The organism is Mycobacterium sp. BMJ-28 (genome assembly GCF_054404835.1).
In genome coordinates this window covers 5,211,249-5,265,351 of sequence record NZ_CM136783.1, presented here as the reverse complement: position 1 = coordinate 5,265,351, position 54,103 = coordinate 5,211,249, and the positions used below count along the sequence as shown (strand labels likewise).

Below are 54,103 nucleotides of genomic sequence, written 5' to 3'. Positions count from 1 at the left end.
TGCGCCGGGCGGCAGAAGAGCATCCCGCGGTCGGCTACGACGGTGTGGTGGTCAACAACGCCGCCTCATCCTCGGTGGGGCGGCTGTTCACCACCACCGCGCAAGACCACCACATCGCCACGGTGTCGGTGGTGCGCAGTGCCCAACGGGCCGATGAGCTGAGCGCCTTGTTTCCCGAGGTGCCGGTGTTCTCCACCGATGCCGGTGATTGGCGCGACCGGTTGAGCGCGGCGGTGGGCGCTCGACCGGTCGCGGTGGTCCTCGACCCGGTCGGAGGGCGCGTCGGTACCGAGTTGTTCAACCTGCTGGCCCCCGGTGGAACGCTGATCAGTTACGGGCAGCTGGAACCCGATCCGTTCGTGCTGCAGCCGTTGGATCTGGTGCAGGGCTCACGCGGTCTGCGCGGCATGACGGTCTTCCGCTGGTTGACCGATGCCTCGGCAGCTCAACGCGCCTCCGATATCGCCGCCGCCCTGGCCATGGTCAGCGCCCACCCGCAGGCGCTCGCCCCGGCCGCGGTTTACCGACTCGACGACATCGGGGCCGCGGTGCGACACGTATCGGCGCCGGGCAAGGTCGGCACCGTCGTCGTCACCGTCTGAGCCGCAGCGAGTTCTGTACCGATATGTCGTAAACATTTAGGATGCCCCGATGGCACGCCCGCGCAAGTTCGACGAAGATGAGGTGGTCGCGGCCAGTCGCGACCTGTTCTGGGCTCAGGGCTACGAGGCGACCAGCGTCGATGACCTCAGCGCGGTGACCGGCCTGGGCCGGGGCAGCTTCTACAAAGCCTTCGGCGACAAACACTCCCTGTTTGTGCGCAGCCTGGAGCTGTATTGCGCTCAGATGTCGGAGGTCATCCAGGCCGATCTGCGCAATCCGGAGTTGAGTGCCTACGACCGGCTAGTGGCCCATGTCCGCGGGCTCACCGCGGCGATCGTCTCCGATACCGGCCGTCGAGGTTGCCTGTTGGCCAAGAGCGCGGACGAACTCTGTCCCGCCGACGCCGACGTCGCCAAACGGGTGAAACGCACCCTCGACGGATGGTTGCGGGAGTTGACCGCCACGATCAGTGCCGCCCAGGCGGACGGCGACATCCCGGCCGGCACCGACGCCACGGCCTTGGCGAGCCTGCTGCTCGCGGTACTGCGGGGCATGGAATCGCTGCGCAAAGGCGGGGTGGCGGCCTCGGCCGTGCAGGCCGCCGCCGAACAGGCCATCGCATTGATCGCCGCCCCGGTGCCCGCGGCCGGCTGATCGCATGGCGTCCTGGCCGCTGGCATTCCGCCAGCGTGAAGGCGGTAAAGCTGGCCCCAGCGAGGTGCCCGGGACGGTCACCGGGTGTGCCCACTACACCCTGTAGTTTGCGTTTCCCGTGCGGCTGGGACACTGGTCTCCATGACAAGTGCCGTATCCGTGTCGGCCTCCGCTGCATTGTTCGCCGACGCGTCCTCGGTCATCCCCGGCGGCGTGAACTCGCCGGTGCGGGCCTTCAGCGCGGTCGGCGGCACCCCACGGTTCATCACCAAAGCCGGCGGCAGCCGGCTGACCGACGCGGACGGCAACCACTACGTCGACCTGGTGTGTTCCTGGGGGCCGATGATCCTGGGCCACGCCCACCCCGCCGTGGTGGAGGCGGTGCAGCGGGTCGCCGCCGACGGGCTGTCCTTCGGCGCCCCGACGCCGGCGGAGACCGAGCTGGCCCGCGCCATCATCGAGCGCGTCGCCCCGGTGCAGCGCATCCGGTTCGTGAACTCCGGCACCGAGGCCACCATGAGCGCCATCCGGCTGGCCCGTGGCTACACCGGCCGACCGAAGATCATCAAGTTCTCCGGTTGCTATCACGGCCACAGTGACGCCCTGCTGGCCGACGCCGGCTCGGGGGTGGCGACGCTGGGCCTGCCGTCCTCACCCGGTGTCACAGGGGCGGCCGCCGCGGACACCATCGTGCTGCCCTACAACGACGTCGCCGCCGTCGAAGAGGTGTTCGCCGCGCACGGCGAGCAGATCGCCTGCGTCATCAGCGAAGCCAGTCCCGGCAACATGGGCACGGTCGCTCCGCGGCCCGGCTACAACGCCGCGCTGCGCCGGATCACCGCCGAGCACGGCGCGCTGTTGATCCTCGATGAGGTGATGACGGGTTTCCGGGTGCACCGGTCGGGTTGGTACGGCCTGGATCCTGTGGACGCCGATATCTTCACCTTCGGCAAGGTGATGAGCGGTGGGCTCCCTGCGGCCGCGTTCGGTGGCCGCGCCGAGGTGATGGAGCGGTTAGCCCCGCTCGGCCCGGTGTACCAGGCCGGCACCCTGTCCGGAAATCCGGTCGCGATGGCCGCCGGCCTGGCGACGCTGGCCGCCGCCGACGACGCCGCCTACGCCACGCTGGACGCCAACGCCGACCGGCTGGCCGGGTTGCTCACCGATGCGCTCACCGAAGCCTCGGTGGCGCACCATATTTCGCGGGCCGGCAACTTTCTCACGGTGTTCTTCGGTGATGTCGCGCCGACCGACTTCGCCACCGCGAAGGCCACCGAGACCTGGCGTTATCCGGCCTTCTTCCACGCGCTGCTGGACGCCGGTGTCTACCCGCCGTGCAGCGCGTTCGAAACCTGGTTCGTGTCAACGGCTCTGGACGACGCCGCCTTCGAACACATCGCCGCCGCGCTGCCGCACGCGGCCCGGGCGGCCGCCGAGGTCACCCGGTGACACAGAGAACGACGGTGCACGTGATGCGCCACGGTGAGGTGTTCAACCCGGAGAAAGTGCTCTACGGCCGGCTGCCTGGCTACCACCTGTCCGACCGCGGCCGGGCGCAGGCCCGGGCCGCCGCGGATTGGCTGGCCACCCACGACATCACCTATGTGGTGGCCTCCCCACTGGAACGCGCGCAGGAGACCGCCGCGCCGATCGCCGAGAAGCACGGTCTGTCCATCGACACCGACGGGGACCTCATCGAATCGTGGAACCAGTTCGAGGGTGAGCGGGTGGCCCCCGGCGACGGGGCGCTGCGCGACCCGCGCAACTGGCCGAAGCTGCGCAACCCGCGCAAGCCATCCTGGGGCGAGCCGTATGACGAGATCGCCCCGCGGATGACGGCGGCGCTGCACCGGGCCCGCGCGAAAGCCGAAGGGCACGAAGCGGTCTGCGTCAGCCATCAGTTGCCGGTCGAGACGCTGCGGCGGGCCATGACCGGGCGCAAGCTGGCGCATCTGCCGCTGCCGCACAGCCGGTTGTGCAATCTGTCGTCGATCACCTCCTTCGTCTTCGACGGTGACGAGCTGATCCGGTGGGCCTATACGGAGCCCTGGGGTCTGTAGTGCGCATCCTCGTTACCCTGACACTGTTGCTGGCCGTGCTCACCGGTTGTTCCACCGGTGACGACGCCGTGGCTCAGGGTGGCACCTTCGAATTCGTCGCCCCCGGGGGCAAGACCGACATCTTCTACGATCCGGCCGAAAAACGCGGTACCCCAGGCAAACTCGCCGGACCCGATCTGATGGACCCCAACCGCACGCTGTCGCTGGACGACTTCGCGGGCAAGGTTGTCGTCATCAACGTGTGGGGGCAGTGGTGCGGCCCCTGCCGCTCGGAGATCCCGCAATTGGAGCAGGTGTACCAACAGACCCGCAACCTCGGCGTCGCATTCCTGGGTATCGACGTACGGGATTACAACCGGGATGCCGCAAAGGATTTCGTCATCGACCGCAAGGTCGGCTTCCCGTCGATCTATGACCCGCCGATGCGCACCATGATCGCGTTCGGCGGGAAGTACCCGACCACCGTCATCCCGTCCACCGTCGTGCTGGACCGACAGCACCGGGTGGCCGCGGTGTTCCTGCGCGAGCTGCTGGCCGCCGATCTACTGCCGGTGGTCCAGCGTCTGGCTGCCGAGCGGTGAACCCCGCCGACGTCGTAGCCAACGGCCCGGTGCTGCTGGCCCTGGGGGTCAGCGTGCTGGCCGGCCTGGTGTCCTTCGCGTCGCCCTGTGTTGTGCCGCTGGTGCCCGGCTATCTGTCCTATCTGGCGGGTGTGGTCGGGGTCAGCGAGGGCCCGGTGTCCGGCGGGTCACGGGCCGGCAGGTGGCGGGTGGTCGGCGCGGCCGCACTGTTCGTCGCGGGCTTCACGTCGGTGTTCCTGCTCGGCAGCGTCGCGGTGCTCGGCATGACGACGGCGGTGATCACCAATGAGGCCCTGCTGCAACGTATCGGCGGGGTGGTCACCATTGCGATGGGCCTGATCTTTGTCGGCTTCATCCCGTTGCTGCAGCGTGAGGCACGCTTCGCCCCGCGTCAGCTGTCGACGCTGGGCGGCGCACCGCTGCTCGGCGCGGTGTTCGCGCTGGGCTGGACGCCGTGCCTGGGGCCGACGCTGACCGCGGTCATCGCGGTGGCATCGGCCACCGAAGGGTCCGCGGTGGTGCGCGGCATCGCCCTGGTGATCGCGTACTGCCTGGGTCTCGGGGTGCCGTTCGTGCTGCTGGCCTTCGGCTCGTCGCGCGCGGTGCGCGGGCTGGGCTGGCTGCGCGCGCACACCCGGGGCATCCAGATCTTCGGCGGCGTGCTGATGATCGCCGTCGGCGTCGCGTTGGTCACCGGGTTGTGGGGCGATTTCGTGGCGTGGGTACGCGACGCGTTCGTCAGTGATGTGAGGCTTCCGATATGACGGCCGTCCAGCCGGCGGGCAAGAGCGCACCGACCCGGGGACTGATGAAGGTCTGGGCGCTGATCCGTAACACCTGGCGGACCCTGACCTCCATGGGCACCGCGCTGGTGCTGCTGTTCCTGCTCGCGCTGGGCGCCATTCCGGGCGCCTTGCTGCCGCAGCGCAGCCTCAACGCCGCCAAGGTCGACGAGTACCTGGCCCAGCACTCGACCATCGGGCCGTGGCTGGACAAGGTCCAGGCCTTCGACGTGTTCTCCAGTTTCTGGTTCACCTCGATCTACGTGCTGTTGTTCGTCTCGCTGGTGGGCTGTCTGACCCCACGACTGGCCGAGCACATGCGAAGTCTGCGGGCGACGCCGGTGGCCGCCCCGCGCAACCTGGCGCGGCTGCCCAAGCATCACGAAACCGAGATCGACGGTGCCGCCGAGGCGCTGGCCGCCACCATGACCGATCGGCTGAAGGGCTGGCGGCGCACCACCCGCCACGACGGCGACGTCACCGAAATCTCGGCGGAGAAGGGTTACCTGCGCGAGTTCGGCAACATCGTCTTCCATTTCTCCTTGCTGGGCCTGCTGGTGGCGGTCGCCGCGGGCAAGCTGTTCGGCTACGAGGGCAACGTCATCGTGATCGCCGACGGCGGCCCCGGATTCTGTTCGGCCTCACCGGCCGCCTTCGACTCGTTCCGCGCCGGCAACACCGTCGACGGCACCGCGCTGTACCCGATCTGCTTGCAGGTCAACGATTTCGACGCCGAGTACCTGCCCAGCGGTCAGGCCGTCAGCTTCGCGGCCAATATCCGCTACCAGGACGGTGCCGCGCTGAACACCGACACCTGGCAGCCGTACCGTCTCGAGGTCAACCACCCGCTGCGTATCGGCGGGAACCGGGTGTACCTGCAGGGCCACGGCTACGCGCCGACGTTCACGGTGACCTTCCCGGACGGCCGTACGCGCACCACCACGGTGCAGTGGCGCCCCGACGATCCGCTGACCCTGCTGTCCTCCGGGGTGATCCGGGTCGATCCGCCCGGGGGCACCTATCCCGACCCCGACGAGCGTCGCAAACACCAGATCGCCGTGCAGGGCCTGTTCGCCCCGACCGAACGGCTCGACGGCACCCTGCTGTCCTCCAGTTTCCCGGCACTCAACGATCCCGCGGTGGCCATCGACATCTACCGCGGTGACGCCGGGCTGGACACCGGGCGCCCACAGTCGCTGTTCACCCTCGACCCGCGGCTGATCGGCCAGGGCCGGCTGACCAAACAGGCCCGGGTCAACCTCAAGGCCGGCGAGCAGACCCGGCTGGACGACGGCACCACCATCCGGTTCGACGGCGCGGTGCCGTTCATCAACCTGCAGGTTTCCCACGATCCGGCGCAGCTGTGGGTGCTGGTGTTCGCCATGTCGATGATGGGCGGGCTGCTGGTGTCGCTGGTGGTGCGCCGGCGTCGCGTGTGGGTGCGGCTGCGTCCCGGCCCGGCGGGTACCGTAAGCGTCGAGCTGGGGGGTCTGGCCCGGACCGACAACTCCGGGTGGGGTGACGAGTTCGAGCGGCTCACCGTGAAGCTGCTGGGAGAAGAGTGACGCGCGCATGAATACAACGCACATCGACATCGAATTGTCCCGCTATTCGGACTGGGCGTACACGTCATCGGTGGTCGTGCTGGTGGTCGCGCTGCTGCTGCTGGCCGTCGAACTGGCGTACTCGCGGGGCCGCAAGGTCGAGGCCCGCGAATTGGTCGGGGCCGCCGCGACATCGCGGGTCGGTGCCGACAGCCTGACACCCGGCGTCGTCGCCGAGACGTCATCGCGGTCGGCCGACGAGCGTGTCGGCCGTGCCGGTCTGGCGCTGGTGTACGTGGGTATCGCCCTGCTCGCCACCTGCATCGTGCTGCGCGGCCTGGCCACGGCGCGGGTGCCGTGGGGCAACATGTACGAATTCATCAATCTGACCTGCTTCTCCGGTCTGATCGCCGGTGCGATCGTGCTGCGCAAACCACAGTTCCGCGCGCTCTGGGTGTTCGTGCTGGTGCCGGTGCTGATCTTGCTGACGGTCTCCGGGCGCTGGCTGTACACCAACGCCGCCCCGGTGATGCCCGCGCTGCAGTCCTACTGGCTGCCGATCCACGTCTCGGTGGTCAGCCTGGGTTCCGGGGTGTTCCTGGTGGGCGGTGTGGCCAGCATCCTGTTCCTGCTCAAGATGTCTCCGCTGGCCGAGCGGGACAACGGCTTGGGCCGGATGATCAGCCGGCTGCCGGACGGGCAGACCCTGGACCGGATCGCCTACCGCACCACCATCTTCGCGTTCCCGGTGTTCGGTTTCGGCGTCATCTTCGGGGCCATCTGGGCCGAGGAGGCGTGGGGTCGTTATTGGGGTTGGGACCCCAAGGAGACGGTGTCGTTCATCGCCTGGGTGGTGTACGCCGCATATCTGCACGCGCGGTCCACCGCGGGCTGGCGTGACCGCAGGGCCGCCTGGATCAACGTCGTCGGCTTCGTGGCGATGGTGTTCAACCTGTTCTTCATCAACCTGGTCACGGTGGGCCTGCATTCCTACGCCGGGGTGGGCTGACCGTGCCGCTCGGACCCGACCAGCCCGTCAACTTCCGTGGGCAGCAGCGTTTCAGCGATCCGGGGCAGGAGGTGCCGCCGGAGTGGACCGCGCCGACCCCGCCGCACGGGATTCCGGTGATCGGCGGTGGCGGCGGTGGCGGCCAGGCGAGCGCAGCGACGGGAAATGTTCCGGCGAGCGCAGCGACGGGAAATGTTCCGGCGAGCGCAGCGACGGGAAATGTTCCGGCGAGCGCAGCGACGGGAAATGTTCCCGTCCCGCCTGCCGACCAGACCAGCCCGTTCCCGCTGCCTGCGCCCTACCTGGATCTGTCCACGGTTGCGCTGCTCGGCCAGCCGAAGCGGGCACCGTCGGGTGGCTGGCGGCGCTGGCTGTACCTGGCCACGTTCAAGACCGTCAATCTGGGCGAAAGCCCGAAGGTCACCGACTACAACAACCTGCTCGGCGAGGTGGGCCGCCCGTTGCGGGGCTGCTACCGGATCGCGCTGCTGTCGCTCAAGGGCGGCGTCGGCAAAACCACGATCACCGCGACCCTGGGTGCCACCTTCGCCTCCACCCGCGGTGACCGCGTCATCGCGGTGGATGCCAATCCCGACCGCGGCACGCTGAGCCAGAAGGTTCCGCTGGAGACGCCGGCCACGGTGCGGCACCTGTTGCGCGACGCCGAGGGCATCAACAGCTACAGCGATGTCCGCCGCTACACCAACCAGGGGCCCAGCCGGCTGGAGGTGCTGGCCTCGGAGAGCGATCCGGCGGTGTCGGAGGCGTTCAGCTCGCAGGACTACACCAGGACACTGGAGGTGCTGCAGCGTTATTACAGCCTGGTGCTGACCGACTGCGGCACCGGCATGCTGCACTCGGCGATGGCGGCGGTGCTGTCCAACGCGGATGTGCTGATCGTGGTGAGTTCGGGATCGGTGGACGGTGCCCGCTCGGCGTCGGCGACCCTGGACTGGCTGGACGCCCATGGCCATCAGGAGATGGTGCGCAATGCGATCGCGGTGGTGAATGCGGTGCGTCCGCGTTCGGGCAAGGTGGACCTGCAGAAGGTCACCGATCACTTCGCGCGGCGCTGCCGGGCGGTGTTGCAGGTGCCGTTCGATCCGCATCTGGAGGAGGGCGCCGAGATCAGCCTCGAGCGGCTCAAACCGCAGACCCGCGAGGCCTTGATCAAATTGGCCGCGGTGGTCGCGGCGGGGTTCCCGAACGCGGGGTAGCGGGCTAACTACGGGGGTTGTTGTCCCCGTGGCCGAGACGCCGCAGGAAGTCCGGGTCGTCGTCGGGACCGATCACCCGGGTGCGCGGCCGATCTGCCGAAGCCCGCACCACCCGCCATACCGCGTATGCAAGCCCGGCCACGATCAGGACCAGGAGTAAGTACTGCAACGAAAACCTCCTTGATCCGAATATACGCGCCGTGGGTAGGCTCGGGCCCGTGTCTGAAGGTCGGCCGGGTTCCCGGATGCTGCGTGACGTCGGAGCTTATCTTGTGGCCCGGCTGGCGCTTGCCGCCGTGCTCACCGTCGTCATCGTCGGGGCGGGTCATCTCCTCGGTATCCGCGAGTTTCCGTTGATCGTGGCGGTGCTGTTCGCCATCGTGTTGGCACTGCCCTTGGGCATCTGGGTTTTCGCGCCGCTGCGACGCCGTGCCACGGCCAGCATCGCCGAGTTCGACGAACGCCGTCGCCAGGACCGGGAATCGTTGCAGGCCCGGTTGCGTGGCGACGACGAGCCCTAGTCGGCTGCCGCCGCCCGCACCACCCCGCGCAGCCAGTGGTGGCGCCGGTCGTTGTCGAAGGCGGGATTCCAGATCATCTGGTATGCCATGGTGGCGATCTCGGCCGGCGCGGGCCGGGCAGCCAGCCCGGTGTCCTCGGTCCAGCCGGCCGCGAGCCGGTCGGGAAGCGTTGCGATCAAATCGGTTCCGGGTAGCAGTCCGGTCGCGGCGGAGTGGTAGGGCACGGTGACGGCGGCCTGCCGTGGCCGGTCCAGCGCGACCAGCGGTCGATCGACGGCGCTCTGCCGGCCGTCGGCGGTGTCGATGACGATGTGCGGGTAGCGCAGGTATCCGGACAAGGTGAGCGCCGGTGCTGCGGCCAGTGGGTGGCCGGCGGCCATGACGCAACTGAAGGTCTCGACGAACAGCGGTGCGGACTGCAGGTCGGCGGGCAGGTCACCACCGTAGAGGCCGATATCGACTGCGCCGCTGCGGATGTGCTCGATGATCCCGTCCAGGCGCAGATTGCGGAACCGCACCGGTGAGTCGGGGGAGTGGTCGCGGATACGCCGGGTGATCGGCGGTCCGAAGACCGCCACGGCGTAGTCACTTCCGGCCAGGTTCACCGGTTGGCTGGCCTGGCTCGGGTCGAAATCATTGGGCGACAACATATTCTGCAAGAGCGGCACCACGGTGGTGAGTTGTTCGTAGATCTCCTCGGCCCGGGCGGACAGCCGGAAGCCCTGTGGGTCGCGGATCAGCAGAGGATCGTCGAGCACCCGGCGCAGCCGCTGTAAGGCCCGGCTCATCGCGGGCTGGCTCAGGCCCACCCGGGTGGCCGCCCGGGATACCTGGCGCTCCTCGAGAAGGGCGACCAGTGGGGTCAGCAGGTTGAGGTCCACCCGATCGATATGCGTCGTGAGCATGCAAGGCATCATAAGAATGCATGTGACAGATGGCGACAGATCCCGCAGGCTGGACCCATGAAGATCACCGGGAACACCGTATTCATCCCCGGCGCCACCAGCGGGATCGGACTGGCGTTGGCACTTGCGTTGCGGGACAAGGGAAACACGGTCATCGTCGGCGGCCGCCGACGCGAGCTACTGGACCGGATCGCCGCCGAGCACGGCTTGGAGGTGGTGCGCATCGACACCGCGGACCCGGCCAGCATCGCCGCTGTGGCGGCCGACGTGCTGGCGGCCCATCCCGAGCTCAACGTGCTGGTGGCGATGGCCGGGGTGATGCACATCGAGGACTGGCACCACCCCGAGTCGTTCCTGGCCGCGGCGGAATCCACCGTCACCACCAACGTGCTGGGGCCGATCCGGCTGCTCGCCGGGTTCATCGAGCACCTGCAGTCCCGGCCCGGTGCCACCGTCATCACGGTGTCCTCGGGCCTGGCGTTCACCCCGCTGAAGGTGACCCCGAGCTACAACGCCTCCAAGGCGGCCATTCATCTGCTCACCGAGTCGTTGCGGCTGCAGTTCGCCGGCTCGGGCGTCGAGTTCAAGGAATTGCAGCCGCCCGCGGTCCGTACCGATCTGCTGCCGGGACAGGCCGAAAGCGAATGGGCCATGCCGTTGCAGGATTTCGTCGACGAGGTGATGGGCATCCTGGAGAACGACCCGGATGTCGACGAGATCCAGGTGGAGAACGTGAAATTCCTGCGGTACGCCGAGGTCAGGGGCGAATACGACCATGCGGTCGCGGTGCTGAACTCCGCCGATCCGCACGCGAGCTGATTCAGCCGAACGTCAGCGCCGCCGCCACCGCGACCGACCACACCAGCATCGTCAGCCCGGTGTCGCGCAGCACCGGAATCAGCTCGCGCCCGCCCAGACCGCGCCGCACCGGCCCAGCCGCGCGCAGCGCCAGGGGGGCGGCCAGCAGACCCGCGGCGCACCACGGGGTGGCCAGCATGAGTACCAGGGTCAGCACGAAGGGCAGGACCACGAGCGCCTGATAGAGCGCCCGGGTGCGGGCATCGCCCAGGCGCACCGCGAGGGTGATCTTCTGCGACTCGGTGTCGGTTGGGATATCGCGCAGGTTGTTGGCCACCAGCACCGCCGAGGACAGGCAGCCGGTCGCCACCGCGGCGGCCAGACCGACCCAGTCCACCCGCAACGTCTGGGTGTACTGGGTGCCCAACACGGCGACCAGTCCGAAGAAGACGAACACCGCGACCTCGCCCAGTCCGCGGTAGCCGTACGGCGTCGAACCGCCGGTGTACAGCCAGGCCCCGGCGATACAGGCGGCGCCGACGGCGATCAGCCACGGCTGGCTGGCGATTGCCAGCACCAGGCCCGCACCGGCGCCGACCAGCAGGCTGATCACGGCTGCGGTGAGCACCGCACGCGGGGATGCCACCTTCGAGCCCACCAGCCGCAGCGGACCCGAGCGCACATCGTCGGTGCCGCGGATCCCGTCGGAATAGTCGTTGGCGTAGTTCACTCCGACGATCAGGGCCAGTGACACCACCAGCGCCAGCAGCGCCTTCCACCACACCGCGCCCCCGAGCCACGCGGCCGCCCCGGTCCCGGCGATGACGGGGGCGACGGCATTGGGCAGGGTGCGAGGGCGTGCGCCTTCCACCCACTGCGCAAAGGTAGCCATGCGGGTCATCGTCGCACGCTGCGACATTGGGCCTGTGTCGCACGCTGCGACATTGGGCCTGTGTCGCACGCGTCGCCGGTGCGCCGTGACGAGCGGCACCTTGTCACGTGGCGCACGCCACGTGACACTTGTCTCATGACCGACCGCCTGAGCAAGACCGAAATCACCAAAGATGCGCTGCAGGAAGGTGTCGAATCCGTGGCCTCGACCGTGGGTGAGGTGGCGGCCATCATCACCACCGCGGTGAAGGATGTGGCGAACGCCATCGGTGGGCTGGCCACCGACGCGTTCGCCATCAGGGACGCCGCCAAGCAGGCCGCCGAAAAGGCCGAAGTGGAGGCCACCTTGTCCCAGCCAGCGCAGGACTGAGACAAGACCGACCGCGGCCGTATCCCACAATGGTCGGATGCTCGGAGTAATCGGCGGCAGCGGCTTCTATTCGTTCTTCGGTCCTGATGCGCGCAGCATCAACCTGGACACCCCGTACGGCACGCCGAGTGCCGCGATCACCGTCGGCGCCGTGGGCGAGCACGAGGTCGCGTTCCTGCCGCGGCATGGCGTGCACCACGAGTTCTCCCCGCACACCGTGCCCTACCGCGCCAACATGTGGGCGCTGCGGGCGCTGGGAGTGCGACGCATCTTCGCGCCGTGTGCAGTCGGCAGTCTGACCCCGCAGCTCGGTCCCGGCGCGATGGTGGTGCCCGATCAGCTGGTGGACCGCACCAGTGGGCGTTGCGACACCTACTTCGACGCCGGAGGCATCCACGTCGGCTTCGCCGACCCCTATTGCCCGGCGCTGCGGGCCGCGGCCGCCGATCTGCCCGGGGTGGTCGACGGCGGCACCATGGTGGTGATCCAGGGTCCGCGGTTTTCCACCCGCGCCGAGAGCCGGTGGTTCGCCGGGCAGGGCTTCACCTTGGTCAACATGACCGGCTATCCCGAGGCCGTGCTGGCTCGTGAGTTGGAAATGTGTTATGCAGCAATAGCTTTGGTGACCGATCTGGATGCCGGAGTGGAGCAGGGCGCCGGGGTGCGGGCGGTCGACGTCTTCGCCGAGTTCGAACGCAACATGGTCGGCTTCAAGAAACTGGTGCGCGAAGCCCTCGCGGGCGTGCCGCACGAGCGCACCTGCACGCACTGTCTGGCGCACGAGGGCGTGACGTTGCCGTTCGAACTGCCGTAGGGGGCGGCTTCCGTCAAACTTGACGGGTGTCGATAATGAGCGGATGACATCGGCCCTGTGCACGCAGTACGGCATCGACTTCCCGCTCTTCGCGTTCAGCCACTGCCGCGACGTGGTGGCCGCGGTCACCAACGCGGGCGGTTTCGGCGTGCTGGGTGGCGCCGCCTTCACCCCTGACCAGCTGGAGCAGGAACTCACCTGGATCGACCAGCACGTCAACGGCAAGCCCTATGGCGTCGACATCATCGTGCCCGCCAAATTCGAGGGCAAGGGCGAGCAGCTCAGCAAGGACGATCTGGCCGCCCGGATCCCGCAGGGCCACCGCGACTTCATCGACAACCTGCTGCGCGAACACGGTATCGAGCCCGATCCCAAACCCCGTACCGGTGCGCCGGTGCTGGCCGGCGGCACCGGAGCCGATCTGCTGCAGGTCGCGCTGGGCCATCCCATCAAGCTGATGGCCAACGCGCTCGGCGTGCCACCGGACTACATGATCGAGGCCGGCCGTGAGCACGGCATCCCGGTGGCCGCCCTGGTCGGCGCCAAGGAGCACGCCGTCAAACAGGTCGCCGCGGGGGTGGACCTGATCGTCGCGCAGGGCACCGAGGCCGGTGGGCACTGCGGTGAGGTGTCGACGCTGGTGGTGGTTCCCGAAGTGATCGAAGCGATCGACAATGCGGTGCCCGTGCTGGCTGCCGGCGGCATCGTCACCGGCAAGCAGATGGCGGCGACGGTCGCGCTCGGCGCTGCCGGGGCGTGGACCGGGTCGGTGTGGTTGACCACCGAAGAGGCCGAGACCGAACCGCACACGGTGGCCAAGATGCTGGCCGCGAGTTCACGGGACACGGTGCGTTCGGCGGGCCGCACCGGTAAGCCGTCGCGGCAGCTGGTGTCGGACTGGACCGACGCCTGGGCGCCCAAGGGTGGGCAGCAGCCGCTGCCGCTGCCGTTGCAGAACATGCTCAGCGAGCCGGTGCTTCGGCGCATCGACGCGATGGCCGCCCAGGGGCACGACGGGGCGCAGGCGCTGGCCACCTATTTCGTCGGTCAGGGTGTCGGTTTGATGAACAAGGTCAAGCCGGCGCGGGACGTGGTACTCGAATTCATCGAGGATTACGTCGCCGCGACGGAGCGGCTGAGCGCGTCACTACCCGACTGAGGGCCGTCAGCTGGGCAGATATGTGCCCGCTGTGCGTCAAACCCGTTGTCTCACAGCGGGCGTAAAGATTACGCCGTCATGATGTCGGTGTGACGATGCTGCTCGCCGACGCTGTTGCAGCGGATCCGTATCACCACGGCCTGTCGTTGCTGCGGGGCTGGCTGCCGATCGTGATCCAGCTGGTGACGGCCGCGATACTGGTGGCCGCCGTCGGGTGGCGCACCCGGCGCTGGCGGGTGCTCTGGATTCCGCTGGCGCTGCTGGCCGGGGTCGCCGCGGCGGCCTGGGCGCACTGGTTCATCGACGCCCAGGGCATGGCCGACGATCCGGCACCCGATGAACTCTGGGTGTGGATCGGCTTGAGTGGCCTGGCGATCGGCGTCGCGGTGTTCGGCTGGGCCTCGGCGGGCTGGTGGCGCCGTGCGGTGTCGACGCTGGCGGTGGCGACGTGTCTGCTCAGCACGGCACTGGCGGTCAACCTCTGGGTCGGCTACTTCCCGACGGTGCAGACCGCATGGAACCAGCTGACCGCCGGGCCGCTGCCCGACGAGACGGATCTGGCCACCGTGCAGGCGCAGAAGGCCGGCCACACCGTGCCCACGCACGGGGCCGTGGTGCCGGTGACCATCCCGGCCGATGCCTCGGGGTTCAAGCATCGTCAGGAACTGGTGTACCTGCCGCCGGCCTGGTTCGCCGGTGACACCAAACTCCCGACGGTGATGATGATCGGCGGCGAGTTCAACACCCCGGCCGACTGGCTGCGCACCGGCGACGCCGCCGCGGCCATGGACAATTTCGCGGCCGCGCACGGCGGCAACGCCCCGGTGTTCGTGTTCGTCGACAGTGGCGGATCGTTCAACAACGACACCGAATGCGTCAACGGGCCGCGCGGCAATGTCGCCGACCATCTCACCAAAGATGTGGTGCCCTATATGAACTCGACCTTCGGGGTGAGCCCGGCCGCGGCCAATTGGGGCATCGTGGGCTGGTCCATGGGCGGAACCTGTGCGGTCGACCTGACCGTCATGCATCCCGACTTGTTCAGCGCGTTCGTCGACGTCGCCGGTGACCTGGGGCCCGTCGCCGGCACCAAGGAACAGACCGTGGCGCGGTTGTTCGGCGGCAGCGAGGCCGCGTGGGCGCAGTTCGATCCGACCACGGTGATGAACGCGCACGACAGCTACCGGGGCGTGTCGGGATGGTTCGAGATCTCCAGCACCCCGCAGACTCCACGCAAAGTCGACCAGGCCGCGGCGAACGACGCGGTGGGGCTGGGCGGCCGGGATGCCGGGGGTAATCCGGGTGATCAGACGGCGGCAGCCCATTCGTTGTGCGCACTCGGCACCACCAAGGGGATGAGCTGCGCTGTGGTCGCCGCACCGGGTAAACACGACTGGCCGTTCGCGAAGTCGACGTTCACCGATTCGCTGCCCTGGCTGGCGGGTCAACTCGGGACCCCGGGCGTGCCCCGCATCGGATTCCCGGCGGCGCCCGTCGCGGTGGCGCCGACCAACGTGGCCGAACCCGCTACCGGTAAGTGATGCGGACCGAGATCGGATCGCTCTCCATGGCCCGCATGGTCAGCGCGGTCGCCGAACCGCCGAAGGTGCGTGCCCTGCTCCGTACATCGTCTTCTGGCTCGAAAGTGGCTGTTCCGCTTCGCCATTGATCGTCAACCCGGACCCGAACCTCCGGGTTGGCGGCGATGTTGTGCGCCCAGCCGGCGCGCCGGCCGTGTTGAGAGATGACCCAGACGCCCGACTCGTCGGCGCGGCCGGCCAATGGCACTCGCCGCGGCAAGCCGGATTTGGCGCCGGTGGTCTCCAATTCGACGATCAGGCGGGACCGTACGCCGACCTTGTCCAAGGCGGCAACCACCGGGTTCATCACCAGTCGTCCGAGTCGGCGTTCGAATTTGAACTTGCGCACTGCGTCACTCATGGTTAACGACGATAATAGAACAATCTTTCAATAACAAGACCGTTCAGTCGGGCGGTTCCTGGGTCGGGGTGCCCGTGTCCACATCCGGGGTGTCTTTCTCCAGGTCACCGTCCTCGGTGGTCTTCGGTGCCGGCTGTTCGTCCGGCTCGTCTCGGTAAATTCCGTCTCCGCGTGGCATGGCAACTCCTGATCGTGGCGGCGAGGTCAGGACGGCTCGCCGGCTACCGCGGTCGCGTACCGGAGATCTGGCATGACGAAACTCGCCTCCTAGTTGGGGGACATGCTGATGTGGGGGAGCCGTCCGGACGTCTGGAAAACGACCCGTCGGGCGATGCCGACAGCGTGATCGGCAAATCGTTCGTAGAACCGGCCGAGCACCATGACACTGGCCGCCGCCATCGGGCCGTGCTCCCAGCTGTCGTCGAGCACCATGATGAACAACCTGCGGTGCAGGTCGTTCATCACCTCGTCGCCGTCGGGGATGTGCTGTGCCACAGCGACATCACCGTTGACCACGGCGCAGCGCGCGTGCTCGGCCAGAAGCAGGGCTTGGCGTCCCATCTGCGCGAACACCGGCCGCGCATCGGCAGGGACGGCGGCGACGTGGCGCCGGCGCTGCTCCTTGGCGATGTTCGCGGCCAGCCCGCCCATCCGGTTTGCGTCGGCCGCGATGGGAAACGCCGACATCACCACCCGCAGATCGTGTGCCACCGGCGCCTGCAGGGCCAGGATCGAGAAGGCACGCTCATCGACGCAGTGGTACAGCCGAGTCAACCGGGCCACCTCGACATCGCAATGACGGGCCGCCTCGCGGTCCGACCGCAGCAGCGCATCCGTGGCGCACTCCATGCTGGCCGCGGCAAGTGCGCACATCTCACCCAGTTCGGCGGTCAAGCGGTCGATTTCCGCGTGGAACTCCGTGCGCATGGTGCGGGGTACCCGGCGCACGTGAGAGTTCAAACTCGTTATTCGCCGCCGGCGTGCCATCGGATTACCCGCGCTGGAGCCGTTCAACCGAATTGGTTGGCCCGGGCCGCGCCGGGGTACCCGCAGCCGGTAACCCCATGCGTAAGGAGCGAATTGATGTCTGACTTCACCATTCCCGGTCTCTCCGAAAAGGACGGCCGAAAGATCGCCGATATGCTGCAGAAACAGCTCAGCACCTACAACGATCTGCATCTGACTCTCAAGCACGTGCACTGGAACGTGGTGGGGCCCAATTTCATCGGCGTGCACGAGATGATCGATCCCCAGGTGGAACTGGTGCGTGGATTCGCCGATGACGTCGCCGAGCGGATCGCCGCACTCGGGGCATCGCCGCAGGGCACACCGGGCGCGATCCTCAAGGACCGGGTGTGGGACGACTATTCGGTGGGCCGCGACACGGTCCAGGCGCACCTGGCCGCGCTGGACCTGGTGTACGACGGCGTGGTGGCCGATATCCGGAAGGCGATCGCCACCCTGGACGACCTGGATCTGGTATCGCAGGATCTGCTCATCGGGCAGGCCGGACAGTTGGAGAAGTTCCAGTGGTTTGTCCGGGCCCACCTGGAGAGCGCGGGCGGGGAACTGGCGAACAAGGGCAAGCGCACCGAAAAGAGCGCGGCCAAAGCGGCTCGATGACGGGCCTCTGACGGACCGATCCGCCGGCACGGCCAGAATGTCTCGATGGCCGAGCGTGAGCATCCCGCCCGCGCGGTACTGCGCCTGTCGGCGCCGATAGGCCTGGCGTTCATCCCGTTGGGGATGGCGCTGGGCTTTTTGGTGGTGCATGCAGGGCTGGCGTGGTGGTGGGCTCCCGTCTTCGCCGCGGTGATCTACGCGGGGTCACTGGAATTCCTGATGGTCGGGCTGGCCGCCGCGGGCGCACCGATCGCCACCGTGGCGTTGACCAGTCTGGTGGTGAATTCCCGGCACCTGTTCTACGCGCTGTCGTTCCCGCTGCACCGGATCCGCGGTCGCTGGGCCAAGCTGTACAGCACCTACGTGCTCTCCGACGAGGCGTACGCAGTGGGTGTCAGCCCAGCGGCCGCAGGCTGGACCAGCCGGCAGATCCTGTTGATGCAGTGCGGTTTCCACCTCACCTGGGCGGGTTCGGCGGGCCTGGGTGGGCTACTGGGGAGTGCCCTACCGGTGCAGCGGCTGCAGGGCCTGGATTTCGCGCTGACCGCCTTGTTCATCGTGCTGGGCCTCGACGCCTACCGGCAGCGGCCGGACCGGATCACGGCGGCGGTGGCGGCGGGGTGTGCGGTGGCCGCTTGGCTGGTGGTGCCCGATCAGCTGCTGGTGTGCGCCTTCGCCGCGTTCACCGGAGCCCTGCTGGTGCGGTTCGCGATGACCGGCTCCCGAGCCGATGGCTGAACCCGGCCACATCGCCGCGCTGGTGGCGGTCAGCGCGGCGGTGACGTGGGCGCTGCGGGCGCTGCCGTTCGCGGTGCTGGCGCCCATGCGGCACAGCGTGATCGTCAAATACCTGAGCCTGCACATGCCGCTCGGCGTGATGGTGATGCTTGCCCTCTACACCATCCGCGGTGTCACCGAAGCGACTGTGCCCCAGCAGGTCTGGATGGGCATCGCGGTGGCCGTGACGGTCGGCCTGCACCTGTGGCGCCGCCAGGCGCTGCTGTCCATCCTGGCAGGTACCGTGGTGTACGTCGTGCTCATGACGGCCGGGTGACGCCTGGAGCGTGCCGCGCCACCTCAATAGAGCAGGGTGCGCAGGTGCTCCTCGCTGTAGTACTTCTGCAATTCCTGCAGGCTCTGATCCGGTTTGAACGACCTGGCCAGCTGGGCCGTGCTCGGCATCGCCTCGGGATCCCAGGTCTCCGGCTTCCAGGTGTCCGAGCGCAGAAACGCCTTGGCGCAGTGGAAGAAGACCTCCTCGACGGCGATCTCCATGGCCAGGATCGGCCGCTTCCCGCCGATCGCCATCGCGTCGAAATAGGGAGCGTCGGCCAGGATCTGGGCGTGGCCGTTGACCCGGACGGTGTCCCCGCGGCCGGGAATGACGAACAGCGTGCCGACCCGGGGCCGCTGCAGCACGTTGAGGTAGCCGTCGACGCGCTTGTTGCCGGGCCGTTCCGGGATGGCGATGGTGTGCTCGTCGAGCACGCGCACGAATCCGGGTGGATCGCCCTTGGGGGACACGTCCACCCGGCCGTCGGCGTCGGTGGTGGCGACGAAGCACAACGGCGAATGTGAGATCCAGTCCTGATGGATGTCGGACAGCCGGTCGGTCACCTTGTTGGCGACGGCGGCGGAGGGCTGCCCGACGATGGCCCGGAGTTCTTCGGCGGTCGTGACTTCGGTTCGCATCGGTCCATCATCCGTCAGCACCGAACCGGCGCGAAAGCGCTTTACGGTCCAGCTTGCCGATACCGCGGCGGGGCAGCGCGTCCACCAGGTGGATCTCGCGTGGGGCCGCGGTGACATCGAGGGTCCGGGCAACGTGGGCCCGCAACTCGGGCAAGCCCGGTGGCGCAGCGCCGGGAGTCACCACGACGGCGGCAACGACCCGCTGCCCCAGCCGTTCGTCGGGCACCGCGAACACCGCGCACTCGGCCACGCCGGGATGGTCGGCGATGGCGTTCTCCACCAGCTGCGGCAGCACCGTCAGGCCGCCGGTGCTGATCGCGTCGTCGGCCCGGCCGAGGATTGACAACACTCCCGAATCATCTTGCACACCAAGGTCGTCGGTGCGGAACCAACCGGGTTCGGCGAACGGGTCGGGGGTGGCCGGATTGCGGTAGCCGTCGGCGACCATCGCCCCGCCGAGCACCACCCGGCCCTCGTCGATGCGCACCGCGACGCCGTCCAGCGGCCGGCCGTCGTACACGCAGCCGCCGGCGGTCTCGCTCATCCCGTAGGTGCGCACCACCGCAACCCCTGCGCTCGCCGCTCGGTCCCCGAGACCCGCGGGCATCGGACCGCCGCCGATCAGCACCGCGTCCAGTTCGGCGAGTGCGGCCGCGCCGGCCGGGTGGTCCAGTGCCTTGCTCAATTGGGCCGCCACCAGCGAGGCGTACCGCCGGCCGGATCCCATCGCCGGGACCGCCGCGACGAGGTCGGCGACGGTGAAACTCGGCGGGATCGCCAGCGGCGCGATACCGGCGAGGGCGCTGCGCACCAGTACCTGCAGTCCGGCGATGTGGTGGGCGGGCAGCGCCAGCAGCCAGCGGCCCCGCCCGCCGAGGCGATCGTGGGTGGCGTGCGCGCTGGCGGTCAGTGCGGCCGCCGAGAGCATGGCGCCCTTGGGCGTTCCGGTGGTGCCCGAGGTGGGCACCACCACGGCGATGCGGTCGTCCACGGGCTGGCCCGCGCGCAGTGCGACGAGCAGCAGATCGGTCTGCCTGGGATCGTCGCTCGGCACCGGCAGCACCGCCGGGCCGCTGCCGTCCAGGACGCCCTCGATCACGGGCAGCGCCGCCAGGGCCGATGGGCCCGGCCCGATGGGAAGCGGGGTCAGGACGGCTATGGGGTGACCTCGCCGCCGCCGGAATCGGTACCGTCGCGCGGATCGTCGAGCGGCCAGCCCGTGGCCGACAGCCGGGACCGGACCCGCTCCACGTCTTCTTCGCGGGGCAACTCGTCGGTGATCTGGGTGATCAGCACGCCGATGTCGATGTGGTCGAATTCGCCGCGGTCGATCAGGTCCTGAGAAACGGCCGTCACCTCGTCATTGGTGAGGCGCCGGGTGAGCAACGCCATCAACGGGACACGGTCCGGTCCGGGGACACCGTCGGGATATCCGGCGTTCAGCCACGCCACAATCTTTGCGAGAAATGCGTTCACCGCTCGTCCTCCTCCCTCGAATCGCCTCGATCGTAGTGCCCGCGGCCACCGGCTGCCCCGGACGAGGGCAGGACAAACGCGCGGCCATGTTCGTCCCCAGGCGAACGCGCCGGGGCGCGAAGATGAACACTGCGTGAACTCCTGTCGGGCAGTTGGGAATTGCCTGGTCAGACCATATTGATAGGCGCCCTACCCGCTGGTCAAACGCGATGGCGTTACCCCAGAATTAGCGCCATGAGCGCAGAGATGATCATCCTGGTGCTGCTGATAGGCACAGCACTGGCATTCGACTTCACCAACGGATTTCACGACACCGGAAATGCGATGGCGACGTCGATCGCCACGGGTGCGCTGAAGCCCAAGACGGCCGTGATCCTGGCCGGCGTGCTGAACCTGGTCGGGGCGTTCCTCTCGGTGGAGGTCGCGGTCACGGTCACCACGTCGGTGCTCAAGGTGCAGGACGGCAAGACCGGCCACCTGCTCTCCGGTATCGACGCGTCGATGGGTCTGACCATCATCTTCGCCGGGCTCATCGGCGGCATCCTGTGGAATCTGCTCACCTGGCTGTTCGGTATCCCGTCCAGCTCGTCGCACGCGCTCTTCGGCGGGCTGATCGGTGCCGGCCTGGCCGCGCTCGGTATGGCGGGTGTGAACTGGTCGGGCGTCTTCGCGAAGGTGATCCTTCCCGCGCTGGCCGCCCCGTTCATCGCGGGCCTGGTCGCCGCGTGCGGCACCTGGCTGGTCTACCGGATCACCCGCAACGTGCAGAAGAAGCGCCGCGAGGACGGCTTCCGCTGGGGCCAGATCGCGACCGCCTCGCTGGTGGCGCTGTCGCACGGCACCAATGACGCGCAGAAGACCATGGGTGTCATCGCGCTGGCGCTCATCACCACCGGCCACCTGACCGGCGACGTGAAGAAGGACGGCCTGCCGTTCTGGATCATCGCCTCCTGCGCCCTGGCCATCGGCCTGGGTACCTACATCGGTGGCTGGCGCGTCATCCGCACCCTGGGCAAGGGCCTGGTCGAGATCGAGTCGCCGCAGGGCCTGGCCGCCGAAGCGTCGTCGGCTGCGATCATCCTGAGCTCCAGCGCCGCCGGTATGGCGCTGTCGACCACCCACGTCGCCACCGGTTCCATCCTCGGTAGCGGTGTCGGAAAGCCGGGCGCCGAGGTGCGCTGGGCCGTCGCGGGCCGGATGGCTGCGGCCTGGCTGATCACGCTGCCTGCCGCCGCTCTGGTGGGCGCGCTGTCCTACTGGCTGTCCTACGGGCTGAAGTCCGCCACCGGCTCGCAGCTGGTCGGCGACGGTGTCATCTTCGTCATCCTGGTCGCGCTGTCGGGCTACATGTACTGGCGGGCCCAGCAGCAGAAGGTCGACAGCAGCAACGTGAACGCCGATTGGGATGACTCGACCAACTCGGTGGTGCCGGCCGATGCTCGCGATATCGCCGACGCGGGCAGCTCCGACAAAGCGACCGTCTGACCGGCCCTGAGACTGCAACGATAGGGAATGTGACGAAATGACATATCTGGAAGCCATTTTCAAGGTGCTCGTCGTGGGGCTCATCCTCGGCGCCGGTCTGCCGGCAGTGTTCGCGGCCGGACTGGTGGCCTTCTCCGGCGGATCGGGCGGGACGAACAACGACGGTTCGGTGCAAGCGCCGAACCCCGCGCTCAAGGCGTTCGGGCTGCTGCTGTTCACACTCGTGAGCGCGGTGGTCCTGATCGCGATCCTGTGGATCACCAAGGCCACGATCATCCACCACTTCGGTTTCAACCCCGTCCCGTTCCTCCCGGGTAAGTGAGCTGACGACATGACCGAGAGCAAAAGCGTGATCGACAACGTGCTCGGCTGGCTGCACGAGGGCTACCCCGAGGGCGTCCCACCCAAGGATTACTTCGCGCTGCTGGCCCTGCTGAAGCGTTCGCTCACCGAGGACGAGGTCGTCCGGGCCGCGCAGTCCATCCTGCGCACCAGCGACGGTGAATCCCCGGTCACGGATGACGCAATCCACGCCGCGGTCCAGCAGGTCATCGAGAAGGAACCCAACCCCGAGGAGATCCATCAGGTCGCCGCGCGGCTGGCCTCGGTCGGCTGGCCGCTCGCTGCACCGGCCCGCTAGACACTCCCGCTCACAGCCAACACCCCCGGTCCGCGGACCGGGGGTGTTCGCGTTCTAGTGCTGTGGTATTTCGATGTCGGAGAACAACACCCGGACGCCGCCGGTGGACAGCCGTGCCATCGCGGCGAAGAACTCGCCGGCCTCCGGGGTGGTGACGGCGGCGCTGGCGGCGTCGTAGTCCGGGTAGTACAGATCGATCGATCGGTAGGCCGGTGTCGGACTGCCGTCCTCTTTCGGCCACACCTTCGAGGCCTCGAACCGCACATATCCCGGAATGCGCCGGGCGGCCGCCAACTGTTCGGCGGGGTAGGCGTCCTCGAATGCCGTTGGGTCGGTGGGGTTGTCGTAGATCACGGTGATCTTGGTTTCGGGCATGGGGTTCCTCTCAGTTGCGGACGTCGCGGCGCAGTGGGTGCGTGGCAGGCACCTCGACGAAGATCAGCAGTATGCCGTCGGGATCGGTGACGTGCATTTCGTGCAGGCCCCAAGGTTCCTCTTGGGCGGCACGGGAGATGGCCACCCCACGCCCGGCCAGTTCGGACTCGGCGGCATACACGTCGCGAACCTGCAGCCAGAGCGTGCCGCCCGCCGAGGGTTCACCGTGGCCGGCCAGTTCGATGAGCGACTGGCCGGCGTAGAACACCGTGCCCGCGCCGTATTCGCGGGCGATGGCCAACCCGATCCGGTCGCGGTAGAACGCCACGGATTTCGCATAGTCGACCGGTCTGATGAGCATCCGACTGGCCAGGATTTCCATACTCCGTGTCTATCACGGATTTTCGGCGGCTATCCGGTAGCCGCGCACCGCGATCGGGCCGAACACCGCCACCAATCCGGCGACCCAGGCCAACGCCTGCAGTACCGGCCACAGGATCGGCCCGCCGCCGGCCAGCCCGCGCATCGCCTCGATGGCCGGTGACATCGGCTGTGCGCGCACGATCGGTTGCACCCAGCCCGGGAACACATCGACGGGGACCATGCCGGAGTTGAAGAACAACAGCAGGAAGCACACCGTCGACAGCCCGGTGATGATGTTCTTGCCGCCGGACTGCACCGCCACCGCGACGATCACCGTCGAGAACCCGATCACCATCAGCACCGGGACCAGAACAAACGCCGTCGTCGCCGGCCAGCCCTGGGTGAAGCGCAGCCCCATCGCCACACCGACGGCGGTGATCACGATGGCACCGATCAGGGCGCGGGCACTCTCGGCGAGCAGCCGGCCGGTCAGTGCGCTGGCTCGGTGCACCGGCAGGGCCCACAGGCGGCTGAGCAGACCCGCTTCGCGCTCATCGGGTATCGCCGCCCCGGTGCCCATCGCGCCGAACAGCGCGCCTGCCACCGCACACATCGGCACCAGGCCGTACAGGCTGCTGGAACCGGTCAGGTGCAGCACCGATCTGCCGACCACCAGCGAGTACACGATCAGCAGGAACGTCGGGAAGACCAGTGACTGGATCAGCACGACCGGGGCGCGCTGCCAGCCCAGCAGCAGCCGGCGGGCATGTAGTCGGGATTGGCGGATCATGCTGTGCCCTTTGCTCTTCGCGGGGGCGCTCATTGCGCTCTGCTCTGCATCCGGACGGCGATCACTCCGAACACCAGCAGCAGTCCCGCGCACCAGCCGAGGCTGACGCCGAGCCGGATGTGTTCACCCACGGCCAGTCCGCGCAGGGTCTCGGCGATCACCGATACCGGCTGATTGCGCACGAAGGGACCGAGCCAGGACGGAAACGATTGGGCCGGAGCGATTCCGGTGGACAGCATGACCAGCAGCAGCTGCGGGATGAGCAGGGTCTGGCCGGCCGCCTCGGTGCTGCCTGCGACCGAGCCCATGGCATCGGCGCCCAGCGACAACCCCAGCGACAGCAGCAGCGCGATCCCCGCGAAGGCGAGTAGGTCGAGCGGTGCGCCGTGGAACCGGAAGCCGAATCCGTAGCCCACCGCGATGGCCGCGGCCAGTGCGGCCACGGCCCGCACCAGCGCCGACAGCATCCGCGCCGTGACCGGTGCCAGCGCCGTGATCGGAAGCGACCGCATCCGGATTCCCATGCCGCTCAAGTGATCCCGGGCAGCGCGGTCGGCCGTCGTCATCGCGGTGAAGATCATCGCCTGCACGACGATGACCGCCAGGATGTATTGCGGATAGGTCATGTCGCCGGTGTCGATCACATTGCGCAGGGTGATGTTGAAGCACACGAAGAAGGCGACGGGGCCGCCGATCGCGAACAGCAGATCGCCGTCACGCACGGTGGCCATCACCGACCGCCGGGTCAGGGTGCGCAATGCGCTCACGTCGGCGCCCCGGTCAGTTCGAAGAACACCTCGTCCAATGACGGCTTGCGCAAAGCGATGTCGGCGATCTCGATCTCGAGGGTCTCCACCCGTCGGAACACGTCGCTCAAGGTGGCCAAGCCGTCCGGGGCGGGAATCGACAGCGTCCCGGTGTCGGGATCGGCTTCGGTGTGGGCGATATCGGCCAGCGCCGCGGCGATCCGCGGACCGTCGCCCGGGTGCACCGGGGTGACCTGGCAGACGCTGCCACCGACGCGGTGTTTGAGTTCGTCGGCGGTGCCCTCGGCGATCACCCGGCCATGGTCGATCACGACGATCGAATCCGACAACGCGTCGGCCTCTTCCAGGTACTGGGTGGTCAGCAGCACGCTGGTGCCCTGGCCGGTCAGCGAGCCGACCAGATCCCAGACCTCGCGCCGGCTGCGCGGGTCCAGGCCGGTGGTGGGTTCGTCGAGGAACACCACCGCGGGGGCGGCGACCAGTCCACAGGCGATGTCGGCGCGCCGGCGCATCCCACCGGAGTAGGTGGACACCCGCCGGCCTGCGGCCTCGGTGAGGCTGAACGCGGACAGCAGTTCGTCGGCCCGCGCGTGTGCCTTGGCGCGGGGGAGTCCGTTCAGTTCACCGAACAGGATGAGGTTTTCGCGGCCGGTCAGCATTTCGTCGATGGCGGCGTACTGACCGGTCAGCCCGATGTGCTTGCGGACCTCGGCGGCGTGGGTCAGCACGTCGAAACCGGCCACCCTGGCCCGGCCCGAGGTGGGCCGGATCAACGTGGACAGCACGTTGATCGTGGTGGTCTTGCCGGCGCCGTTGGGGCCGAGCACGCCCAGCACGGTGCCCGCCGGCATCGCGAACGTCACACCGCGCAGGGCCTGTTTGTCCCCGAATCGTTTGGTGACATCTTCCAGCTGGATCGCATACTCGGACACGCGGTCGAGTATGGCATGGCTAACCTAAGCTCAATCCTGTGCGGGCGCCCCGCGCTTCATGATCGCGCCCAGTAGCCTGGGCGCCACGCTGTCCAGCGCCTTGGCGGTGACCGCCATCCGGGGCGCGATCCGCACCGGACGGGTGCGCGCGGCGGTCACCATCCATTCCGCGGCTTCCTCGGCGGTCAGCCCCGGCATCCCGACGAAGGCCTTGGTCGGCTCGATCATCGGCGTCTTCACCAGCGGATAGAACAGCGTCGTCGAATGCACGCCCTTGCCCGACCATTCGGTCTCGGCCACCCGGCTGACGGCCGTCAGCGCGGCCTTGGACGCCTGGTACGCCCCGAACAGCGGCGAGGACTCGTTCATCACGCCCCACGTCGAGACGTTGATCACGTGCCCGTCGCCGCGTTCCATCATCCCCGGCACCAGCGCCCGCATCAGCCGCAGCGGCGAGTAGTAGTTCAACGCCATGGTGCGCTCCAGGTCGTGCCAGCGCTCCAGCGATTCGACCAGCGGACGCCGAATGGACCGGCCCGCGTTGTTGATCAGGATGTCGACCCCGCCGTGGCTTTCCAGCACGCGCGCGGTGACGGCGTCCACGGCGTCCAGGTCCGACAGGTCCGCCGGGATCGCCTCGGCGATACCGCCGCCGGCCCGGATGCTGTCGGCCAGGCCGGTGAGCAGATCGGCGCGCCGCGCCACGACGATGACACTGGCGCCGTAGCCGGCGAGTTTGCGCGCCGATGCCTCACCGATCCCGGAGGAGGCGCCGGTGATCAGAATGCGCTTGCCCCGCAGCTCGACCTCCGGTCCGCGGCTGAGGTATTCGGTCAAGGGCGGGCGCATGCCGGTCAACAGCACGGCCTCGGACAGTCGACGAATCGGGTTCCTGCTCACCGTCTCAACCTAGAAGTAGCGCGGGAACCCGCTCCAGTCCGGGTCGCGTTTCTCCAGGAAAGCGTCTCGACCCTCGACGGCCTCATCGGTCATGTACGCCAAACGCGTTGCCTCACCGGCGAATACCTGCTGACCGACCAACCCGTCGTCGATCAGGTTGAAACCGAACTTGAGCATCCGGATCGCTTGCGGGGACTTGCCGTTGATCTCGGCGGCCCACTGCAGACCGGTGTTCTCCAGCTCGGCGTGGTCGACGACGTCGTTCACCGCGCCCATCTGGTACATCGTCTGCGCGTCGTAGGCGCGGCCCAGGAAGAAGATCTCGCGGGCGAACTTCTGGCCGGTCTGGCGGGCCAGGTACGCGCTGCCGAACCCGCCGTCGAAGCTGCCGACATCGGCATCGGTCTGCTTGAACCGGGCGTGCTCGCGGCTGGCCAAGGTCAGGTCGCAGGTCACGTGCAGGCTGTGCCCGCCCCCGGCGGCCCACCCGTTGACCAGGCAGATCACCACTTTGGGCATGAACCGGATGAGCCGCTGCACCTCCAGGATGTGCAACCGGCCGGCGCGCGCCGGATCGACCGTCTCGGCGGTCTCCCCGTCGGCGTACTGGTAGCCGCTGCGGCCGCGGATGCGCTGATCACCGCCGGAGCAGAACGCCCAGCCGCCGTCCTTTTCCGACGGGCCGTTGCCGGTCAGCAGGATCACCCCGACATCGGGGGACATCCGGGCATGGTCGAGCACCCGGTACAGCTCGTCGACGGTATGCGGCCGGAACGCGTTGCGCACCTCGGGCCGGTCGAAGGCGATCCGGACCGTCGGCTGCGCGGCACCGTCGAGTACATGCCGGTGATAGGTGATATCGGTCAGCTCGAAACCGGGCACTGGCTGCCAGAGGGACGCGTCGAACGGGTTCTCGCTCATGGGCTCGACTGTAGGGCGGGCCCGCTCCCAGGTTTGGCCCAGGTACCGGTCGGGTATGAACCAGCCGCCAGGGTGCAGCTATTGCGCCTTACACAGGAGGGTGACGATGAAGCTGTCTGCGGGTCTGTTCACGGTGGTCGCTGCGGCGGGACTGCTGGTGGGGTGCTCGGCGCCGTCCATCACGGGTGGCGATACGTCGTGCAAGGACTTCCTCAACGCCGACGACAAGACGCAGACCGACGCCGTCGCCAAGATGCTCAAGGACGAGAAGGGCGCGGACGCCGCGCAACTGGAGATCACCGGCACCCGGCTCTCGGTGCAGACCTTCTGCCAGACGGCCGGCAAGCAGGACAGCAAGATCAAAGAGGCGCCGCACCTGTAAGCATCAGATCGGGTCGAACCGGAACACCGGTATCCGGCCGGCCAATGCCTCGAACTCGTCCGGATTCGGCCCGGTGACCAATCCCGCGTTGCGGATGAAACTCACCCCGGTGGGCACCAGGACGGGAAACTGCCGCAGCAGCGGCCGGGCGTCTTCGACGGGCATCTCCACCATGCGCACCCGAGTTGCGGTGCGGCTTTGGTGCAGGGTGGCCTCGCCGGCGGCGCGCACATTGGCGACCCAGTCCGCGCCGGGCAGTCCGCCGACGACATAGCGGTGGCCGTCCACCGTCATCGGGGTGACCGGTGTGGAGCGCGGCTTGCCGGATTTGCGGCCGGGGACCGTCAGCACCAGCGGCCCCTTGTCGCCGCCGACGCCCAGCTTGTTCAGCCCGATCATCACCTTGTTGACGTACTTGAGCCACCAGGGTGGCCGAACCCGTTCCTGCGCCATGATTTCAGCCTAGAGGTCACCCCGGACATCGATGCCGTGCTCGCGGACCGCGCGCAGCAATCCGTCCGGGCGCTGCGCGGTGGGCAGCGGGTCGACCAGCGCGAAGGCACATCCGAGTGCGCGCGCACCGCCGTCGGCCTCTTCGCTGTCGCCGATCATCAGCGCGTCCGCGGCGTAGACACCCAGGCGGGTCAATGCGGTTCGAAAGATCGCGGGGTCCGGCTTGATCGCGCCGACCTCGAAGCTCAGCACGTATTCATCGGCGGCGGTGCCCGCGGACGCGAAGGCCGGCCGCAGGTCGAACGCGATATTGGACACCACCGCCGTCTTGATCCCGGCGGCGCGCAGGCCGTTGAGCGCCGCGACGGTGTCCGGGTAGGGCGTCCAGGACTCGGGGTCGACCAGCTTGGGGTACAGGTCCTTGGCATGCTGATCGGTGAGACCGGATTCGCGCAGCACGTGCAGGTAGGCCTCCCGGTGCAGATGTGGTTCCAGATCCCGGTGGGTCCAGTTGTGGTGCTGCACTTCCGACATCGGCACCGCACTTCCGGTGGGTGCGGTCACCCGGCGCATCAACTCCGCCTGCACATGGCCTTCGACCGCCTGCTCGTCCACCGTGATGCCGGTGAACCAGCTGTCGTCCTCCTCGAGACGGAACAGCGTGCCGGAGAAGTCGAAGAGAACCGCGCGTAGATGAGTCACGGTTCCATCTTGGCTCAGAAGTGATCGGGCATGCTCGGCGCCACCGGCCAGCCGAAGGCGCCAGCCGCCCGATGCGCCGATCCGGCGGTCAGTTCACCGACCAGGCCGGCGGCCACCAACACCTGCAGGCTCACCCCGCCCAGGTAGACGGCGCCGAGGTCGCGCGCGCAGATCACGATATCGGCTGCGGCGGAAGTGCTTTCGCATTCTGCGCCGTCCAGCCCGGCGCGCAGCCGGTACCGTCCTGTGTTCCACGGGCAGAATTCGTCGGTGACCTCGAGCACCACGTCGATGTCGGTGGCGTACCGCCGCAGCGTCAACGCCCTGGGGATGTCCACCAGCCGGGTGAAGATCGCGTCGTTGATCTCGCACTGCACCGCACGCTGGTCGGCGACCAGGAAGCGCAGCCGTTCGTCCACCGCGGCGCCGTCGTACTTCATGCTGCGGATCAGGTCGATCTCCAGCAGGAAACGCCACATTCGGGCGTAGGCCCGCGCGTGGGTGGCGCGCACCTCCTGGATGTGCAGTTTTCCTTCGGGGCCGGTGTTCGACCACTCCGCCTTGGGCCGGTAGATCGCGTAGGCATCGGGGGTGCCGTCGGGTCCGCGATGCAGGGCGAACCTGATGCTGCCGGTGCCTTTGCGCCGCTCCTCGCTGTCGTGGATGACGTAGTCCCACCAGGGGCGGGTCCGGTCCATCCGGCCGGGAAGGTTCGGCAGGGCCCGGTCATAGATCGCCGGGGCGATGTCCAGCAGTGTCTCGGCGTCGATCTCGGTCACCGTGCCCTGGCCGACGTCCACCTCGGGGCGGAACGCGAGATCGCGCACCTTCCCCGACAGCACCGCGTTCGAACTGGCCAGCCCGTAGCCGAACCGCCCGTAGATCGGGGTTTCGGAGGCGAACAGCATGGCCACCGCCTCGGTACCGCGGGACCGGATGTCGTCGAGCTGATGGCGCATCATCGCGGTCAGCAGACCGCGGCGCCGATGGCTGGGCGACACCGTCACGCCGGTGACGGCGGCGACCGGGACCAGCGCACCGCCGGGCAGGCTCACCTTTTTGCCGTAGGCGCCGGCGGTGGCGGCCCAGCGGGTTCCGTCATGGAATCCGAACATCCGGTCGTATTCGGTGAATCCTCGGTACAGATCGGTCTCGTCCTGCTGCGGGTCCTCCAGGAACACCGAATACAGCGCCGCCATATAGGCCTGAAAGTCGTCGTCATCGCTGACGTTGCGCAGGGTCAGTTCGGCCACACCGTCATGCGTACCGCACCGGACCGTGTTCAGTCACGTGAATATCGGGCGGCCTTGTGCAGCAGGACATCGCGTTCGCGCTCGTTGCCGGCCAGGGTCGCCGCGATCTGGAACGCGGCGGCGGCTTCGGCGCGCCGGCCCAGCCGGGCCAGCAGTTCGCCGCGCACGCTGGGCAGCAGATAGGTGTCGGCGAGGCCGGTGATGCCGTCGACGATCTGCAGGCCGGCGGCGGCCCCGTCGGCCATCGCCACCGCGACGGCCCGATTCAGTTCCACCACCGGCGAGGGCGAGATCTGCCGTAGCGCATCGTAGATCGACACGATGCGGGTCCAATCGGTGTCGGCGGCGGTCGGCGCCACCGCATGGCATTCGGCCAGTGCGGCCTGCAAGCCGTAGGGCCCCCAGCCGCGCCCGGCACGTGCGGATTCGGCGCGTTGCAGGGCTTGGATGCCGCGCTGGATCTGGGCGCGGTCCCAGCGGGTGCGGTCCTGGTCCTCGAGCAGGATGGCATTGCCGTCGGCGTCGGTGCGCGCGGCGAACCGCGACGACTGGAACTCCATCAACGCCAACAGCCCGTGCACCTCCGGCTCGGCCGGCACCAACGCCGCCAAAGTTCGCGCCAGACGTGTTGCCTCGCTGCATAATTCGTCACGGATCCAGCGACTGCCGAACGACGCCGAGTAGCCCTCGTTGTAGATCAGATAGATCACCCCGAGTACTGCCGACAGGCGTGGCCCGAACTCGCTGCGTTCGGGCACCTCGAACGGAAGGCCGGCGAGAGACTTCTTGGCCCGGGTGATCCGGGCCGCCACAGTCGTTTTCGGGATCAGGAAGGCCTGCGCGATCTCCTCGGTGGTCAGCCCGCCCACCACCCGCAGGGTCAGCGCGATCTGGGCTTCGCGAGACAACACCGGATGCGCGGCGGTGAAGACGAGCCGCAGCACGTCGTCGTCGATATGGTCCGGATCCCAGGCCTGGTCGACGTGATCGGCGAGGTCGCGGGCCAGCACCGCGTACTTGGCGTCCAGATTGTCCTGGCGGCGCCAATGGTCGACGGCTTTGCGCTTGGCCACCGTCGTCAGCCAGGCTCCCGCGTTGCGCGGCACCCCGGTGTCAGGCCACTGCGTCAACGCATCGACCAGGGCGTCGGCCGCCAGATCCTCGGCCAGGCCGATGTCACCGACCCAGCGCGTCAAGGTCGCGACGATCCGTGCCGCCTCCATGCGCCACACCGCGTCGACCGTCGCCCGCATGTCCGTAGAAGGGGTGGCCATGCGGCCATTGTGCCCGGCGGATCAGCCCACCGAACGTGCTGCGCCGGCCCAGAACTGGGCGCGCACCGCCTTCTTGTCCGGCTTGCCCAGCGCGGTCACCGGTACCGAATCGACCACGACGACCTGCTTGGGCGCCTGCACCGAACCCTTGCGTTCCTTGACCGCGGACTGGATCTCGGCGGTCATGGTCGCCACCGCGCCCTCGGAGGAGTCGGCGCCGGGACGCAGCACGACCACCGCCGTCACCGCCTCGCCCCACTTCTCGTCGGGAGTGCCGATGACACACACCTGTGCGATCGCCGGGTGCTCGGCGATGACGTCCTCCACCTCGCGGGGGAAGACGTTGAATCCGCCGGTGACGATCATGTCCTTGGTGCGGTCGACGATGAAGTAGAAGCCGTCCTCGTCTTCGCGGGCCAGGTCACCGGTGTGCATCCAGCCGCCGGCGAAGGTCTCGGCGGTGGCCTCGGGCAGGTTCCAGTACCCGCCCGACAGCAGCGGCCCGGACACGCAGATCTCGCCGACCTCGCCTTGGGGGACGGGCTGACCGTCCTCGCCGAGCAAGGCCACCCGGGCGAACAGCGTCGGCCGGCCGCAGGAGGTCAAGCGCTTCTCGTCGTGGTCGCCCTTGGCCAGGTAGGTGATCACCATCGGTGCCTCGGACTGGCCGTAGTACTGCGCGAAGATCGGGCCGAACCGGTCGATGGCCTCGCGCAGGCGCACCGGGTTCATCGCCGAGGCGCCGTAGTACACCGTCTCCAATGAGGACAGATCGCGCGTGTGGCTGTCCGGGTGATCCATCAACGCGTAGATCATCGAGGGCACCAGCATGGTCGCGGTGATCTTCTGCTCCTCGATGACCCGCAGCACCTCGGCGGGGTCGAACTTGGTCAGCACGACCAGTTCTCCGCCCTTGACGATCGTCGGGGTGAAGAACGCGGCACCCGCATGCGACAGCGGGGTGCACATCAGGAACTTCGGGTGTTCCGGCCACTCCCATTCGGCGAGCTGGACGGTGGTCATGGTGGTGATGGACTGGGTGGTGCCGATGACGCCTTTGGGCTTGCCGGTCGTGCCGCCGGTGTAGGTGAGCCCGCCGATGTGGTCCGGCGCCAGATCCGCGGCCACCAGCGTCTGCGGCGGGTATTTCGCGGCCTCGGCGGCCAGATCGGTGGCGACCCCGGACAGCGCCTCGGGAACCGGACCGATGGTCAGCACCTGCTTGAGCGACGGCACCTTGTCCAGCAGTCCCTTCGCCCGCTCCACGAAGGCCGGGGTGGGGTCGATGACCAAGGTGCTCACCTCGGCGTCGGACAGCACGTAGGCGTGATCGTCCAGCGAACCAAGAGGGTGTAGTGCCGTGCGACGGTAGCCCTGGGTCTGCCCGGCACCGATGATCATCAGCACCTCGGGGCGGTTGAGCGAGAGCAGCCCGACGGCGGCCCCGGTACCCGCCCCCAGCGCTTCGAAGGCCTGAATGTACTGGCTGATGCGGTCGGCGAGCTGGCCACCGGTGAGGGTGGTGTCCCCGAGGAACAGCACCGGCTTGTCCTTGTTGCGCTTGAGCGCGCCGACGGTGAGGTGCCCGGAATGGATGGGGTGGCGCAGCTTGTCGCCCGACGAGCGCTCGCGCGAGGAAGCAACGGCTTGAGTCATGACAGACACACTAGAACGTGTTACAGAAATGAAGCCAGGGGTGCCCCGATATTGGTGGGAAGAGGGCGCGTGGTCCCCGGCGGCGCGACGCACCGCCGGGGACCACCTTCACGCATCAGCGACCCGCGGCCCGGCGCGCATCCGCCGCCAGCTTCTCGGCGACGTCGGCCCTCCACTGAATCTCCTTCTGGATCCACTCGTTGTCCTGCGGAAATTCATCGGTCTCGCTGACCCGGCGCACCTCCAGCTTCACGCCCGGCCCCAGCGGGCACTTGCGCGCCCACTGCTTGGCTTCCTCCGCCGACGACACGTCCAGAATCCAGAAGCCGTTGAACAATTCCTTGGTCTCGGCGTACGGGCCGTCGGTGACCACGGGCGGGTCGGCGACGAAGTCGACGACGAAGCCCTCTTCGGGAGGGGTCAGCCCCTCCCCGGCCAGCAGCACACCGGCCTTGATGAGCTCTTCGTTGTAGCGGCCCATCGCGGCGATGATCTCGTCGAAATCGATGTTCTCGGCGACGAACTCTTCGGCCGCCGGGGTGGACCGCATGATCATCATGTAGCGCGACATGGTGTTGTCTCCTCAGATATGGGGCCCGTCCATCGTGCCCTCGTGATGACGTCGAACGACACCCCCGCCGAATCGACACGGGCGCGGAACTTTTTTCGTGACGGGGGACACGCCGTTTCACGGTGCTTGCAATCGCACACATGTACGGCACGTAGGCTCTCAACCACACCTGAAATGGATCGACTTCGAAGTCGGGAAAGTACGTGCCCACCCCGGGGCAGACGAGGATCATCCCGACGCCGTCGACAGCGGTTGCGCGCCGACAGGCAGTGGTCCGATACCTGAAGGACGTAATGCAGAGACATCTGACCGATGCCGAGGTTCTCGAGGAACTCGAACCGGTCGCCGAAGCCGGCCTCAACCACCATTTGTCGGTTGCCAAGGAATGGCATCCGCACGACTACGTCCCATGGGACCGCGGCCGCAACTTCGCCGCACTCGGCGGCCAGGACTGGGCACCTGAGCAGTCCGGTCTGTCCGAGGTCGCCAAGGTGGCGATGGTCACCAATCTGCTCACCGAGGACAACCTGCCGTCCTATCACCGCGGCGCGGCGAATCACTTCTCGCTGGGCGGCGCCTGGGGGCACTGGGTCAACCAGTGGACCGCCGAGGAGAACCGCCACGGCATCGTCATCCGTGACTACCTCGTCGTCACCCGCGGTGTGGACCCGGTGGCGCTGGAGCGCATGCGCATGGAGCACATGCGCAACGGCTATGACCCGAGCGAGGAAGAACGCGAGATCCACGAGCCGGGCCCGCTGATGATTTCGGCGTACGCCACCCTGCAGGAGCTGGCGACCAGGGTCAGTCACCGCAACACCGGCAAGATCTGTGACGACCCGCTGGCCGAATCCATGCTGCAGCGCGTCGCCACCGACGAGAACCTGCACATGGTGTTCTACCGCAACCTGTTCTCCGCCGGTTTCGACCTGGCGCCCGACCAGGCGATGGAGGCGGTCTGCGCCATCATCGAGGGATTCCAGATGCCCGGCCGCGGTATGCCCAACTGGCGCCGCAACAGCGTGATCATGGCCAAACACGGCATCTACGATCTGCGCCAGCACCTCGAAGAGGTGTTGCTGCCCTGTGTGAAGAAGTGGCGGATCTTCGAGCGCAACGACGTGACGGCCCGCGGTGAGCAGCGGCGCGAGCAGTTGGCCACCTACCTTGAGGATCTGCAGAAGCAGGTTGTCAGGTTCGAGGAGCAGCGCGACCGGATGCTGGCTCGGGAGGCCGCCAAGGCCGCCCGAATCGCCTGACCGGGCGGGCGTGAGGCCCTAGCATCCCGGGCATGCCCCATGCCGATCTGGTGATCACCGGACACATCCGCACCATGGACGTCGGCCGGCCCACCGCCCGATCGCTGGCGGTGCTCGACGGGCGGATCGCCGCGATCGACGACGATGACTGGACCGGCCCGGTGTTCGACGCCGGCGACGGCTGCGTACTGCCCGGCTTCGTCGAGGCGCACGGGCACCCGCTGATGGAGGCGGTCGCGTTGTCCGACCGCATGGTCGACATCCGGCCGGTGACCGTGCGCTCGGCGGACGACGTCATCGCCGCGGTGCACGCCGAGGTGGCCCGGCGCGGTGCCGACGGTGCCTACCTGAACGGGTGGGATCCGCTGCTGCAGCGCGGACTGCCGGAACCGACCCTGGCCTGGCTGGACGGCATCGCCGACACGCCGCTGGTGATCATCCACAACTCGGGCCACAAGGCCTTCTTCAACTCCGCGGCGGCCCGCGCCGCCGGCTTGAACCGGGACACCGTCGACCCCAAGGGCGCGAGATACGGGCGCACCGCCGACGGCGAGTTGGACGGCACCGCCGAGGAATCGGCCGCGGTGTTCCCGCTGTTGGGCGGTGCCATCAAGGTCAGCGATTACCCCGCGATGCTGATGGCCGAGTGCGCCCGGCTGAACCGGGCCGGGCTGACCACGTGTTCGGAGATGGCGTTCGACCCGATGTTCGGCCCGATGCTGACGGCGTTGCACGACCAGCTGACGGTGCGGCTGCGCACCTACGAGATGTCCACCGCGGCGCTGCACACCGATGCCAGTCCCGGCGACGGGGACGACATGGTGCGTCAGGTCGGTATCAAGATCTGGGTGGACGGTTCGCCGTGGATCGGCAACATCGACCTGACATTCCCGTACCTGGACACCGAGGACACCCGGGCCATCGGGGTCCTCCCGGGGTCGTGCGGGCACGCCAACTACACGCGCGAGCAACTCGCCGAGATCGTCGGCACCTTCTATCCGCGGGGCTGGCAGATGGCCTGTCACGTGCAGGGCGATCATGGTGTGGACACCATCCTGGACGTGTATGAGCAAGCGCTGCAGGCTGATCCACGGGACGATCATCGGCTGCGGCTGGAACACGTCGGTGCCATCACCGACGCCCAGCTGCGGCGCGCCCACGCGCTCGGGGTGACCTGCAGCCTGTTCGTCGACCAGCTGCACTATTGGGGTGACGTGATCGTGGACGGCCTGTTCGGGCCCGAGCGCGGTGAGCGCTGGATGCCGTGCGGCTCGGCGGTGGCCACTGGTATGCGCATCTCGCTGCACAACGATCCGCCGGTGACCCCGGAGGAGCCGCTGCGCAATATCAGCGTCGCCGCCACCCGCACCGCACCGAGTGGCCGGGTGCTGGCGCCCCAGGAGCGGCTCACCGTCGAGCAGGGGATCAGGGCACAGACGATCGACGCGGCCTACCAGCTGTTCGCCGAGGATGTGATCGGTTCCCTCGAGGTGGGCAAGTACGCCGATGTCGTTGTGCTGTCCGCGGATCCGCTGGAGACCACTCCCGAGGACATCGCCGGGATCGCGGTCCGGGCCACGTTACTGGCGGGCCGGCAGGTGTACCCGAGTCCGCACTGATCGCTGGTTCGGCGCGGCCGGCGACCGCACAGGGCTGTGCGGTGTCACTGTGTGTCACAGTTGAGCGGTGACATACGGGCAGGGCTGGTCCCCCAGGGCGGTCGACTGGGGCTCGACACGGGGCCGGATTCTGCTCGCCGCGTCGGTGCTGTTCGCGCAGCGCGGCTACTTCGGGACCTCGACCCGCGATATCGCCGATGCGGTGCAGATTCGGCAGCCGTCACTGTTCCACCACTTTCAGGCCAAGCACGAAATCTTCCGTGCGCTGGTCGAACTCGACCTCGGGCCCTCGATTGCCCGCATGCAGCTGCGGCTCGACGAGAAGTCGAGCTGGGCGGAGAAACTGCATCTCGGGATCGCCAGTGACGTGTTGGAGGGTTTGGCGCAACCGTTCGATGCCCGCGGTCTGTACCACGACGCGGTGCTGGCCCTGGACGAATTCGAAGCCGAGCGCCGAGGCATCACGCTGTTTCACGATCAAGTCGAGCGTCTCGTCGAGGGCGGCCGCGACGCGGGTGAGTTCGTGTCATTCGAGCCGGCCTTCGTGCTGCGGGTGATCAACGGCATGCTCTTCGAGACGTTGCGTGAACAGGGCGGTCCGTCGGGCCGGTTGCATCGCGAAAGGCCCTTGCAGGCAGCCGATTTCGTGCTGCGGTCGCTTCTCGTCGACCAGTCGCGGCTGGCGGGTGTCGCCGAAGTGACGCGCGGCCGGCTGCCCGGTCTGGCGCCGGCCGAGCTCGACTGACCCGCTCTTCTCGGTGTGAAGATCGCGTTACCTGTGTAACGAGTTCCGCCCAAACCTTCCCTATCGATCGATAGTGACCTATCGTTCGATAGGCACCGCGGGTGTGATGTGAACCACGCCGTATCGGTATGAACCTTCGGGAGGAACGTTGAAGAAAGCCCTGATCATCGGGCTCGCCGAGGCTGCGCTCGTGGCGTCGGCCTGCTCCTCGCCCGCGCCGTCGCCGGCGCCGACGGGGCCGGCCAAGGTGAGCCCGCCGACCATCCTGTCGGCAGGCACTCTGAAGATCTGCGCCCCCAACGACGGCACGCCACCCAACGTCTATCACGACGAGACGGGCGCGCTCGTCGGCAGCGAGGTCGACCTCGGCAAGGCGCTGGCCGCCGAGATGGGACTGCAGCCGCAGTTCGTCGAGACCGCCTTCTCGGCCGTCATACCCACCCTGCAGGCCAAGCAGTGCGATGTCATCATGGCGCAGCTCTACATCAAGCCCGAACGCGAGGCGGTTGTCGACTTCGTGCCGTATGTGTACTCCGGCACCGGAATCGCGGTGTCGAAGGACAAACCGGCCGCGATCACCGGCCTGGATGAGAGCTTGTGCGGCAAGAAGGTCATCGTCGCGGTCGCCACCACCGCCGAGGCATTGTCGAACGAGCAATCCGAGAAGTGCACTGCCGCTGGCAAACCCGCAGTCGACATCAACCGCAACAGCCATGCCGACGTGGCTCTGCAACAGGTGCAGAATGGGCAGGTCGACGCCTACCTCGATACCGCGGAGACGCTGGGCTACTACGCCACCAAGACGGGCGCGAAGATCCAGATGGCCGGTCAGCCGTTCGGCACCATCAAGATCGGCGCGGCGACGTTGAAGGGCGACAAGGAATTACACGACGCCATCGCGTCGGCGCTGGCCACTCTGGAGAGCAACGGCACCTACGGCAAGGTTCTCGCGCAATGGGGCCAGACCGACCTCGATATCCAGAAGTAGCCGGCAGGGCCGCGTGATGACCTTCGACTGGCACTTCTTCTGGAAATCGTTGCTGACCCCGAGCGGGCCGTTCCTGGACGGGCTGGTGCTGACCATCGTCGTATCGGTGGTGGCGATGGTCTTGGCGACGGTGCTCGGCCTGTTGCTGGCCCTGATGCGGCGATCGCCATTCGCCACGGTGCGGTGGTGTGCCAGCGTCTACATCTGGGTGATCCGCGGTACCCCGCTGCTGGTGCAGTTGGTCATCATCTACACCGGACTGGCCGCCGTCGGGTTGTACCAATTCCACGACGTGTCGCTGGCCGGCCTGTCGGTCAAGGCCGCCGTGCAGGCCGCCATCATCGGACTGATGGTCAATGAGAGCGCATATATCGCCGAGATCGTCAGGGCCGGATTGGATTCCGTTCCCAAAGGACAGTTCGAGGCGGCGGCCTCGCTGGGTATGACACCGATGAGACTGATGCGGTGGATCATCGTGCCCCAGTCGCTCCGGGTGATGGTTCCGCCGCTGGGTAACTCGTTCAACGGGATGATGAAGACCACCTCGGTGCTGTCGGTGATCGGCGTCAGCGAGATGTTCCTGGTCACCCAGTCCATCAGCTCGTCGACGTTCCACACCTTCGAGATCTTCATCGTGGCGGCGATCTACTACCTCGCGCTCACCACGATCTGGACATTCGTGCAGGCCGGAATCGAGAACCGGCTGGCCCGCCAGCTCGGCATCCAGACGCGGGTCCCCATCACCGCGCGTCTCCTCGGCGCCCGGCGGGCGGCCCCGGCCCTGCAGACGCAAGCATGACCGAAAGGCCCACAACACAGATGATCGACGACAGCACCGAGGCCGCCGAGCCTATCGTCTCGGTGCGGGACGCGCGCTGCACCCTCGGCGGCCGGCGTGTGCTCGACGATGTCAACCTCGACATCGACCGCGGGCAGGTGGTGGTGTTGATCGGCCCATCCGGCGCAGGCAAGACGACATTGTTGCGGTCGCTCAACCACCTTGAGGAGTTGGACAGCGGTGAGGTCCGCATCGCGGGGCAGTCCATCGCCCACGGCGACGGTGATCGCAAGATCAGCCAGACCGAGCTGGCCCGCAGACGCCGTGAAATCGGGTTCGTTTTCCAGCATTTCAACCTGTTCCCGCACATGACGGCCGCGGAGAATGTGTGGAACGCCCCCGTCCGGGTGCTCGGCCAGCCGAAAGACAAGGCTCGCGCGGATGCGCTGGCGCTGCTGCAGCGAGTAGGCCTGGCCGACAAGGCGCAAGCACGACCGAGCCAGCTGTCCGGCGGCCAGCAGCAGCGGGTGGCCATCGCACGCGCCCTCGCCATGCGCCCGAAGGTCATGCTGTTCGACGAACCGACCAGCGCACTCGACGTCGAGATGGTGGGCGAAGTGCTCGCGGTGATGCGTGAGCTCGCACGCGATGCGATGACCATGGTGGTGGTGACGCACGAGATGCGGTTCGCCCGCGATGTCGCCGACCGGATCATCGTGATGGACGCGGGCCGCATCATCGAGGACGCGCCGCCGGACGAACTGTTCGCCAACCCGAAAAATGCACGCACCAAAGCGTTTCTGTCCACCATCGGTTGACCGCCGGATATCGGCACATCCCACGAGGGGGTAGTTCAGCAGTGCCCACGACCAACGGTGCATCCCCGTTCACCGGTGCGATCGCCACCCCGCACGTCTTGGCGACGCAAGCCGCGGCCGCCGCATTCGGTGACGGCGGCAACGCGATCGACGCCGCCATCGCCGCGGCGGCGGTACTGACCGTCGTCTACCCGCACAATGTGGCGTTGGGCGGGGATCTGATCGCCCTGGTGCGCACCCCGGACGGCGCGGTGCACTGCATCAACGCCTCCGGGTGGTCGGCGGCCGGAGCCGATGTCGAGCTGATGCGCGACAAGTACGGGGATGGATTACCCGTCCGCGGTGCCGACGCGGTCACGGTGCCCGGTGGTGTGCGTGGATGGGAAGCCTTGCGTGTCTTCGGGAGTCGGCTGCCATGGGACCGGCTGCTGTCGGCCGCCGAGCGGGCCGCCGACCTCGGTGTGCCGGTGGCCGAATCGCTGCACCGCCACCTGCACGATGCCGAGAACGCCGATCTGTCCGGCATGGCCGATTTCGACCGCATGTTCCGTCGAGGTGGGCGGCTGTTGCGGCGGGGCGAGCAGTTGCGCCAGCCGGCATTGGCGGCGACCTTGCGGGCGCTGGCCCGGGGTGGGCCCGATGAGTTCTACACCGGCGCGGTCGCCGACCGCAGCGTGCAGTACCTGCGCTCGCACGGCGGTGCACTCGACGCGGCCGACTTCGCCGAATTCCGGCCGGAGGTGACCGAACCGATCTCGGTGCAATTCCGCGATCTGCGGGTCATGACCAGCCCGCCGAACACGCATGGCTTCATCATGCTGCGGGCGTTGACGGCCATCGGGACGGCCTGCCTGAACGCCCCACTCGGTGCGGACCTGGGCGCCCTGATGTGGGTGTTCCACCACGGCAACCGGTTGCGGTCGGAACATCTGGCGGATCCGCGGATGGCCGACGTCGACGTGCCGGCGCTGGTCGGCGGTCTCGGCGCCACCGCGTCGGTGCGGGCCGCGGTGGCAACCGCGGCATCGGTGCCGCGCGGGGACACCGTCGGCATCGCCGCGGCCGATGGCGACGGCTTTGCCGTCTCACTCATCCAGAGCGTGTATCACGCGTTCGGGTCGGGCTTGCTCGACCCACAGACCGGCATCCTGTTCCATGACCGCGGCACCAGCTTCTCGCTCGATCCGCGGTCGCCGAATGTGCTTGCCGCCAGGAAACGTCCGCTGCACACCTTGATGCCCGTGCTGACCACACAGGCCGGTGAGATCAGACATGTGTTGGCGACGATGGGCGGACAGGGCCAACCCCAGATTCTCACCCAGGTGCTGTTGCGCATGGCCGACGGCGAGACCGCGGCGGCAGCGATCGCGGCTCCGCGCGCGGTGGTCGGCGCACAACAGGCCGGCTGCACCGACGACACCGTCATCGTCGAGACCGGCGCCGACCCGGCCGCCACGGCATCGTTGGTGGCCTCGGGTCTCGCGGTTGCCGAGGTCCCCCGACACACCGAGGGGCTGGGCCAGGCCAACGTCGTGCGGGTGAGCGAGGACGGCGACATGACGGCCGCCTCAGACCCGCGGGCCGACGGTTCCGGCGTTGTCGTGCAATTCCCGCGCCATCACCGGACGGCCCGATCGGCGACCTGAATCCACGGTGGTACCGATGGTTGGGCGCCGCGCACGGTTTACCCCGAAAATGGCTTGGCGGGATGCCCCTCATGGGACGCTCAGCGCATGTCAGAGTTGCCCGAACCCCGATTTCTGGACGAACGCGTCGCGCATTGGGCGGCCACCAAACCCGACGAGGAGGCGGTGACCTACCGCGACCGCAGTTGGACCTGGGCGCAGTGGGATGACCGCATCCGGCGGCTGGCCGGGGCGCTGGCCGCCCGGGGCATCGGGCACGGCGACGTGATCGCCTTCGTCGACAAAAATCACCCGGCGTGTGTGGAGGCGACGCTGGCGGCGGCGTCGTTGGGGGCGGCCAACGCCATCATCAATTTCCGGCTGGCCGCCGAGGAAATGGATTACGTGATCAATGATTCCGGCGCCAAACTGCTGTTCGTCGGCGCCGAGCTGACACCGGCCGTGGAGGCCATCCGGGACAAGTTGCCCGCCGTCACCGACCTCATCGAGGTCAAGCCCGACGGGGACGACGCCTACGAGGCGATGCTGGCCGCGGCCACCCCGGTCGGTCGCTCGGCCGAAGTGAGTCCCGACGATGTCTGCATCATCATGTACTCCTCGGGAACCACCGGCCGGCCCAAGGGTGTCGCGCTGACCCAGGCCAACGTCATCGCGCACACCATCCACGCCTTCGAGGGCTGGACGGCCGAACCGGGGGACAAGAACCTGGTGGCGATGCCTCTGTTCCATGTCGGGGGCACCTCTTACATGCAGTACGGGCTGCACCACGGCGTGCCCAGTTACATGACCCGCGATGTCGACGGCGCCGCGCTGGCCGGTGGAATCCTGGCCGGCGCGAACCGGACGTTCCTGGTGCCCGCCGTGCTGGCCAAGGTGCTCGACACCGGCCCGGACGCGGTGAAGCTGTTCGGGGCGCTGAAGACCTACGCGTACGGGGCGTCGCCGATGCCGTTGCCGCTGTTGCGCCAAGCGCTGCAGGCCTGGCCGGAGACCGAGTTCATCCAGGTGTACGGGCTGACCGAGGTGTGCGGGGTGGTGACCCGGCTGATGCCGGAAGACCATCGGTCGGGCAACGAGGAGCGCCTGGTCAGTGCGGGCACCCTGATCTCGGGAACCGAGTTGCGGGTGGTCGATCCGAACACCGGGGAGGACGTGGCCGCCGGGACGCAGGGTGAATTGTGGTTCCGTACACCGCAATTGATGAAGGGCTACCTGAAAAAGCCGGAGGCCACCGCCGAGGCCATCACCCCGGACGGCTGGTTCCGCACCGGGGACATCGGCCGGATCGACGCGGACGGCTACGTCTTCGTCGAAGACCGGCTCAAGGACATGATCATCTCCGGCGGGGAGAACATCTACTCGATCGAAGTCGAGCGGGTGCTCGCCGAGCATCCCGCCGTCGCCGAGGTCGCGGTGTTCGGCGTGCCCGACGAGAAGTGGGGTGAGGCGGTCAAAGCGGTTGTCGCGTTGGAAGGCGATGCCACCGAGGCAGACCTGATCGGGTGGGCGCGCGAGCACCTGGCCGCCTACAAATGTCCGAAGACCGTCGACTTCCTCGAAGCGCTGCCGCGAAACCCGACTGGCAAGATCATGAAGAAGGATCTGCGCAAACCGCACTGGGAGGGCCGCGATCGCACCACCGTTTGACGTACCGCTGGCGGACCTGCTGGAGCGGCTGCACGTCGTCGCGCTGCCGATGCGGGTCCGGTTCCGCGGTATCACCGTGCGTGAAGTGGCGCTGATCGACGGGCCCGCGGGCTGGGGTGAATTCGGGGCGTTCCCGGAGTATCCGCCGGCCGAGGCCGCCCGGTGGCTGGCGTCGGGAATCGAAGCCGCGTACGGGATTTCACCGGTGCCGCGACGTGACCGGATTCCGATCAACGCGACGGTCCCTGCGGTGCCGGCCGCCGCGGTGCCCGAACTGCTGGCCCGGTTCCCCGGCGCGCGGACGGCGAAGGTGAAGGTTGCCGAGCCTGGCCAGACCCTGGCCGATGACGTCGCCAGGGTGCAGGCGGTCCGTGCCCTGGTGCCGGTGGTGCGCGTCGATGCCAACGGCGGCTGGACCGTGCGCGAGGCCGTCGAGGCCACCCACGCCCTCGGACCTCTGGAATACCTCGAACAGCCTTGTGCCAGCGTCGAAGAGCTCGCCGAACTGCGCCGGCTGGTCGACGTCCCGGTCGCCGCCGACGAGTCGATCCGCAAGGCCACCGACCCGTTGCGGGTGGTCGCGCTGCGGGCCGCCGATATCGCCGTGGTGAAGGTGGCCCCGCTCGGCGGCGTCGGCGCGCTGCTGGAGATCGCGACGGCCATCGGCATCCCGCTGGTGGTGTCGAGCGCGCTGGATTCCGCCGTCGGCATGTCGCGCGGCCTGCTGGCGGCGGCCTGCCTGCCGGAGTTGCCGCACGCCTGCGGGCTGGGCACCGGCGGACTGTTCATCGAAGACGTGGCCGATGTGCCGGCGCCCGTGGACGGTTTCCTGCCGGTCGGTCCGGTGACACCCGACCCCGCCCGGCTGGCCGCCCTGGCCGTCGCGCCGGACCGGCGGCAATCGTGGATCGACCGGGTGCGGCAGTGCCACCCGTTCGCCTGAGCCGTGCGTCGACCGCAGATCATCGCCGACAGGCCTGACAACGTTCGGGTATCGGCCTACTCTAGGCGCCCTTGACCTGCAGTTTGACACTGAGGTCATGACTGGGATGCAGATCGGCCTGCTCGACACCATCGTTGCCGGCAAGCCGCGGGTGGACACCTTCACCCGCGCGAATTACCTCGGTGCGGTCGCGGCGCGGATGGACTCCTTCTGGGTTCCCGACCACTTGAACGCGCTGTTCCCGCGGTCCCTGTGGAAACCCGAATACTGCGGCCTGGCGAGGCTGAGCCCGTCGGTCGACGCCTTCCTGGAGCCGTGGACCATGCTGGGAAACCTGGCTGCCCGCAACAGGATCGGCCGGCTGAACCTCGGGCTCTGTGTCACCGATACCGGGCGGCGCAACCCGGCGGTGACGGCGCAGGCCGCAGTGACGATGAGTCAGTTGACCCGGGGCCGGTTCATCCTCGGCATCGGCTCGGGGGAACGCGAGGGCAACGAGCCGTACGGCGTGGACTGGACCAAGCCGGTGGCCCGGTTCGAGGAGGCGCTGGCCACCATCCGGGCGCTGTGGGATTCCCGCGGTGAGCTGGTCAACCGGGATTCGCCGTATTTTCCGTTGCGCAACGCGCTCTTCGACCTGCCGGCCTACCGCGGCAAGTGGCCGCCGATCTGGATCGCCGCGCACGGCCCCCGGATGCTGCGGATCGCCGGTCGCTACGCCGACGGCTACTTCCCGGCGTTTCCGCACACGGCCAAGGCGTACGCCCAGCGGCTGGACGTGGTGCGGTCCGCCGCGTCGGATGCCGGCCGCGATCCGATGGCGATCACCCCGGCGGTATGTCTGTCGGTGGTCACCGGCCGCACGACCGGCGAAGTGGACGCGGCCCTGGACTCGGAGGTGATGCGGGCCGCCTGCCTGACCGCACCCGATGAGATGTTCGCCGAACACGGCCTGCAGCACCCGCTCGGTGTCGGGTTCAGCGGCGCGCAGGACCTGCTGCCCCAGGAGTGGGACGAGCAGACCGCGCTGTCCTACATCAAGGGCGTCACCCCGGCCCTGATGCGGGACGTCGGGCTGGTCGGAACCCCGGATGAGGTGCTGGAGAAAGCCGTCGCGTGGCGGGACGCGGGGGTGCGGCACATCGTGCTGATCAACGGATGCGGATTGCAGCGCAGCGCGCTGAAGGGGTTCACCTCGACGCTGCCCTTCGTCCAGATCGCTCGCCGACTCAGGCGACTCTGACCCATGTCCTGATCTGTGGGGACCATGTCCTGGACGCCATCGCGTCGGGCCGTCACGATGAGACGGTGAACCGGTCGGTGCTGATCCTCGGATACAGCGGTGTGCAGGGGCTCGACATCGTCGGGCCGTTCGACGTGTTCACCGGCGCCACCATGCAACTGGCTGCCCAGCAGTGCCCCGGCGGTTATGACGTGCGGCTGGTCTCCATGGACGGCCGGTCCATCGCCACCATGACCGGCCTGGAATTCGTCGCCGCCGCACCACCAGATCCGCGCACACCGGTCGACACCGTCGTCATCCCGGGCGGCTTCGGGGTCGAGGAAGCGCGCCGAAACCCGGCAATCGTGGAGTGGATCCGGGTGGCCGCCGCGGGCGCCCGGCGCATAGTCACGGTGTGCTCCGGTGCGCTGCTGGCCGCCGAGGCCGGCCTGCTCGACGGCTGCACCGCCACCACGCACTGGGCCTTCGCGCCGCACCTGGCCGGTGAATTCCCGGCCGTCACCGTCGATCCGGAACCCATCTTCATCCGTAGTTCCGAGCAGGTGTGGACCGCCGCCGGGGTCACCGCCGGTATCGACCTTGCCCTGCACCTGGTCGAGGAGGATCACGGCACCGACATCGCGCAGACCGTGGCCCGCTGGCTGGTGCTCTACCTGCGCCGCCCGGGCGGGCAGACGCAGTTCGCGGCCCCGGTGTGGATGCCGCGGGCCAAGCGGGCTCCGATCCGCGACGTGCAGGACGCCATCGAATCCGAACCCGGAGGCGCCCACAGCATTTCGTCGCTGGCCGAGCGGGCCGCGATGAGCCCGCGGCATTTCACCCGATTGTTCACCGAGGAAGTCGGCGAAGCGCCCGGCGCCTACGTCGAGCGGATCCGCACCGACGCCGCCCGCAGGCAGCTGGAAGAGACCGACGACACCGTCACGGTGATCGCCGCCCGCTGCGGATTCGGCAGCGCAGAGACCCTGCGCCGCAACTTCGTTCGGCGCGTTGGTGTTTCACCCGATCAGTACCGCAAGTCTTTCGCATAGAGGAGAAGTCATGCAGATCGCCATCGTGTTGTACCCCGGATTCACCGCCCTGGACCTCATCGGGCCCTACGAGTCGCTGCGCTGGCTGCCCGACGCGCAAGTGCGCTTCGTCTGGCACGAACCCGGGCCGATCCCCGCGGACTCCGGGGTGCTGGTCATCGGCGCCACCCATTCCTTCGACGAGACACCGTCGCCCGACGTGCTGCTGATCCCCGGCGGATTCAGCACCGCGGAGCACTCCCGCGACGCGGTGCTGCTGGACTGGGTGCGCCGCGCACACCAGACCGCCACCTGGACGACGTCGGTGTGCTCGGGCTCGCTCATCCTGGCGGCCGCCGGCGTGCTGGACGGTAAGCGGGCGACCTCGCACTGGGCCGCGCTGCCGCTGCTGAAGACGTTCGGGGTGCATCCCGTCGGCGACGAACGCGTGGTGCATCAGGGTGATGTGGTGACCGCCGCGGGCGTCTCAGCGGGCATCGACCTCGGGTTGTGGCTGGCCGCTCAGATCGCGGGCGAAGACCGGGCCAAGGCGATCCAGCTGTCCATGGAGTACGACCCGCAGCCGCCGTTCGACTCCGGGCATTTCTCGAAGGCCTCCACGGCGACCAAGGCGTCGGCGACCGCTCTGATGTCCCGCGAGCTGTTGAAACCCGCGACGCTGAAGGCCAGCACGTTGCTGCTGTGGGACCAGGCGATCAAGAAGGTCCGTACCCGCAAGTAGGGTCGGCCGGGTGAACCTGGCTTATGACGACCGCGGCAGCGGTGATCCCGTCCTGTTCATCGCCGGCCGCGGCGGCGCCGGACGCACCTGGCACCTGCATCAGGTACCGGCGTTCCGGCGCGCCGGCTACCGCATCATCACCTTCGACAACCGGGGTATCGGCGCCACCGAGAATGCCAGCGGCTTCACCACCGAACAGGTGGTCGCCGACACCGCCAAGCTGATCGAGGACGTGGCCGGCGGGCCGGTGCGGCTGGTCGGTGTGTCGATGGGCTCGTTCATCGCCCAGGAACTGATGCTTGCCCGTCCGGAGTTGGTCACCCAGGCCGTGGTGATGGCCACCCGCGGCAGGCACGACAAGGCCAGGGACTTCTTCAGCACGGCCGAACACGAGCTCGCCGCCGCGGGCATCGTGCTGCCGCCGGCCTACGACGCCAAGATCCGGCTGCTGGAGAGCTTCTCGCCCAAGACCCTCAACGACGACCGCGCGGTGACCGACTGGGCCGAGATGTTCACCATGTGGCCCACCAAGTACACCCCGGGGCTGCGCAGCCAGCTGGACATCGCCCCGCAGAACAACAGGCTGCCCGCCTACCAGAGCATCCGGACGCCGGTGCTGGTCATCGGATTCACCGACGATCTGGTGATGCCGCCGCACCTGAGCCGGGAGGTTGCCGACGCCATTCCGGGCGGACGCTATCTGGAGATCGGCGAGGCCGGACACCTGGGTTTCATCGAACAACCCGACCTGGTCAACGAGGCCATCCTGAGTTTCTTCGGCGAAGGCCGCACGGAGTTGCCCATCTCGGTGCGGGCATAGGCTGACGTGGTGAACCCCTCGACGACACAGGCCCGCGTCGTCGTCGACGAACTGATTCGCGGCGGCGTGCGTGACGTGGTGTTGTGCCCCGGTTCACGCAACGCGCCGCTGGCGTTCGCGCTGCACGACGCCGATCGCGCCGGACGAATACGACTGCATGTCCGGATCGACGAGCGCACCGCCGGCTTTCTGGCGATCGGGCTGGCGCTCGGCGGTAAGGCCCCGGTGTGCATCGCGATGACCTCGGGCACCGCGGTGGCCAATCTCGGCCCCGCCGTCGTCGAGGCCAACTACGCCCGGGTGCCGTTGATCGTGCTGAGTGCCAACCGGCCCTACGAGCTGCTGGGCACTGGGGCCAACCAGACGATGGAACAACTGGGCTACTTCGGCACCCAGGTGCGGGACAACATCAGCCTTGGCCTGGCGGATCACCGGGGTGACGGGCGAGGCCACCGGGGCGAGCGAAGCGACGGGAGAGGCCAGAGTGACCTGGCCGCGCTCAACGCGCAATGGCGGTCGGCCACCTGCCGGGTGCTGGTCGCGGCCACCGGATCCCGCAGTGCCAACGCCGGTCCGGTGCAGTTCGACATCCCGCTGCGGGAACCGCTGGTGCCCGACCGCGACGACCACGACGACGTCCCGCCCGGCCGCCCGGACGGCAAATCGTGGACCTACACCCCGCCGGTCAATTTCGATCAGCCGTTGGAGATCGACCTGAGCCCGGACACCGTCGTCATCGCCGGGCACGGTGCAGGCAGCCACCCCAACCTGGCCGGGCTGCCCACCGTGGCCGAGCCCACGGCTCCGGCCCCGGCCAACCCGCTGCATCCGCTCGCCCTGGCGCTGCTGCGCCCGCAGCAGGTCATCATGCTCGGCCGGCCCACGCTGCACCGTCCGGTGTCGGCGCTGTTGGCCGATCCCGCGGTGCCGGTGTTCGCACTGACCACCGGTCCGCGCTGGCCCGACGTGTCGGGCAACTCGCAGGCCACCGGCACCCGCGCGGTCACCACCGGTACACCCGATCCGGCCTGGTTGCACCGCTGCGCCGGGCTGCACCGGCGCACCCTGGCTGCCGTGCACCAGCAGCTGGCGCAGCACCCGCTGACCACCGGGCTGCACGTCGCGGCGGCGATCGCCGGGGTGCTGGGCGACGGCGACCAACTGGTGCTCGGGGCCTCCAACCCGGTCCGCGACATGGCGCTCGTCGGGCTGGCTGCGCCGGGGGTGTCGGTGCGGTCCAACCGCGGGGTGGCCGGTATCGACGGCACGGTGTCCACCGCCATCGGCGCCGCACTGGCCCACGAACGCACCGGCAAGACGGTGGCACTGATCGGCGACCTGACCTTCGTGCACGACAGTTCCGGTCTGCTGATCGGGCCCACCGAGCCGGCGCCCAAGAACCTGACCATCGTGGTGTCCAACGACAACGGCGGCGGCATCTTCGAACTGCTGGAGCAGGGCGACCCGCGCTTCTCCGATGTGTCCTCCCGCATCTTCGGCACTCCCCACGACGTCGACGTCGGCGCTCTCTGCCGCGCCTATCACGTCGACTGCGCGCAGATAGAGGTCGGTGATCTGGGCGTCGCGCTGCGTGAACCGCACGACGGAATGCGGGTGCTGGAGGTGAAGGCCGACCGGTCGTCGCTGCGTGCGCTGCACGCGTCGATCAGGGCGGCGCTGTAGTGCTCGCCGTTGTCGATTCGCTCAAGTCGTTGTGGCGCAAGGTGTTTCCGCACATCTTCGGCGACAGCACGCAGACCAGGGCGCAGCGGGTGCTGCGCCGGATCCGGGTCGGCATCGTGCTGGCCGCGGCGCTGGTGACGTTCCAGTCGGTGCTGTTGGTGGTCGGCGCCTGGGTCAACGACCGGCAGATCGAACGCAGTATGGGGGTCGCCGCCGCGGAGGTGCTCGACGCCGGCCCGCGCCGCTCCACCATCGAGTTCGTCACCCCCGACCGCGTCACCTACCGGCCCGAACTCGGTGTGCTCTACCCGTCCGAGCTGGAGAACGGGATGCGCATCTACGTCGAGTACGACAAGACAAATCCGGATCTGGTTCGCGTCCAGCACCGCAACGCCTCGCTGGCGATCGTGCCGGCGGGATCCATCGCCGTGCTGGGCTGGCTGATCGCGGGCGCCGCGCTGGTCGGGGTGGAGATGGTGGACCGGCGGCTCAAGCCGAGTCGATCAGCTTCTTGAGCCAGTCGTTGTCGAAGATGTCGACCTTGCGGTCCTTGTTGAGGTCGTAGACGGTCGGCGTCCCGGTGCCGGTCGGGTCGATGTCGTAGAGGAAGCCGAAGTTCATGTCCTCCATGGCCGCCACGTCCACCACCCCGTCGCCGGATGCGATGAGTTGGGCCCGGGCGTCGGGCACCCCGGCGGTGCGGGCCATGTCCGCCATCTCGTCGTCGGTGGGCCCCTTGCCGCCCGGGTCCTGGTTGGCCCACAGTTCCTCGACGAACGACTGCAGCGCGGTGGCCGGGGTCTGCTTGCCCGCACCCGCCAGAAACAACGCGTTGGCGACCCGTTCGGAATGGTGATTGCCGCCGGTGTCCAGGAAGGTCATCGGCCGGTAGGTGACCTGCAGCGCGCCGACCGCGATGTAGTAGCGCAGTGAATCACCGAAATCGTGCTGCAGATCGGCGCAGTGCGTGCACTGCGGTTCGGTGAAGATCTCGATGCGGGTGGGTGCGTCCGGGAATCCCGCGACGACGCCGAAACCGTCCTTGCTCACCTCGGTCATCGGTTTCACCGGGTCCGGCTGCGCGGTGCCGGCGGTCTGACGTGCACATCCTGCCCCGGATAGCAGTGTTATGGAGGCCAGTACCACCAACCATCGACGCACAGGGGTAACCGTACCGCTGGCGTGGTGTTCGCACGCCATATGCCCGCAGGCAACCGCGTTGTCAACCGCCGCTGCGACAGTGGGCTCGTGCGCGTTGCAATCGTTGCCGAGTCCTTCCTCCCGAACGTCAACGGCGTCACCAACTCGGTGCTTCGGGTGATCGAGCACCTCCGCCGCACCGGCCACGAGGTCATGGTCATCGCCCCGGACACCCCGTCCGGTCAGCCGCCGGCCGACCGGGTGCACGACGGTGTCCGGATACACCGGGTGCCCTCGAAGATGTTCCCGAAAGTCACCTCGCTGCCGCTGGGCCTGCCGCGGCCGCGAATGATCAACGTACTGCGCGGTTTCGATCCCGACGTGGTGCATCTGGCGTCGCCGGCACTGTTGGGCTGGGGTGGGGTGCATGCGGCGCGGCACCTCGGTGTCCCGACGGTGGCCGTGTTCCAGACCGATGTCGCCGGGTTCGCCGAGAGCTACGGGGTCGGCGTGCTGTCCCGGGTGTCGTGGGCGTGGACCCGTCGGCTGCACAGCAAGGCCGACCGTACTCTGGCACCGTCCACCGCGGCGATGGAAGACCTTGCGGCCCATCGCATTCCGCGGATCCACAAGTGGGGGCGCGGGGTCGATATCACCGGTTTCGTGCCGTCGGCCCGCGATGAGGCGCTGCGCCGCAGGCTCTCACCCGCCGGCTTGCCGATCGTCGGGTTCGTCGGCCGGCTGGCCCCGGAGAAGCATGTCGAGCGCCTCGCGGTCCTGGCCGCCCGCGATGACCTGCAGCTGGTGGTCGTCGGTGACGGCGTCGACGCGGCCAAGCTGCGGGCGCTGATGCCCGGCGCGGTCTTCACCGGCGCGCTCTACGGCGCCGACCTGGCCGCGGCCTACGCCAGCATGGACGTGTTCGTCCATCCCGGTGAACACGAAACGTTCTGCCAGGCCGTGCAGGAGGCGATGGCCTCCGGTCTGCCGGTGATCGCCCCCGACGCGGGCGGCCCGCGCGATCTGGTCACCCCGATGCACACCGGTCTGCTGCTCGGTGTCGATGAGTTCGAGAGCCGGCTGCCCGGCGCCGTGGACCACCTGATCGCCGAGCGGGTCCGCTATTCGGCGGCTGCCCGGCGCAGTGTGCTCGGGCGGACCTGGCCGGCGGTCTGCGACGAACTGTTCGGTCACTACGAAGCCGTCATCGGGCTGCGCCGGCGTAAGGCCGCCTGACCCCACGCCGGCACCGCGCCGGTCAGCCCTGGGCTTCGACGGAAACCGGCTGCCACTCTTCCCACGTCGCGATCCGGGATTCGTAGTCGGCCTTGGCCAACTGCAGGGGCAGCTCACCGAAGAACACCCGCAGCGGCGGATTCTCGGCGTCGACGATCTTGAGCACCGCGGCGGCCGACGCCTTCGGATCACCGATCTTGGCGGTGCGCTTGGCGCGGGCTTCCTGCGCGGCCTGGCGGGCCTCGGCGTAATCGTCGATCGGGGTGGCGTGCTTGGCCGACGACCCGGCCCAGTCGGTGGAGAACCCGCCCGGCTCGATCAGCGTGACGTGGATGCCGAAGGACGCCACCTCCTGGGCCAGCGACTGCGAGAAACCCTCCAGCGCCCACTTGGATGCGTGGTAGATCCCGACATTCTGGAATGCGGTGATCCCGCCGATCGAGGACACCTGGATGATGTGGCCGCTGCGCTGCGCCCGCAGATACGGCAGCGCGGCCTGGGTGATCCACAGTGCGCCGAACACGTTCGTCTCGATCTGATCCCGGGCCTGCGCCTCCGACAGCTCCTCGATGAAGCCGAACTGGCCGTACCCGGCGTTGTTGACCACGATGTCCAGCCGGCCGAAGTGGTCGTGCGCCTGCTTGACCGCAGCGAAATCGGCAGCGCGGTCGTTCACGTCCAGGCGCAGCGGCAGCAGCGCATCGCCGTACTTGCGCGCCAGGTCGTCCAGCGACGCCGTGTCGCGTGCCGTGGCGGCCACCTTGTCGCCGCGATCCAGCGCCGCGATGGCCCACTCCCGGCCGAAGCCCCGGGATGCGCCAGTGATGAACCAGACCTTTGCCATATCGCCTCTTTCTCCGATGTGCCTCCGACGTGCCTCTGTGCCCTACCAACGTCACCACGACTCGCCCATTCCCGGAAGCACGAGACTCACAGGTAGTTTTAGTGCGGTGAACCGCGCGACGCTGGAAAAAGACCCACACGAGGTGGCGTCGATGTTCGACGCCGTGGCCCGTCGCTACGACATCACCAATACCGTGATGTCACTGGGCCAGGACCGGTTCTGGCGCCGCCAGACGCGTGCCGCGCTGGACATCGGTGCGGGGGACACGGTGCTGGACCTGGCAGCCGGCACGGCGGTGTCCACGGTGGAACTCTCGGCCTCCGGCGCGTGGTGTGTGGCGGCCGATTTCTCGGTGGGCATGCTGGGCGCCGGCGCGGCCCGCGCGGTGCCGAAGGTGGGCGCCGATGCGACCCGGCTGCCGTTCGCCGACGGCGTGTTCGACGCGGTGACCATCAGCTTCGGCCTGCGCAATGTCGTCGACCACGTGGCCGGTCTGCGGGAGATGGCCCGGGTCACCCGCCCGGGTGGGCGCCTGGTGGTGTGCGAGTTCTCCACGCCGACCAACCGGCCGTTTGCGACGGTGTACAAGGAATACCTGATGAAGGCCCTGCCCGCGATGGCGTCGGCGGTGTCGAGCAACCCGGATGCCTATGTGTACCTGGCCGAATCCATCCGCGCCTGGCCCGACCAGGCCGAGCTGGCCGGTCGGATCGCCGAGGCCGGCTGGGGATCGGTGCGCTGGCGCAATCTCACCGGCGGCATCGTCGCGTTGCACGCGGCGGTCAAGCCCTGATCGGCTGACGTTGAGCATTCCCGTACTGGCCGTCGCCGGACACCT

General features: G+C 68.3%; 64 protein-coding genes (2 of these 64 only partly in view). 40 read left to right on the top strand and 24 right to left on the bottom strand.

The genetic code is table 11. From position 1 onward, the window contains the following. The 9 genes from ACXPWS_RS26165 to ACXPWS_RS26125 all read left to right on the top strand — a co-directional run. Nucleotides 1-602 carry the 3' portion of an alcohol dehydrogenase catalytic domain-containing protein gene (locus ACXPWS_RS26165; protein ID WP_458709436.1) on the top strand. The gene continues 391 nt to the left of window position 1, outside the view, so the window shows 602 of its 993 coding nt (coding positions 392-993); its start codon lies off the left edge, out of view; it ends in the stop codon at nucleotides 600-602. A 49-nt stretch (nucleotides 603-651) separates the two neighbouring features. Next, entirely contained in the window at nucleotides 652-1,257 is a 606-nt protein-coding gene (locus tag ACXPWS_RS26160; protein ID WP_458709435.1) for a TetR/AcrR family transcriptional regulator, read from the top strand. A 141-nt stretch (nucleotides 1,258-1,398) separates the two neighbouring features. Continuing rightward, nucleotides 1,399-2,706, top strand: coding sequence for a glutamate-1-semialdehyde 2,1-aminomutase (hemL, locus tag ACXPWS_RS26155; RefSeq protein ID WP_458709434.1), 1,308 nt, complete (start codon nucleotides 1,399-1,401; stop codon nucleotides 2,704-2,706). Further along, nucleotides 2,703-3,317, top strand: coding sequence for a histidine phosphatase family protein (locus ACXPWS_RS26150; RefSeq protein WP_458709433.1), 615 nt, complete (start codon nucleotides 2,703-2,705; stop codon nucleotides 3,315-3,317). The genes hemL and ACXPWS_RS26150 overlap by 4 nt, the downstream gene beginning before the upstream one ends. Beyond that, nucleotides 3,317-3,898 (top strand): TlpA disulfide reductase family protein, encoded by a 582-nt coding sequence (locus ACXPWS_RS26145; RefSeq protein WP_458709432.1) that lies wholly within the window; start codon nucleotides 3,317-3,319, stop codon nucleotides 3,896-3,898. Before ACXPWS_RS26150 ends, ACXPWS_RS26145 begins: the two co-directional genes overlap by 1 nt. After that, a complete protein-coding gene (locus tag ACXPWS_RS26140; RefSeq protein WP_458709431.1) occupies nucleotides 3,895-4,662 on the top strand; it encodes a cytochrome c biogenesis CcdA family protein in 768 nt (255 codons plus the stop codon). The genes ACXPWS_RS26145 and ACXPWS_RS26140 overlap by 4 nt, the downstream gene beginning before the upstream one ends. A gap of 44 nt (nucleotides 4,663-4,706) precedes the next feature. Continuing rightward, on the top strand, nucleotides 4,707-6,245 hold the full coding sequence (gene resB / locus ACXPWS_RS26135; protein WP_458713700.1) for a cytochrome c biogenesis protein ResB: 1,539 nt from the start codon (nucleotides 4,707-4,709) through the stop codon (nucleotides 6,243-6,245). Nucleotides 6,246-6,252: 7 nt separating this feature from the next. Then, nucleotides 6,253-7,233 (top strand): c-type cytochrome biogenesis protein CcsB, encoded by a 981-nt coding sequence (ccsB, locus tag ACXPWS_RS26130; RefSeq protein WP_458709430.1) that lies wholly within the window; start codon nucleotides 6,253-6,255, stop codon nucleotides 7,231-7,233. A gap of 2 nt (nucleotides 7,234-7,235) precedes the next feature. After that, nucleotides 7,236-8,450, top strand: a complete 1,215-nt coding sequence (locus ACXPWS_RS26125; RefSeq protein WP_458709429.1) for a MinD/ParA family ATP-binding protein — start codon at nucleotides 7,236-7,238, stop codon at nucleotides 8,448-8,450. Between the two features lie 4 nt (nucleotides 8,451-8,454). On the opposite strand, the gene ACXPWS_RS26120 is transcribed toward ACXPWS_RS26125, so the two are convergent. After that, nucleotides 8,455-8,619 carry a hypothetical protein gene (locus ACXPWS_RS26120; protein ID WP_458709428.1) on the bottom strand — a complete coding sequence of 55 codons (165 nt, stop codon included), beginning with the start codon at nucleotides 8,617-8,619 and terminating at the stop codon, nucleotides 8,455-8,457. 76 nt (nucleotides 8,620-8,695) lie between these two features. Here ACXPWS_RS26120 and ACXPWS_RS26115 point away from each other — a divergent pair, with 76 nt between their 5' ends. Further along, the gene (locus ACXPWS_RS26115; RefSeq protein WP_458713699.1) at nucleotides 8,696-8,971 is read left to right on the top strand and encodes a DUF4229 domain-containing protein; all 276 of its coding nucleotides are present in this window, start codon (nucleotides 8,696-8,698) and stop codon (nucleotides 8,969-8,971) included. Here the strand turns inward: ACXPWS_RS26115 and ACXPWS_RS26110 are convergent. After that, the gene (locus tag ACXPWS_RS26110) at nucleotides 8,968-9,876 is read right to left on the bottom strand and encodes a LysR family transcriptional regulator (RefSeq protein WP_458709427.1); all 909 of its coding nucleotides are present in this window, start codon (nucleotides 9,874-9,876) and stop codon (nucleotides 8,968-8,970) included. The genes ACXPWS_RS26115 and ACXPWS_RS26110 overlap by 4 nt on opposite strands. A gap of 57 nt (nucleotides 9,877-9,933) precedes the next feature. Here ACXPWS_RS26110 and ACXPWS_RS26105 point away from each other — a divergent pair, with 57 nt between their 5' ends. After that, entirely contained in the window at nucleotides 9,934-10,695 is a 762-nt protein-coding gene (locus ACXPWS_RS26105; RefSeq protein ID WP_458709426.1) for an SDR family oxidoreductase, read from the top strand. Between the two features lies 1 nt (nucleotide 10,696). Here ACXPWS_RS26105 and ACXPWS_RS26100 read toward each other — a convergent pair whose 3' ends face one another. Next, entirely contained in the window at nucleotides 10,697-11,566 is an 870-nt protein-coding gene (locus tag ACXPWS_RS26100) for a 1,4-dihydroxy-2-naphthoate polyprenyltransferase (RefSeq protein ID WP_458713698.1), read from the bottom strand. 135 nt (nucleotides 11,567-11,701) lie between these two features. Between ACXPWS_RS26100 and ACXPWS_RS26095 the strand changes: the two genes are divergently transcribed. The 4 genes from ACXPWS_RS26095 to ACXPWS_RS26080 all read left to right on the top strand — a co-directional run bounded on the left by ACXPWS_RS26095 (nucleotide 11,702) and on the right by ACXPWS_RS26080 (nucleotide 15,449). Further along, complete coding sequence (locus ACXPWS_RS26095; protein ID WP_458709425.1) at nucleotides 11,702-11,935, top strand: hypothetical protein; 234 nt, start codon at nucleotides 11,702-11,704, stop codon at nucleotides 11,933-11,935. Between the two features lie 37 nt (nucleotides 11,936-11,972). Beyond that, nucleotides 11,973-12,749: an S-methyl-5'-thioadenosine phosphorylase gene (locus ACXPWS_RS26090; RefSeq protein ID WP_458709424.1), complete on the top strand. Its 777-nt coding sequence runs from the start codon at nucleotides 11,973-11,975 to the stop codon at nucleotides 12,747-12,749. 43 nt (nucleotides 12,750-12,792) lie between these two features. After that, nucleotides 12,793-13,908 (top strand): nitronate monooxygenase, encoded by a 1,116-nt coding sequence (locus ACXPWS_RS26085; RefSeq protein WP_458709423.1) that lies wholly within the window; start codon nucleotides 12,793-12,795, stop codon nucleotides 13,906-13,908. 95 nt (nucleotides 13,909-14,003) lie between these two features. Then, a complete protein-coding gene (locus ACXPWS_RS26080) occupies nucleotides 14,004-15,449 on the top strand; it encodes an alpha/beta hydrolase (RefSeq protein ID WP_458713697.1) in 1,446 nt (481 codons plus the stop codon). Here ACXPWS_RS26080 and ACXPWS_RS26075 read toward each other — a convergent pair. From ACXPWS_RS26075 to ACXPWS_RS26065, 3 genes are all read right to left on the bottom strand, one after another. Next, nucleotides 15,436-15,849: a nitroreductase/quinone reductase family protein gene (locus ACXPWS_RS26075; protein ID WP_458709422.1), complete on the bottom strand. Its 414-nt coding sequence runs from the start codon at nucleotides 15,847-15,849 to the stop codon at nucleotides 15,436-15,438. The genes ACXPWS_RS26080 and ACXPWS_RS26075 overlap by 14 nt on opposite strands. Before the next feature lie 43 nt (nucleotides 15,850-15,892). After that, nucleotides 15,893-16,027 (bottom strand): hypothetical protein, encoded by a 135-nt coding sequence (locus ACXPWS_RS26070; RefSeq protein ID WP_458709421.1) that lies wholly within the window; start codon nucleotides 16,025-16,027, stop codon nucleotides 15,893-15,895. An 89-nt stretch (nucleotides 16,028-16,116) separates the two neighbouring features. Further along, complete coding sequence (locus ACXPWS_RS26065) at nucleotides 16,117-16,797, bottom strand: phosphate signaling complex PhoU family protein (protein ID WP_458709420.1); 681 nt, start codon at nucleotides 16,795-16,797, stop codon at nucleotides 16,117-16,119. Between the two features lie 135 nt (nucleotides 16,798-16,932). On the opposite strand from ACXPWS_RS26065, the gene ACXPWS_RS26060 reads away from it, so the two are divergent. The 3 genes from ACXPWS_RS26060 to ACXPWS_RS26050 are packed head-to-tail and all read left to right on the top strand — an operon-like array spanning nucleotide 16,933 to nucleotide 18,526. Continuing rightward, nucleotides 16,933-17,472: a Dps family protein gene (locus ACXPWS_RS26060; RefSeq protein WP_458709419.1), complete on the top strand. Its 540-nt coding sequence runs from the start codon at nucleotides 16,933-16,935 to the stop codon at nucleotides 17,470-17,472. 45 nt (nucleotides 17,473-17,517) lie between these two features. Then, a complete protein-coding gene (locus ACXPWS_RS26055; protein ID WP_458709418.1) occupies nucleotides 17,518-18,210 on the top strand; it encodes an AzlC family ABC transporter permease in 693 nt (230 codons plus the stop codon). Then, on the top strand, nucleotides 18,203-18,526 hold the full coding sequence (locus ACXPWS_RS26050; RefSeq protein WP_458709417.1) for a branched-chain amino acid transporter permease: 324 nt from the start codon (nucleotides 18,203-18,205) through the stop codon (nucleotides 18,524-18,526). Before ACXPWS_RS26055 ends, ACXPWS_RS26050 begins: the two co-directional genes overlap by 8 nt. A 23-nt stretch (nucleotides 18,527-18,549) precedes the next feature. On the opposite strand, the gene ACXPWS_RS26045 is transcribed toward ACXPWS_RS26050, so the two are convergent. Genes ACXPWS_RS26045 through ACXPWS_RS26035 form a run of 3 tightly spaced genes read right to left on the bottom strand, consistent with a single transcriptional unit; the run spans nucleotide 18,550 to nucleotide 20,640 of the window. Next, nucleotides 18,550-19,164, bottom strand: a complete 615-nt coding sequence (locus tag ACXPWS_RS26045) for a pyridoxamine 5'-phosphate oxidase family protein (RefSeq protein ID WP_458709416.1) — start codon at nucleotides 19,162-19,164, stop codon at nucleotides 18,550-18,552. A gap of 7 nt (nucleotides 19,165-19,171) precedes the next feature. Continuing rightward, complete coding sequence (gene menE / locus ACXPWS_RS26040; RefSeq protein ID WP_458713696.1) at nucleotides 19,172-20,323, bottom strand: o-succinylbenzoate--CoA ligase; 1,152 nt, start codon at nucleotides 20,321-20,323, stop codon at nucleotides 19,172-19,174. Further along, complete coding sequence (locus ACXPWS_RS26035; protein WP_458709415.1) at nucleotides 20,320-20,640, bottom strand: DUF3349 domain-containing protein; 321 nt, start codon at nucleotides 20,638-20,640, stop codon at nucleotides 20,320-20,322. Before ACXPWS_RS26035 ends, menE begins: the two co-directional genes overlap by 4 nt. A 234-nt stretch (nucleotides 20,641-20,874) precedes the next feature. Between ACXPWS_RS26035 and ACXPWS_RS26030 the strand changes: the two genes are divergently transcribed. From ACXPWS_RS26030 to ACXPWS_RS26020, 3 genes are read left to right on the top strand one after another with little or no spacing between them, the layout of a single operon-like run. Beyond that, nucleotides 20,875-22,125: an inorganic phosphate transporter gene (locus ACXPWS_RS26030; protein WP_458709414.1), complete on the top strand. Its 1,251-nt coding sequence runs from the start codon at nucleotides 20,875-20,877 to the stop codon at nucleotides 22,123-22,125. Between the two features lie 37 nt (nucleotides 22,126-22,162). After that, nucleotides 22,163-22,447, top strand: a complete 285-nt coding sequence (locus ACXPWS_RS26025) for a hypothetical protein (RefSeq protein WP_458709413.1) — start codon at nucleotides 22,163-22,165, stop codon at nucleotides 22,445-22,447. Between the two features lie 9 nt (nucleotides 22,448-22,456). Continuing rightward, nucleotides 22,457-22,765, top strand: coding sequence for a DUF3349 domain-containing protein (locus tag ACXPWS_RS26020; RefSeq protein ID WP_458709412.1), 309 nt, complete (start codon nucleotides 22,457-22,459; stop codon nucleotides 22,763-22,765). Nucleotides 22,766-22,819: 54 nt separating this feature from the next. On the opposite strand, the gene ACXPWS_RS26015 is transcribed toward ACXPWS_RS26020, so the two are convergent. The 7 genes from ACXPWS_RS26015 to ACXPWS_RS25985 are packed head-to-tail and all read right to left on the bottom strand — an operon-like array spanning nucleotide 22,820 to nucleotide 27,813. Then, nucleotides 22,820-23,140 carry an EthD family reductase gene (locus tag ACXPWS_RS26015; protein ID WP_458709411.1) on the bottom strand — a complete coding sequence of 107 codons (321 nt, stop codon included), beginning with the start codon at nucleotides 23,138-23,140 and terminating at the stop codon, nucleotides 22,820-22,822. 10 nt (nucleotides 23,141-23,150) lie between these two features. Continuing rightward, on the bottom strand, nucleotides 23,151-23,522 hold the full coding sequence (locus ACXPWS_RS26010) for a VOC family protein (protein WP_458709410.1): 372 nt from the start codon (nucleotides 23,520-23,522) through the stop codon (nucleotides 23,151-23,153). A 12-nt stretch (nucleotides 23,523-23,534) separates the two neighbouring features. Next, nucleotides 23,535-24,326 (bottom strand): ABC transporter permease, encoded by a 792-nt coding sequence (locus tag ACXPWS_RS26005; protein ID WP_458709409.1) that lies wholly within the window; start codon nucleotides 24,324-24,326, stop codon nucleotides 23,535-23,537. Continuing rightward, the gene (locus ACXPWS_RS26000; RefSeq protein ID WP_458709408.1) at nucleotides 24,323-25,060 is read right to left on the bottom strand and encodes an ABC transporter permease; all 738 of its coding nucleotides are present in this window, start codon (nucleotides 25,058-25,060) and stop codon (nucleotides 24,323-24,325) included. The genes ACXPWS_RS26005 and ACXPWS_RS26000 overlap by 4 nt, the downstream gene beginning before the upstream one ends. Next, nucleotides 25,057-25,992, bottom strand: a complete 936-nt coding sequence (locus ACXPWS_RS25995) for an ATP-binding cassette domain-containing protein (RefSeq protein WP_458709407.1) — start codon at nucleotides 25,990-25,992, stop codon at nucleotides 25,057-25,059. Before ACXPWS_RS25995 ends, ACXPWS_RS26000 begins: the two co-directional genes overlap by 4 nt. A gap of 30 nt (nucleotides 25,993-26,022) precedes the next feature. Further along, nucleotides 26,023-26,892: an SDR family oxidoreductase gene (locus ACXPWS_RS25990; protein WP_458709406.1), complete on the bottom strand. Its 870-nt coding sequence runs from the start codon at nucleotides 26,890-26,892 to the stop codon at nucleotides 26,023-26,025. Nucleotides 26,893-26,901: 9 nt separating this feature from the next. Further along, the gene (locus ACXPWS_RS25985) at nucleotides 26,902-27,813 is read right to left on the bottom strand and encodes a 1,4-dihydroxy-2-naphthoyl-CoA synthase (protein ID WP_458709405.1); all 912 of its coding nucleotides are present in this window, start codon (nucleotides 27,811-27,813) and stop codon (nucleotides 26,902-26,904) included. Between the two features lie 106 nt (nucleotides 27,814-27,919). Between ACXPWS_RS25985 and ACXPWS_RS25980 the strand changes: the two genes are divergently transcribed. After that, the gene (locus tag ACXPWS_RS25980) at nucleotides 27,920-28,195 is read left to right on the top strand and encodes a hypothetical protein (protein WP_458709404.1); all 276 of its coding nucleotides are present in this window, start codon (nucleotides 27,920-27,922) and stop codon (nucleotides 28,193-28,195) included. A 3-nt stretch (nucleotides 28,196-28,198) separates the two neighbouring features. Here ACXPWS_RS25980 and ACXPWS_RS25975 read toward each other — a convergent pair whose 3' ends face one another. The 6 genes from ACXPWS_RS25975 to ACXPWS_RS25950 form a co-directional block, all read right to left on the bottom strand. Then, the gene (locus ACXPWS_RS25975) at nucleotides 28,199-28,648 is read right to left on the bottom strand and encodes a nitroreductase family deazaflavin-dependent oxidoreductase (protein WP_458709403.1); all 450 of its coding nucleotides are present in this window, start codon (nucleotides 28,646-28,648) and stop codon (nucleotides 28,199-28,201) included. A 9-nt stretch (nucleotides 28,649-28,657) separates the two neighbouring features. Continuing rightward, a complete protein-coding gene (locus tag ACXPWS_RS25970; RefSeq protein WP_458709402.1) occupies nucleotides 28,658-29,350 on the bottom strand; it encodes an HAD family hydrolase in 693 nt (230 codons plus the stop codon). 14 nt (nucleotides 29,351-29,364) lie between these two features. Beyond that, on the bottom strand, nucleotides 29,365-30,603 hold the full coding sequence (locus ACXPWS_RS25965; protein WP_458709401.1) for a GNAT family N-acetyltransferase: 1,239 nt from the start codon (nucleotides 30,601-30,603) through the stop codon (nucleotides 29,365-29,367). A gap of 29 nt (nucleotides 30,604-30,632) precedes the next feature. Further along, entirely contained in the window at nucleotides 30,633-31,877 is a 1,245-nt protein-coding gene (locus tag ACXPWS_RS25960; RefSeq protein WP_458709400.1) for an RNA polymerase sigma factor, read from the bottom strand. Nucleotides 31,878-31,898: 21 nt separating this feature from the next. Beyond that, nucleotides 31,899-33,533: a fatty-acid--CoA ligase FadD8 gene (gene fadD8, locus ACXPWS_RS25955; protein ID WP_458709399.1), complete on the bottom strand. Its 1,635-nt coding sequence runs from the start codon at nucleotides 33,531-33,533 to the stop codon at nucleotides 31,899-31,901. Nucleotides 33,534-33,648: 115 nt separating this feature from the next. Further along, nucleotides 33,649-34,104 (bottom strand): YciI family protein, encoded by a 456-nt coding sequence (locus ACXPWS_RS25950; RefSeq protein WP_458709398.1) that lies wholly within the window; start codon nucleotides 34,102-34,104, stop codon nucleotides 33,649-33,651. A gap of 293 nt (nucleotides 34,105-34,397) precedes the next feature. Between ACXPWS_RS25950 and ACXPWS_RS25945 the strand changes: the two genes are divergently transcribed. From ACXPWS_RS25945 to ACXPWS_RS25875, 15 genes are all read left to right on the top strand, one after another. Beyond that, nucleotides 34,398-35,363, top strand: coding sequence for an acyl-ACP desaturase (locus ACXPWS_RS25945; protein ID WP_458709397.1), 966 nt, complete (start codon nucleotides 34,398-34,400; stop codon nucleotides 35,361-35,363). Nucleotides 35,364-35,395: 32 nt separating this feature from the next. Further along, the gene (locus ACXPWS_RS25940; protein ID WP_458709396.1) at nucleotides 35,396-36,982 is read left to right on the top strand and encodes an amidohydrolase; all 1,587 of its coding nucleotides are present in this window, start codon (nucleotides 35,396-35,398) and stop codon (nucleotides 36,980-36,982) included. 67 nt (nucleotides 36,983-37,049) lie between these two features. After that, entirely contained in the window at nucleotides 37,050-37,727 is a 678-nt protein-coding gene (locus ACXPWS_RS25935) for a TetR/AcrR family transcriptional regulator (RefSeq protein ID WP_458709395.1), read from the top strand. 148 nt (nucleotides 37,728-37,875) lie between these two features. Further along, the gene (locus ACXPWS_RS25930) at nucleotides 37,876-38,715 is read left to right on the top strand and encodes an ABC transporter substrate-binding protein (protein WP_458709394.1); all 840 of its coding nucleotides are present in this window, start codon (nucleotides 37,876-37,878) and stop codon (nucleotides 38,713-38,715) included. Nucleotides 38,716-38,731: 16 nt separating this feature from the next. After that, on the top strand, nucleotides 38,732-39,514 hold the full coding sequence (locus ACXPWS_RS25925; RefSeq protein WP_458709393.1) for an amino acid ABC transporter permease: 783 nt from the start codon (nucleotides 38,732-38,734) through the stop codon (nucleotides 39,512-39,514). Continuing rightward, nucleotides 39,511-40,311, top strand: a complete 801-nt coding sequence (locus ACXPWS_RS25920; RefSeq protein WP_458709392.1) for an amino acid ABC transporter ATP-binding protein — start codon at nucleotides 39,511-39,513, stop codon at nucleotides 40,309-40,311. The genes ACXPWS_RS25925 and ACXPWS_RS25920 overlap by 4 nt, the downstream gene beginning before the upstream one ends. Before the next feature lie 41 nt (nucleotides 40,312-40,352). Then, entirely contained in the window at nucleotides 40,353-41,957 is a 1,605-nt protein-coding gene (locus tag ACXPWS_RS25915; protein ID WP_458709391.1) for a gamma-glutamyltransferase, read from the top strand. An 87-nt stretch (nucleotides 41,958-42,044) separates the two neighbouring features. Continuing rightward, nucleotides 42,045-43,604, top strand: coding sequence for a long-chain-fatty-acid--CoA ligase (locus ACXPWS_RS25910; RefSeq protein ID WP_458709390.1), 1,560 nt, complete (start codon nucleotides 42,045-42,047; stop codon nucleotides 43,602-43,604). Between the two features lie 49 nt (nucleotides 43,605-43,653). Further along, complete coding sequence (locus tag ACXPWS_RS25905) at nucleotides 43,654-44,547, top strand: o-succinylbenzoate synthase (RefSeq protein WP_458709389.1); 894 nt, start codon at nucleotides 43,654-43,656, stop codon at nucleotides 44,545-44,547. Between the two features lie 97 nt (nucleotides 44,548-44,644). Beyond that, nucleotides 44,645-45,790, top strand: coding sequence for an LLM class flavin-dependent oxidoreductase (locus tag ACXPWS_RS25900; protein ID WP_458709388.1), 1,146 nt, complete (start codon nucleotides 44,645-44,647; stop codon nucleotides 45,788-45,790). A 65-nt stretch (nucleotides 45,791-45,855) separates the two neighbouring features. Further along, the gene (locus ACXPWS_RS25895; RefSeq protein ID WP_458709387.1) at nucleotides 45,856-46,821 is read left to right on the top strand and encodes a GlxA family transcriptional regulator; all 966 of its coding nucleotides are present in this window, start codon (nucleotides 45,856-45,858) and stop codon (nucleotides 46,819-46,821) included. Between the two features lie 10 nt (nucleotides 46,822-46,831). After that, nucleotides 46,832-47,542 (top strand): DJ-1/PfpI family protein, encoded by a 711-nt coding sequence (locus ACXPWS_RS25890; protein WP_458709386.1) that lies wholly within the window; start codon nucleotides 46,832-46,834, stop codon nucleotides 47,540-47,542. 10 nt (nucleotides 47,543-47,552) lie between these two features. Beyond that, nucleotides 47,553-48,362, top strand: a complete 810-nt coding sequence (locus tag ACXPWS_RS25885; protein ID WP_458709385.1) for an alpha/beta fold hydrolase — start codon at nucleotides 47,553-47,555, stop codon at nucleotides 48,360-48,362. 9 nt (nucleotides 48,363-48,371) lie between these two features. Continuing rightward, on the top strand, nucleotides 48,372-50,045 hold the full coding sequence (gene menD, locus ACXPWS_RS25880; RefSeq protein ID WP_458709384.1) for a 2-succinyl-5-enolpyruvyl-6-hydroxy-3-cyclohexene-1-carboxylate synthase: 1,674 nt from the start codon (nucleotides 48,372-48,374) through the stop codon (nucleotides 50,043-50,045). Further along, complete coding sequence (locus tag ACXPWS_RS25875; RefSeq protein ID WP_458709383.1) at nucleotides 50,045-50,560, top strand: DUF3592 domain-containing protein; 516 nt, start codon at nucleotides 50,045-50,047, stop codon at nucleotides 50,558-50,560. The genes menD and ACXPWS_RS25875 overlap by 1 nt, the downstream gene beginning before the upstream one ends. Here ACXPWS_RS25875 and ACXPWS_RS25870 read toward each other — a convergent pair. Then, on the bottom strand, nucleotides 50,535-51,104 hold the full coding sequence (locus tag ACXPWS_RS25870; protein WP_458709382.1) for a DsbA family protein: 570 nt from the start codon (nucleotides 51,102-51,104) through the stop codon (nucleotides 50,535-50,537). The genes ACXPWS_RS25875 and ACXPWS_RS25870 overlap by 26 nt on opposite strands. A 189-nt stretch (nucleotides 51,105-51,293) precedes the next feature. On the opposite strand from ACXPWS_RS25870, the gene ACXPWS_RS25865 reads away from it, so the two are divergent. Next, on the top strand, nucleotides 51,294-52,421 hold the full coding sequence (locus ACXPWS_RS25865) for a glycosyltransferase family 4 protein (RefSeq protein WP_458709381.1): 1,128 nt from the start codon (nucleotides 51,294-51,296) through the stop codon (nucleotides 52,419-52,421). A gap of 22 nt (nucleotides 52,422-52,443) precedes the next feature. On the opposite strand, the gene ACXPWS_RS25860 is transcribed toward ACXPWS_RS25865, so the two are convergent. Continuing rightward, complete coding sequence (locus tag ACXPWS_RS25860) at nucleotides 52,444-53,265, bottom strand: SDR family oxidoreductase (RefSeq protein ID WP_458709380.1); 822 nt, start codon at nucleotides 53,263-53,265, stop codon at nucleotides 52,444-52,446. Nucleotides 53,266-53,371: 106 nt separating this feature from the next. On the opposite strand from ACXPWS_RS25860, the gene ACXPWS_RS25855 reads away from it, so the two are divergent. Beyond that, complete coding sequence (locus tag ACXPWS_RS25855) at nucleotides 53,372-54,058, top strand: demethylmenaquinone methyltransferase (RefSeq protein WP_458709379.1); 687 nt, start codon at nucleotides 53,372-53,374, stop codon at nucleotides 54,056-54,058. Nucleotides 54,059-54,068: 10 nt separating this feature from the next. Continuing rightward, a protein-coding gene (locus tag ACXPWS_RS25850) for a CobW family GTP-binding protein (protein ID WP_458709378.1) crosses the window boundary here: on the top strand, nucleotides 54,069-54,103 show its 5' portion. Its footprint extends 904 nt past the window's final position; 35 of the gene's 939 nt are visible here — the first part of the coding sequence; it begins with the start codon at nucleotides 54,069-54,071; the stop codon falls past the right edge of the window.

Excerpts from the sequence above, each read along its gene's own strand:
- ACXPWS_RS26160 (WP_458709435.1), top strand. The coding sequence starts at position 652 with ATGGCACGCCCGCGCAAGTTCGACGAAGATGAGGTGGTCGCGGCCAGT.
- hemL (WP_458709434.1), top strand. The coding sequence starts at position 1,399 with ATGACAAGTGCCGTATCCGTGTCGGCCTCCGCTGCATTGTTCGCCGAC.
- resB (WP_458713700.1), top strand. The coding sequence starts at position 4,707 with ATGAAGGTCTGGGCGCTGATCCGTAACACCTGGCGGACCCTGACCTCC.
- ccsB (WP_458709430.1), top strand. The coding sequence starts at position 6,253 with ATGAATACAACGCACATCGACATCGAATTGTCCCGCTATTCGGACTGG.
- ACXPWS_RS26115 (WP_458713699.1), top strand. The coding sequence starts at position 8,696 with ATGCTGCGTGACGTCGGAGCTTATCTTGTGGCCCGGCTGGCGCTTGCC.
- ACXPWS_RS26110 (WP_458709427.1), bottom strand. The coding sequence starts at position 9,876 with ATGCTCACGACGCATATCGATCGGGTGGACCTCAACCTGCTGACCCCA.
- ACXPWS_RS26105 (WP_458709426.1), top strand. The coding sequence starts at position 9,934 with ATGAAGATCACCGGGAACACCGTATTCATCCCCGGCGCCACCAGCGGG.
- ACXPWS_RS26100 (WP_458713698.1), bottom strand. The coding sequence starts at position 11,566 with ATGGCTACCTTTGCGCAGTGGGTGGAAGGCGCACGCCCTCGCACCCTG.
- ACXPWS_RS26095 (WP_458709425.1), top strand. The coding sequence starts at position 11,702 with ATGACCGACCGCCTGAGCAAGACCGAAATCACCAAAGATGCGCTGCAG.
- ACXPWS_RS26090 (WP_458709424.1), top strand. The coding sequence starts at position 11,973 with ATGCTCGGAGTAATCGGCGGCAGCGGCTTCTATTCGTTCTTCGGTCCT.
- ACXPWS_RS26085 (WP_458709423.1), top strand. The coding sequence starts at position 12,793 with ATGACATCGGCCCTGTGCACGCAGTACGGCATCGACTTCCCGCTCTTC.
- ACXPWS_RS26080 (WP_458713697.1), top strand. The coding sequence starts at position 14,004 with ATGCTGCTCGCCGACGCTGTTGCAGCGGATCCGTATCACCACGGCCTG.
- ACXPWS_RS26075 (WP_458709422.1), bottom strand. The coding sequence starts at position 15,849 with ATGAGTGACGCAGTGCGCAAGTTCAAATTCGAACGCCGACTCGGACGA.
- ACXPWS_RS26070 (WP_458709421.1), bottom strand. The coding sequence starts at position 16,027 with ATGCCACGCGGAGACGGAATTTACCGAGACGAGCCGGACGAACAGCCG.
- ACXPWS_RS26060 (WP_458709419.1), top strand. The coding sequence starts at position 16,933 with ATGTCTGACTTCACCATTCCCGGTCTCTCCGAAAAGGACGGCCGAAAG.
- ACXPWS_RS26055 (WP_458709418.1), top strand. The coding sequence starts at position 17,518 with ATGGCCGAGCGTGAGCATCCCGCCCGCGCGGTACTGCGCCTGTCGGCG.
- ACXPWS_RS26050 (WP_458709417.1), top strand. The coding sequence starts at position 18,203 with ATGGCTGAACCCGGCCACATCGCCGCGCTGGTGGCGGTCAGCGCGGCG.
- ACXPWS_RS26045 (WP_458709416.1), bottom strand. The coding sequence starts at position 19,164 with ATGCGAACCGAAGTCACGACCGCCGAAGAACTCCGGGCCATCGTCGGG.
- ACXPWS_RS26030 (WP_458709414.1), top strand. The coding sequence starts at position 20,875 with ATGAGCGCAGAGATGATCATCCTGGTGCTGCTGATAGGCACAGCACTG.
- ACXPWS_RS26025 (WP_458709413.1), top strand. The coding sequence starts at position 22,163 with ATGACATATCTGGAAGCCATTTTCAAGGTGCTCGTCGTGGGGCTCATC.
- ACXPWS_RS26020 (WP_458709412.1), top strand. The coding sequence starts at position 22,457 with ATGACCGAGAGCAAAAGCGTGATCGACAACGTGCTCGGCTGGCTGCAC.
- ACXPWS_RS26015 (WP_458709411.1), bottom strand. The coding sequence starts at position 23,140 with ATGCCCGAAACCAAGATCACCGTGATCTACGACAACCCCACCGACCCA.
- ACXPWS_RS26010 (WP_458709410.1), bottom strand. The coding sequence starts at position 23,522 with ATGGAAATCCTGGCCAGTCGGATGCTCATCAGACCGGTCGACTATGCG.
- ACXPWS_RS26005 (WP_458709409.1), bottom strand. The coding sequence starts at position 24,326 with ATGAGCGCCCCCGCGAAGAGCAAAGGGCACAGCATGATCCGCCAATCC.
- ACXPWS_RS25985 (WP_458709405.1), bottom strand. The coding sequence starts at position 27,813 with ATGAGCGAGAACCCGTTCGACGCGTCCCTCTGGCAGCCAGTGCCCGGT.
- ACXPWS_RS25980 (WP_458709404.1), top strand. The coding sequence starts at position 27,920 with ATGAAGCTGTCTGCGGGTCTGTTCACGGTGGTCGCTGCGGCGGGACTG.
- ACXPWS_RS25975 (WP_458709403.1), bottom strand. The coding sequence starts at position 28,648 with ATGGCGCAGGAACGGGTTCGGCCACCCTGGTGGCTCAAGTACGTCAAC.
- ACXPWS_RS25960 (WP_458709400.1), bottom strand. The coding sequence starts at position 31,877 with ATGGCCACCCCTTCTACGGACATGCGGGCGACGGTCGACGCGGTGTGG.
- fadD8 (WP_458709399.1), bottom strand. The coding sequence starts at position 33,533 with ATGACTCAAGCCGTTGCTTCCTCGCGCGAGCGCTCGTCGGGCGACAAG.
- ACXPWS_RS25950 (WP_458709398.1), bottom strand. The coding sequence starts at position 34,104 with ATGTCGCGCTACATGATGATCATGCGGTCCACCCCGGCGGCCGAAGAG.
- ACXPWS_RS25945 (WP_458709397.1), top strand. The coding sequence starts at position 34,398 with ATGCAGAGACATCTGACCGATGCCGAGGTTCTCGAGGAACTCGAACCG.
- ACXPWS_RS25940 (WP_458709396.1), top strand. The coding sequence starts at position 35,396 with ATGCCCCATGCCGATCTGGTGATCACCGGACACATCCGCACCATGGAC.
- ACXPWS_RS25925 (WP_458709393.1), top strand. The coding sequence starts at position 38,732 with ATGACCTTCGACTGGCACTTCTTCTGGAAATCGTTGCTGACCCCGAGC.
- ACXPWS_RS25920 (WP_458709392.1), top strand. The coding sequence starts at position 39,511 with ATGACCGAAAGGCCCACAACACAGATGATCGACGACAGCACCGAGGCC.
- ACXPWS_RS25910 (WP_458709390.1), top strand. The coding sequence starts at position 42,045 with ATGTCAGAGTTGCCCGAACCCCGATTTCTGGACGAACGCGTCGCGCAT.
- ACXPWS_RS25905 (WP_458709389.1), top strand. The coding sequence starts at position 43,654 with ATGCGGGTCCGGTTCCGCGGTATCACCGTGCGTGAAGTGGCGCTGATC.
- ACXPWS_RS25900 (WP_458709388.1), top strand. The coding sequence starts at position 44,645 with ATGACTGGGATGCAGATCGGCCTGCTCGACACCATCGTTGCCGGCAAG.
- ACXPWS_RS25890 (WP_458709386.1), top strand. The coding sequence starts at position 46,832 with ATGCAGATCGCCATCGTGTTGTACCCCGGATTCACCGCCCTGGACCTC.
- ACXPWS_RS25870 (WP_458709382.1), bottom strand. The coding sequence starts at position 51,104 with ATGACCGAGGTGAGCAAGGACGGTTTCGGCGTCGTCGCGGGATTCCCG.
- ACXPWS_RS25860 (WP_458709380.1), bottom strand. The coding sequence starts at position 53,265 with ATGGCAAAGGTCTGGTTCATCACTGGCGCATCCCGGGGCTTCGGCCGG.